General features: G+C 56.9%; 50 protein-coding genes, 1 tRNA gene and 1 pseudogene. 29 read left to right on the forward strand and 23 right to left on the reverse strand.

Annotated features, from left to right (window positions below; translation table 11 throughout):
• Nucleotides 1–44 precede the first annotated feature (44 nt).
• The 11 genes from F3G95_RS12760 (at nt 45) to F3G95_RS12810 (ending at nt 15,061) form a co-directional block, all read left to right on the forward strand.
• The gene (locus F3G95_RS12760) at nt 45–1,718 is read left to right on the forward strand and encodes a ribonuclease J (protein ID WP_243130392.1); all 1,674 of its coding nucleotides are present in this window, start codon (nt 45–47) and stop codon (nt 1,716–1,718) included.
• A gap of 27 nt (nt 1,719–1,745) precedes the next feature.
• Nucleotides 1,746–3,752, forward strand: a complete 2,007-nt coding sequence (locus F3G95_RS12765; RefSeq protein ID WP_243130393.1) for a DHH family phosphoesterase — start codon at nt 1,746–1,748, stop codon at nt 3,750–3,752.
• Nucleotides 3,752–4,855 carry a UDP-galactopyranose mutase gene (gene glf, locus F3G95_RS12770; protein WP_149795241.1) on the forward strand — a complete coding sequence of 368 codons (1,104 nt, stop codon included), beginning with the start codon at nt 3,752–3,754 and terminating at the stop codon, nt 4,853–4,855. Before F3G95_RS12765 ends, glf begins: the two co-directional genes overlap by 1 nt.
• A gap of 421 nt (nt 4,856–5,276) precedes the next feature.
• On the forward strand, nt 5,277–5,732 hold the full coding sequence (gene rplI / locus F3G95_RS12775) for a 50S ribosomal protein L9 (protein WP_015564738.1): 456 nt from the start codon (nt 5,277–5,279) through the stop codon (nt 5,730–5,732).
• Nucleotides 5,733–5,818: 86 nt separating this feature from the next.
• Nucleotides 5,819–7,216 (forward strand): replicative DNA helicase, encoded by a 1,398-nt coding sequence (dnaB, locus tag F3G95_RS12780; protein WP_015564739.1) that lies wholly within the window; start codon nt 5,819–5,821, stop codon nt 7,214–7,216.
• The gene (gene tilS / locus F3G95_RS12785; protein ID WP_149795242.1) at nt 7,216–8,682 is read left to right on the forward strand and encodes a tRNA lysidine(34) synthetase TilS; all 1,467 of its coding nucleotides are present in this window, start codon (nt 7,216–7,218) and stop codon (nt 8,680–8,682) included. The genes dnaB and tilS overlap by 1 nt, the downstream gene beginning before the upstream one ends.
• Complete coding sequence (hpt, locus tag F3G95_RS12790; RefSeq protein ID WP_015564741.1) at nt 8,679–9,227, forward strand: hypoxanthine phosphoribosyltransferase; 549 nt, start codon at nt 8,679–8,681, stop codon at nt 9,225–9,227. The genes tilS and hpt overlap by 4 nt, the downstream gene beginning before the upstream one ends.
• 21 nt (nt 9,228–9,248) lie before the next feature.
• The gene (gene ftsH, locus F3G95_RS12795; protein ID WP_149795243.1) at nt 9,249–11,399 is read left to right on the forward strand and encodes an ATP-dependent zinc metalloprotease FtsH; all 2,151 of its coding nucleotides are present in this window, start codon (nt 9,249–9,251) and stop codon (nt 11,397–11,399) included.
• A 23-nt stretch (nt 11,400–11,422) separates the two neighbouring features.
• The gene (locus F3G95_RS12800) at nt 11,423–12,511 is read left to right on the forward strand and encodes a hypothetical protein (RefSeq protein WP_149795244.1); all 1,089 of its coding nucleotides are present in this window, start codon (nt 11,423–11,425) and stop codon (nt 12,509–12,511) included.
• A 138-nt stretch (nt 12,512–12,649) separates the two neighbouring features.
• Entirely contained in the window at nt 12,650–13,462 is an 813-nt protein-coding gene (locus tag F3G95_RS12805) for a hypothetical protein (RefSeq protein ID WP_149795245.1), read from the forward strand.
• 309 nt (nt 13,463–13,771) lie between these two features.
• Entirely contained in the window at nt 13,772–15,061 is a 1,290-nt protein-coding gene (locus F3G95_RS12810; protein ID WP_149795246.1) for a putative ABC transporter permease, read from the forward strand.
• A 77-nt stretch (nt 15,062–15,138) separates the two neighbouring features.
• Here the strand turns inward: F3G95_RS12810 and hisS are convergent, their stop codons facing one another.
• A complete protein-coding gene (gene hisS, locus F3G95_RS12815) occupies nt 15,139–16,380 on the reverse strand; it encodes a histidine--tRNA ligase (RefSeq protein ID WP_149795247.1) in 1,242 nt (413 codons plus the stop codon).
• Nucleotides 16,381–16,634: 254 nt separating this feature from the next.
• On the opposite strand from hisS, the gene F3G95_RS12820 reads away from it, so the two are divergent.
• From F3G95_RS12820 to F3G95_RS12870, 11 genes are all read left to right on the forward strand, one after another.
• Nucleotides 16,635–17,846 carry an MFS transporter gene (locus F3G95_RS12820; RefSeq protein WP_243130394.1) on the forward strand — a complete coding sequence of 404 codons (1,212 nt, stop codon included), beginning with the start codon at nt 16,635–16,637 and terminating at the stop codon, nt 17,844–17,846.
• A 222-nt stretch (nt 17,847–18,068) separates the two neighbouring features.
• Nucleotides 18,069–18,770 (forward strand): hypothetical protein, encoded by a 702-nt coding sequence (locus tag F3G95_RS12825; RefSeq protein ID WP_149795248.1) that lies wholly within the window; start codon nt 18,069–18,071, stop codon nt 18,768–18,770.
• A gap of 17 nt (nt 18,771–18,787) precedes the next feature.
• A complete protein-coding gene (locus F3G95_RS12830; RefSeq protein ID WP_097801401.1) occupies nt 18,788–19,786 on the forward strand; it encodes a GGGtGRT protein in 999 nt (332 codons plus the stop codon).
• A gap of 110 nt (nt 19,787–19,896) precedes the next feature.
• Nucleotides 19,897–21,813, forward strand: coding sequence for a flavocytochrome c (locus F3G95_RS12835; protein WP_149795249.1), 1,917 nt, complete (start codon nt 19,897–19,899; stop codon nt 21,811–21,813).
• Nucleotides 21,810–22,214: a NusG domain II-containing protein gene (locus F3G95_RS12840; RefSeq protein WP_149795250.1), complete on the forward strand. Its 405-nt coding sequence runs from the start codon at nt 21,810–21,812 to the stop codon at nt 22,212–22,214. Before F3G95_RS12835 ends, F3G95_RS12840 begins: the two co-directional genes overlap by 4 nt.
• Before the next feature lie 210 nt (nt 22,215–22,424).
• A complete protein-coding gene (locus F3G95_RS12845) occupies nt 22,425–24,035 on the forward strand; it encodes an HlyD family efflux transporter periplasmic adaptor subunit (protein ID WP_149795251.1) in 1,611 nt (536 codons plus the stop codon).
• Nucleotides 24,036–24,046: 11 nt separating this feature from the next.
• Nucleotides 24,047–24,793 (forward strand): ABC transporter ATP-binding protein, encoded by a 747-nt coding sequence (locus tag F3G95_RS12850; protein ID WP_149795252.1) that lies wholly within the window; start codon nt 24,047–24,049, stop codon nt 24,791–24,793.
• Entirely contained in the window at nt 24,793–25,995 is a 1,203-nt protein-coding gene (locus F3G95_RS12855; protein ID WP_149795253.1) for an ABC transporter permease, read from the forward strand. Before F3G95_RS12850 ends, F3G95_RS12855 begins: the two co-directional genes overlap by 1 nt.
• Before the next feature lie 170 nt (nt 25,996–26,165).
• Entirely contained in the window at nt 26,166–28,262 is a 2,097-nt protein-coding gene (locus F3G95_RS12860) for an S-layer homology domain-containing protein (protein ID WP_149795254.1), read from the forward strand.
• On the forward strand, nt 28,262–29,026 hold the full coding sequence (locus F3G95_RS12865) for a phosphoribosyltransferase family protein (protein ID WP_149795255.1): 765 nt from the start codon (nt 28,262–28,264) through the stop codon (nt 29,024–29,026). The genes F3G95_RS12860 and F3G95_RS12865 overlap by 1 nt, the downstream gene beginning before the upstream one ends.
• A 105-nt stretch (nt 29,027–29,131) precedes the next feature.
• Nucleotides 29,132–29,209, forward strand: a tRNA-Pro gene (locus F3G95_RS12870).
• Nucleotides 29,210–29,343: 134 nt separating this feature from the next.
• Here F3G95_RS12870 and F3G95_RS12875 read toward each other — a convergent pair.
• The 6 genes from F3G95_RS12875 to F3G95_RS12900 all read right to left on the reverse strand — a co-directional run bounded on the left by F3G95_RS12875 (nt 29,344) and on the right by F3G95_RS12900 (nt 33,702).
• Complete coding sequence (locus F3G95_RS12875) at nt 29,344–30,441, reverse strand: site-specific integrase (protein WP_243130395.1); 1,098 nt, start codon at nt 30,439–30,441, stop codon at nt 29,344–29,346.
• Nucleotides 30,442–30,517: 76 nt separating this feature from the next.
• Entirely contained in the window at nt 30,518–30,718 is a 201-nt protein-coding gene (locus F3G95_RS12880; RefSeq protein ID WP_005927005.1) for a helix-turn-helix domain-containing protein, read from the reverse strand.
• Between the two features lie 132 nt (nt 30,719–30,850).
• Nucleotides 30,851–31,663, reverse strand: coding sequence for a DUF6551 family protein (locus F3G95_RS12885; RefSeq protein WP_005930924.1), 813 nt, complete (start codon nt 31,661–31,663; stop codon nt 30,851–30,853).
• Nucleotides 31,654–32,328, reverse strand: coding sequence for a type II toxin-antitoxin system PemK/MazF family toxin (locus F3G95_RS12890; RefSeq protein WP_149795257.1), 675 nt, complete (start codon nt 32,326–32,328; stop codon nt 31,654–31,656). The genes F3G95_RS12885 and F3G95_RS12890 overlap by 10 nt, the downstream gene beginning before the upstream one ends.
• A gap of 68 nt (nt 32,329–32,396) precedes the next feature.
• On the reverse strand, nt 32,397–32,624 hold the full coding sequence (locus tag F3G95_RS12895) for a hypothetical protein (RefSeq protein ID WP_179860586.1): 228 nt from the start codon (nt 32,622–32,624) through the stop codon (nt 32,397–32,399).
• Nucleotides 32,625–32,982: 358 nt separating this feature from the next.
• The gene (locus F3G95_RS12900) at nt 32,983–33,702 is read right to left on the reverse strand and encodes a sigma-70 family RNA polymerase sigma factor (RefSeq protein ID WP_338148895.1); all 720 of its coding nucleotides are present in this window, start codon (nt 33,700–33,702) and stop codon (nt 32,983–32,985) included.
• Between the two features lie 670 nt (nt 33,703–34,372).
• Here F3G95_RS12900 and F3G95_RS12905 point away from each other — a divergent pair.
• Entirely contained in the window at nt 34,373–34,729 is a 357-nt protein-coding gene (locus F3G95_RS12905) for a helix-turn-helix transcriptional regulator (RefSeq protein WP_112091919.1), read from the forward strand.
• An 87-nt stretch (nt 34,730–34,816) separates the two neighbouring features.
• Here the strand turns inward: F3G95_RS12905 and F3G95_RS12910 are convergent, their stop codons facing one another.
• The 8 genes from F3G95_RS12910 to F3G95_RS12950 form a co-directional block, all read right to left on the reverse strand.
• Nucleotides 34,817–35,035: a hypothetical protein gene (locus F3G95_RS12910; RefSeq protein ID WP_149795259.1), complete on the reverse strand. Its 219-nt coding sequence runs from the start codon at nt 35,033–35,035 to the stop codon at nt 34,817–34,819.
• A gap of 138 nt (nt 35,036–35,173) precedes the next feature.
• Nucleotides 35,174–35,605, reverse strand: a complete 432-nt coding sequence (locus F3G95_RS12915) for a winged helix-turn-helix domain-containing protein (RefSeq protein ID WP_005946641.1) — start codon at nt 35,603–35,605, stop codon at nt 35,174–35,176.
• A gap of 104 nt (nt 35,606–35,709) precedes the next feature.
• Nucleotides 35,710–35,883, reverse strand: a complete 174-nt coding sequence (locus F3G95_RS12920) for a hypothetical protein (protein ID WP_243130396.1) — start codon at nt 35,881–35,883, stop codon at nt 35,710–35,712.
• 327 nt (nt 35,884–36,210) lie between these two features.
• On the reverse strand, nt 36,211–37,248 hold the full coding sequence (locus F3G95_RS12930; RefSeq protein WP_149795261.1) for an AraC family transcriptional regulator: 1,038 nt from the start codon (nt 37,246–37,248) through the stop codon (nt 36,211–36,213).
• 275 nt (nt 37,249–37,523) lie between these two features.
• The gene (locus F3G95_RS12935; RefSeq protein ID WP_149795262.1) at nt 37,524–38,897 is read right to left on the reverse strand and encodes an MATE family efflux transporter; all 1,374 of its coding nucleotides are present in this window, start codon (nt 38,895–38,897) and stop codon (nt 37,524–37,526) included.
• A 207-nt stretch (nt 38,898–39,104) separates the two neighbouring features.
• Nucleotides 39,105–39,368 (reverse strand): metal-sensing transcriptional repressor, encoded by a 264-nt coding sequence (locus F3G95_RS12940; protein ID WP_044912385.1) that lies wholly within the window; start codon nt 39,366–39,368, stop codon nt 39,105–39,107.
• Nucleotides 39,369–39,378: 10 nt separating this feature from the next.
• Nucleotides 39,379–41,958, reverse strand: a complete 2,580-nt coding sequence (locus F3G95_RS12945) for a heavy metal translocating P-type ATPase (protein ID WP_243130397.1) — start codon at nt 41,956–41,958, stop codon at nt 39,379–39,381.
• Nucleotides 41,959–42,017: 59 nt separating this feature from the next.
• On the reverse strand, nt 42,018–42,308 hold the full coding sequence (locus F3G95_RS12950; protein ID WP_149795263.1) for a hypothetical protein: 291 nt from the start codon (nt 42,306–42,308) through the stop codon (nt 42,018–42,020).
• 41 nt (nt 42,309–42,349) lie between these two features.
• On the opposite strand from F3G95_RS12950, the gene F3G95_RS12955 reads away from it, so the two are divergent.
• Together F3G95_RS12955 and F3G95_RS12960 are read left to right on the forward strand one after the other, a co-directional pair.
• The gene (locus F3G95_RS12955) at nt 42,350–42,568 is read left to right on the forward strand and encodes a cation transporter (protein ID WP_002576192.1); all 219 of its coding nucleotides are present in this window, start codon (nt 42,350–42,352) and stop codon (nt 42,566–42,568) included.
• 101 nt (nt 42,569–42,669) lie between these two features.
• On the forward strand, nt 42,670–44,550 hold the full coding sequence (locus F3G95_RS12960) for a heavy metal translocating P-type ATPase (RefSeq protein ID WP_149795264.1): 1,881 nt from the start codon (nt 42,670–42,672) through the stop codon (nt 44,548–44,550).
• Nucleotides 44,551–44,597: 47 nt separating this feature from the next.
• On the opposite strand, the gene F3G95_RS12965 is transcribed toward F3G95_RS12960, so the two are convergent.
• Nucleotides 44,598–44,963, reverse strand: coding sequence for a metalloregulator ArsR/SmtB family transcription factor (locus F3G95_RS12965; RefSeq protein ID WP_005342296.1), 366 nt, complete (start codon nt 44,961–44,963; stop codon nt 44,598–44,600).
• An 83-nt stretch (nt 44,964–45,046) separates the two neighbouring features.
• On the opposite strand from F3G95_RS12965, the gene F3G95_RS12970 reads away from it, so the two are divergent.
• Nucleotides 45,047–45,364: a metalloregulator ArsR/SmtB family transcription factor gene (locus F3G95_RS12970; protein WP_149795265.1), complete on the forward strand. Its 318-nt coding sequence runs from the start codon at nt 45,047–45,049 to the stop codon at nt 45,362–45,364.
• A gap of 46 nt (nt 45,365–45,410) precedes the next feature.
• On the opposite strand, the gene F3G95_RS12975 is transcribed toward F3G95_RS12970, so the two are convergent.
• Nucleotides 45,411–45,929 (reverse strand): nitroreductase family protein, encoded by a 519-nt coding sequence (locus tag F3G95_RS12975; RefSeq protein ID WP_149795266.1) that lies wholly within the window; start codon nt 45,927–45,929, stop codon nt 45,411–45,413.
• Nucleotides 45,930–46,079: 150 nt separating this feature from the next.
• Here F3G95_RS12975 and F3G95_RS12980 point away from each other — a divergent pair, with 150 nt between their 5' ends.
• On the forward strand, nt 46,080–46,436 hold the full coding sequence (locus tag F3G95_RS12980; RefSeq protein WP_149795267.1) for a helix-turn-helix domain-containing protein: 357 nt from the start codon (nt 46,080–46,082) through the stop codon (nt 46,434–46,436).
• A gap of 53 nt (nt 46,437–46,489) precedes the next feature.
• Here F3G95_RS12980 and F3G95_RS12985 read toward each other — a convergent pair whose 3' ends face one another.
• Nucleotides 46,490–47,515: a radical SAM protein gene (locus tag F3G95_RS12985; RefSeq protein ID WP_149795268.1), complete on the reverse strand. Its 1,026-nt coding sequence runs from the start codon at nt 47,513–47,515 to the stop codon at nt 46,490–46,492.
• A gap of 386 nt (nt 47,516–47,901) precedes the next feature.
• Between F3G95_RS12985 and F3G95_RS12990 the strand changes: the two genes are divergently transcribed.
• Nucleotides 47,902–48,096 (forward strand): DUF3873 domain-containing protein, encoded by a 195-nt coding sequence (locus F3G95_RS12990; protein WP_097793455.1) that lies wholly within the window; start codon nt 47,902–47,904, stop codon nt 48,094–48,096.
• Between the two features lie 54 nt (nt 48,097–48,150).
• Here the strand turns inward: F3G95_RS12990 and F3G95_RS12995 are convergent, their stop codons facing one another.
• The 5 genes from F3G95_RS12995 to F3G95_RS13015 all read right to left on the reverse strand — a co-directional run bounded on the left by F3G95_RS12995 (nt 48,151) and on the right by F3G95_RS13015 (nt 56,764).
• The gene (locus F3G95_RS12995; protein ID WP_149795276.1) at nt 48,151–49,533 is read right to left on the reverse strand and encodes a relaxase/mobilization nuclease domain-containing protein; all 1,383 of its coding nucleotides are present in this window, start codon (nt 49,531–49,533) and stop codon (nt 48,151–48,153) included.
• Nucleotides 49,534–49,586: 53 nt separating this feature from the next.
• Nucleotides 49,587–49,862 carry a hypothetical protein gene (locus tag F3G95_RS13000; protein WP_149795269.1) on the reverse strand — a complete coding sequence of 92 codons (276 nt, stop codon included), beginning with the start codon at nt 49,860–49,862 and terminating at the stop codon, nt 49,587–49,589.
• Nucleotides 49,863–49,971: 109 nt separating this feature from the next.
• A complete protein-coding gene (gene mobC, locus F3G95_RS13005) occupies nt 49,972–50,304 on the reverse strand; it encodes a plasmid mobilization relaxosome protein MobC (protein ID WP_117527999.1) in 333 nt (110 codons plus the stop codon).
• Nucleotides 50,301–56,033 carry an SNF2-related protein gene (locus F3G95_RS13010; protein ID WP_149795270.1) on the reverse strand — a complete coding sequence of 1,911 codons (5,733 nt, stop codon included), beginning with the start codon at nt 56,031–56,033 and terminating at the stop codon, nt 50,301–50,303. The genes mobC and F3G95_RS13010 overlap by 4 nt, the downstream gene beginning before the upstream one ends.
• 374 nt (nt 56,034–56,407) lie before the next feature.
• Complete coding sequence (locus F3G95_RS13015) at nt 56,408–56,764, reverse strand: TnpV protein (RefSeq protein WP_149795271.1); 357 nt, start codon at nt 56,762–56,764, stop codon at nt 56,408–56,410.
• 130 nt (nt 56,765–56,894) lie between these two features.
• Here F3G95_RS13015 and F3G95_RS13020 point away from each other — a divergent pair.
• Nucleotides 56,895–57,262: pseudogene (locus tag F3G95_RS13020) on the forward strand (hypothetical protein); the annotation flags it as partial.

Raw genomic sequence — 57,262 nt, forward strand, 5'->3', positions numbered from 1 at the left:
CCACGATGATCATATCGCCGCAGCACTCGTAGACCGTCATATTCTTGCCCACTTCGCCGAGGACGCCCATCCATATCTATCCGCTGGGCGGCCTCGGCGAAGTGGGCAAGAATATGACGGTCTACGAGTGCTGCGGCGATATGATCATCGTGGACTGCGGCCTCGTTTTCCCGGATAACGATATGTTCGGCGTCGATATGGTCATCCCCGACTTCACCTTTGTGGTGCAGAATAAGGATAAGATCAAGGGCCTGCTCATCACCCACGGCCATGAGGACCACATCGGCAGCATCCCCTACCTGCTGCAGAAGTTCGATCTGCCCATCTACGGCACCCGCCTGACCTGCGGCCTCATCCGCAACAAGCTGGAGGAGTTCGGCCTTGCAGGCAAGACCAAATTCGTGGAGATCACTCCCCGCCAGAAGCTCAAGCTGGGCTGCTTCACCGTGGAGCCCATCCATGTGAACCACTCCATCCCGGACGCGGTGGCTTTCGCCATCGACAGCCCGGCCGGCACCATCATCCAGACCGGCGACTTCAAGATCGACTACACCCCGCTGGCCTGCGGCCCCACCGACCTTGCCACCCTGTCTGAGTACGGCCAGAAGGGGGTACTGGCTCTGCTGAGCGACTCCACCAACGCGGAGCGTCCCGGCTTCACCGCCACCGAGCAGAAGGTGGCCGACGGTGTCCGCAGCCTGTTTGCCCGGGCGCAGAACAAGCGCATCATCATTGCGACCTTCGCGTCCAACATCTACCGCGTCCAGCAGATCATCGACCTCGCCGTGGAGGATGGCCGCAAGGTGGCCTTCAGCGGCCGCAGCATGGTCAACAATACCGCCATGGCCCAGGAGCTGGGCTATATGCACATCCCGGAAGGCACCCTCATCAGCATCGATGAGATCAACCAGTATCCGCCGGAGCAGGTGGTGCTGGTGACCACCGGCAGTCAGGGCGAGCCTCTGAGCGCCCTGAGCCGGATGGCTTCCTGCAGCCACCGTCAGGTGCGCGTCGGCCCCGGCGACTTCATCATCATCTCGGCCAAGCCCATCCCCGGCAACGAGAAGAGCGTGACCAAGATCGTCAACGGTCTGCTCCTGCTGGGCGCAGAGGTCATCTATGAGGGGATGTACGACGTCCACGTCTCCGGCCACGCCTGTCAGGAAGAGCAGAAGCTGATGCTCACCCTGACCAGACCCAAGTATTTCCTGCCCGTCCACGGCGAATATAAGCAGCTGAAAAAGCACGCCATCACGGCGGCAAGCCTCGGCATCCCCACCAGCAACATCCTCATTGCCGAGAACGGCTCCAACATCATCCTCAGCCAGGACGAGATGAAGCTGGGCGAGCCGGTGACGGCGGGCGCCGTCATGGTGGACGGCCTCGGCGTGGGCGATGTGGGCAACGTCGTCCTGCGGGACCGCAAGCATCTGTCTGAGGACGGCCTCGTCATCATCGTGGCCACCGTGGACAGCAAGACCGGCAAAGTTCTGGCCGGCCCCGACCTCGTGAGCCGCGGCTTCGTCTATGTGCGGGAGAACGAGAGCCTGATGGACGGCGCCCAGAGCATCGTGGAGACGGCTCTTGACCGCTGCGTGGACGAGCACGTCCGCGACTGGAACAGCGTCAAGACCCGGGTGCGCGAGGCCCTGAGCAGCTATATCTACCGCCGCACCAAGCGCAGCCCCATGATCCTCCCCATCCTGATGGAGGTCTGAGTCTGCCCGCAGGAGGCATAACACTTCATGAAACAAAAACCAAGATGGACTCTTGAAATGCTGACCGCTGCGCTGGCGGTGCTCTGCGCCCTGCTGGTGCTGGTGCTTCTGGTGCAGCGCCCGGCCATCTGGCCTGTGCTGGTGGTGCTGGCGGTGCTGTGGTTCGCCCTGTTCGGAGTGTTCCGCTACCGGGTGCGCAGCTGGGTGGCCCGCTGGGTCTGCGGCGGCAGCTTCGAAAAATCGAAGACGCAGTTCAGCCTCGAGCCGCTGAGCCAGCCCGCCGCCCTCCTTTCGGGGGAGACGGTGCTGTGGTACAACACCGAGTTCCGCACCCGTCTGATGAAGGGCGAAGCCCTTCTGGTCCCCCGGGTACAGAAAGTGCTGCCCGGCCTCGACCTGCAGGAGGCACGCAAGGTCAGCGGCCAGCTGCTCAATCTGGCCGACGGCGTGTGGAGCGCTCACAGCTCCACCGTCCCCGGCGAGGCCGAGAGCATGACCCTTCTTGTCCTGAATGAGGAAACGGCCCTCCGCAAAGTGGAGGCCGAATATAAGGCCAGCCGCCCGGGCTATCTGGTCTTCCTCGTGGACGGCTACGACGACGTGTTCAGTGATATGCTGGACAGCGAGCGCGCCCGCCTGCTGGAAGGCATCAACCGGGTGCTGGAAGATATGATAGGCCGCGGCACGGGCTTTCTGCGCCGTGTGGCCAGCGGCCGCTACATCGCTGTGGTGGAAGAGCGCCAGCTGGAGCAGTTCGCCAAGCGCGGCTACGACGTGCTGGACAAGATCCGCGCCCTCGACCCCAGCGTGAACCTCTCCATCTCCATCGGCGTCGGACGCGGGGCCAAGACCCTGCGGGAGGCTCAGGACATGGCCGTTCAGGCGCTGGATATGGCGCAGGGGCGCGGCGGCGACCAGGCCGCCGAGATGACCCCGGACGGCTTTACCTTCTACGGCGGCGTCAGCCACGGCGTGGAAAAGCGCAGCAAGGTGCGCAGCCGCATCGTGGCCGACCAGCTGGTCAAGCTCATCAAAGAGGCTGACCATGTGGTCATCATGGGCCACCGGATGAGCGACCTGGACGCCATCGGCTCTGCCGAGGGCGTGCTGCGCATCTGCAAGATCTGCGATGTGCCGGCAGTCATCGCCGTGCGCCGTGACGCCACTTTGGCGGGCAGCCTCATCAACGCCCTCATCGCGGCAGGGCAGGAGGACGACTTCATCGACCCCAAGGGCGCTCTGCCCATCATTTCCCAGAGAACGCTCTGTATCGTCGTGGATACATACCAGCTGGGTCTGGTGGAGAGCCGCGAGATACTGGAAAAATGCGGCAAGGTGGCCGTCATCGACCACCACCGCAAGGGCGTCGGCTTCATCGAGAAGGCCGACCTCGTCTGCCACGAGCCCTATGCATCCTCGGCCAGTGAGCTGGTCACGGAGTTCTTGCAGTATGTGGGCGACCGGGACGACAAGCCCAACCGCATCGAGGCCGAGGGACTGCTCTCCGGCATCATGCTGGACACCCGCGACTTCACCCTCCACACCGGCGTGCGCACCTTCGAGGCCGCTGCGGCCCTCCGCCGCTACGGCGCGGAGACGGAGCACGTGCGTCAGCTCTTTGACGTGAGCATGGTGGAGTACACCACCAAGGCCATGCTGGTATCGGAAGCCCAGATGTACCGGGGCTGCGCCATCACCGTCAGCGGCGAGGTGGCCCCCGAGGCCCGGGTGGCCATCGCTCAGGCGGCCAACGACCTGCTGACCATCCAGAACGTGGAGGCCAGCTTCGTGGCCGTGCAGGTGGGCGGCGGCGTCAACATCTCGGCCCGCAGCCTCGGCGCGGTGAATGTGCAGGTCATCATGGAGGCTCTGGGCGGCGGCGGTCATCAGACCATGGCAGCGGCCCAGCTCAAGCATATCACCCCGGAGGCGGCCCGCAGCCGCATCCAGACGGCCATCGACCAGTACCGGGAGGCCCAGAAAAAGAGCAGCCTCGAGTCGGAATCCGAACAGAAGAAAAAGGATAAACAGTAATGAAACAGTACGATTATCTTATCGTTGGCGCTGGCCTGTACGGCGCGGTATTTGCCCATGAGGCCAAGAAGGCCGGCAAGCGCTGCCTCGTCATCGACAAGCGCGCTCATATCGCAGGCAACATCTACACCGAAGAGGTGGAGGGCATCAACGTCCACCGCTACGGCGCCCACATCTTCCACACCAACAACAAGGCTGTGTGGCAGTACGTCAACCAGTTCGCGGAGTTCAACCGCTACACCAACAGCCCTGTCGCCAACTATCACGGCGAGATCTACAACCTGCCCTTCAACATGAACACCTTCAACAGGATGTGGAGCGTCGTGACCCCCGCCGAGGCGAAGGCGAAGATCGAGCAGCAGCGCGCCGAGGCCGGCATCACGGAGCCGAAGAACCTCGAGGAGCAGGCCATCAGCCTGGTCGGCACCGACATCTACGAAAAGCTCATCAAGGGCTACACCGGCAAGCAGTGGGGCCGCCCCTGCACCGAGCTGCCCGCTTTCATCATCAAGCGCCTGCCTGTCCGTTTCACCTACGACGACAACTACTTCAACGCCCTGTATCAGGGCATCCCGGGCGGCGGCTATACCGCCATGGTGGAGAAGATGCTGGACGGCGTGGAAGTGCGCCTGGGCGTGGACTATCTGGCCGAGAAGGCAGAGCTGGACAAGCTGGCCGACAGGGTCGTCTACACCGGCCCGGTGGACGCCTACTTCGGCTACAAGCTGGGCGCATTGCAGTACCGCAGCGTCCGCTTTGAGACCGAGACGCTGGACACCGACAACTATCAGGGCAACGCCGTCGTCAACTACACCGACGCCGAGACGCCCTACACCCGCATCATCGAGCACAAGCACTTTGAGTTCGGCACTCAGCCCAAGACCGTCATCAGCCGCGAGTACAGCGCCGAGTGGAAGCCCGGCGATGAGCCCTACTACCCGGTGAACGACGAGAAGAACGGCGCACTCTACGCCGAGTACAAGAAGCTGGCCGACGCCGAGCCGGGGGTCATCTTCGGCGGACGTCTGGGCGAGTACAAGTACTACGACATGGATAAGGTCATCGAGGTGGCGCTGGACGTCGTGGGCAGGGAGCTGGCGTAATAGCTTCTTCACAGAGCGCTCGCCCGGAAGGACCTCTCAGTCGCTGACGCGACAGCTCCCCTTAAAAGGGGAGCCATTGGCAGGCCGGGCCACTTTGCGCTGGACGCCTGAGGTCCGACATGGCGCAAAAGGGCGGGCCTTGCTACAGAGGTCAGGCGCTTCTGGACAAGCGCACCTTGTAAAGCTGTCGCTGGCCTAGACAGCGGAGCACTACTGTTTCCGAGACATCGTGCTTTGCTCGTCCAGTGGAAGTCTGACCGACACGCCAGTGGCTCCCCCTTTGGGGGAGCTGGCGAGCGAAGCGAGACTGAGAGGGCAAGGACGCTGACAGAGGAGCTCAGGCGTTGACGTAACAGCCCGATTGCTGTATACTAACCATAGAAATCCACCGGTTTTCCGGTGAGAAGTGAGGGATACTATCATGAAAGTGATTCTGAAGCAGGACGTCAAGGGCATCGGCAAGAAGGACGAGATCCACGAGGTCTCCGACGGCTACGCCCGCAACTTTCTGTTCCCGCGCAAGCTGGCCGCTGTGGCCGACGCCAGCGCGGTGAATATCGCACGGGGCAAGGAGGCCGCTGCCGACTTCCACGAGGCTGAGAACGTGGCCGCCGCTCAGGCTGTGGCCGCGAAGCTCGAGGGCAAGACCGTGGTCATCAAGGCCAAGGGCGGTGCCTCCGGCCGTCTGCACGGCAAGGTCACCGGCAAGGAAGTCGCTGAGGCTCTGGCCCAGCTGGCCGGTTCTCCCATCGACAAGAAGAAGATCGAGCTGGAGACCAAGGACATCAAGGACGCGGGCGTCTTCAACGGCAAAGTCCGCCTCCATGTCGGTGTCGTGGCTTCCTTCAAGGTCCAGGTAGAAGTGGAGCAGGCCTGATTTGACCGCTATCTGCGCCCCCTCTCGGCAGGGGGCGCTTTTTGGCTTTACGGCATTTATATAAATAAAGCAGAAGGATAACGACCATGCCGAACGAACGACATTATAACGAACTCAACCTCGAGAGCGTGGGCATCAACCTGCCCTACAATATGCAGGCAGAGCAGAGCGTGCTGGGCGCGGTGCTGCTGAAACCCGAGACCCTGACCGATCTCGTCGAGATCATCCGGCCCGAGATGTTCTACACCCGGCAGAACGCTCAGATCTACTCCGAGATGCTCCGCCTCTTTACCAGCGACCAGACCATCGACTTCGTCACCCTGCTGGACGCCGTCATCTCGGACGGCGTGTTCCCCAGCGCCGACGAGGCGAAAGTCTACCTGACCGGCCTCGCCGAGACGGTCCCCAGCATCTCCAACGTCAAGGCGTATGCGCAGATCGTGCAGGAAAAGTATCTGGTGCGCCAGCTGATGGGTGTCGCAAAGGACATTTTGCAGGACGCGGGCGACGAGCCCGACGCCGACCTGCTGCTGGAAAACGCCGAGCAGCGCATCTATGAGATCCGCTCCGGCCGCGATTCCAGCGCCCTGACGCCCCTTTCTTCCAGCATGGTGGAGACTCTGACAAATCTGCAAAAGATCAGCGGCCCCGACGCCGACAAGTACAAGGGCATCCCCACCGGCTTCCGGCTGCTGGACACCGTCCTCACCGGCCTTGGCCGCGGCGACCTCATCATCCTCGCTGCCCGCCCCGGTATGGGCAAGACCAGTTTCGCGCTGAACATCGCTACCCGCGTGGCCATGCAGCAGAAGGTGCCGGTGGCCATCTTCAGCCTCGAAATGACGAAGGAGCAGCTGACCAACCGCATCCTCTCCGCTGAAGCGGGCATCGACAGTCAGGCGTTCCGCACCGGTGCGCTCCGGGCCGAGGACTGGGAGTATCTGGCCCTCGCCACCGAAAAACTGCACGACGCACCGATCTATATGGACGACACCTCGGGCATCACCATCACCGAGATGAAGGCGAAGATCCGCCGGGTCAATCAGGACCCCGCCCGCCCCAACGTGGGCCTCATCGTCATCGACTATCTGCAGCTGATGACCAGCGGCCAGCGCAGCGAGAACCGCGTGCAGGAGATCAGCTCCATCACCCGAAACCTCAAAATTATGGCCAAAGAGATGAACGTGCCCATCATCGCTCTGAGCCAGCTATCCCGTGCGGTGGAAAAGCAGGGCAACAACTCCAGCCACCGCCCCCAGCTGTCGGACCTGCGCGACTCCGGCTCCATCGAGCAGGACGCCGACTGCGTCCTCTTCCTGTACCGCGACTCCTACTACGCCAGCCAGAACCCCGACGGCGCGGAGGTGGACGCCGACACCGCCGAGTGCATCGTGGCAAAGAACCGTCACGGCGAGACCAGCACGGTGCCGCTGGGCTGGGACGGCGCCCACACCCGCTTTATGGATGTGGACTTCAAACGCTGATGAACTACGAAGAGATCTTACAGACGGTGCGCGGCTTCTGCGCCCGGGAAAAGCTGCTGGACGGCAAAAAGCATCTCGCGCTGGCTGTTTCGGGCGGGGCCGACAGCATGGCCCTGCTCTGCCTCATGCGCCCGCTGGCCGAGGAAAGGGGCATCGCCCTCACGGTCTGCCACGTCAACCACGGCCTGCGAGGGGAGACGGCGGACCGGGACGAAGCCTTCGTCCGGGAGGTCTGCGCCCGGCTGGGCCTGCCGCTGCGGGTGTTCCATGCCGCTGAGCTGGAAGCCGAGGCAGGAAAGCCCCGGGCAGGGGAGGACTGGGCGCGCCGCCTGCGGTATGCCTGCTTTGAGCGGGTGCTGGCCGACGGGATAGATGCCGTCGCAACTGCCCATACTGGGAGTGACCAGGCCGAGACGCTGCTGTTCCGGCTGGCCAGAGGCACCGGCCTCCACGGCGCGGCGGGCATCCGGCCCAGCCGCCCAGGCTATCTGCGGCCTCTGCTCTGCCTGACGAGGGCCGACACCGAGGCTGTCTGCCGCGCCTGCGGCGAACGCTGGGTCACCGACGAGACCAACGCCGCTGACGACTACGCCCGCAACCGTCTGCGCCACGGCGCACTGCCCGCCCTCTGCGGGGTCAACAGCGCCGCCGAGCGCAATCTGGCCCGCTTCTGTGAGAAAGCCGCCAAGGCGGACGAATACTTCGCCCGGCAGGCGGATGCGCTGCTGGCTTCGGCCCGGGCAGCGGACGCAGAAAGCCTGCCCGGCGGGGCGGGATACGCCCTGCGCAGCGGCCAGCCCGTGTGGATGTCAGAGCCTTTGCGGCAGACTGACCCGCTCATCCTCGACATGGCCCTCCACAGCCTTGTGGAGCCGGTGCGGGACGCGGAGGAAAAATATATCCGCCTGCTGGCCGACCTTGTGGAAAAGGGCAGCGGCGCGGTGCAGCTCACCGACGCCGTCCGCTTCTGCGCCCGGGACGGCGTGCTCTGGCGGGAGGAAGCCGATCAAAACACCCGCCGGCAGGGCGAAAAAGCGGACTGTCCGAAATTTGAAGTATCCCTGCCGGAGGGCGGCGATTATCCGCTGCCCGGCGGCAGAAAGCTGCATATCCGGGTGGTTTCGGCCTGTTTTGAAGAAAAAACACAGGGTGTTCATAAAAAAGACTTAAAAAATCAGGCAGATTATGCTAAAATAAACTCGATATGTCCTGTTCTGCGGCTGCGCTGCCGTCAGCCCGGCGACCGCTTCCGTCCGGCCGGGCGGGGGGTAGACCGGGAGCTGCGCAAATGGATGAACGAGGCGGGCATCCCGCCCCAGGAACGGGACACGCTGCCGCTGCTGGCGGCAGGCAGACAGGTGCTGTGGGTCTGCGGAGAGGGCTTTGCCGATGGGCTGGCCCCCGGGCCGGACACCGGGCAGCTGCTGCAGGTGGAACTAGAAAATTTTGGAGGAATCGAATCATGAGCATGCATGACGATATTTTGAAGGTCCTCGTTTCGGAAGAGGAGCTGAAAGCGAAGGTGGCTGAGCTGGGCGCTCAGATCAGCAAAGACTATGAGGGCAGAAACCTCGTCCTCGTCTCCATCCTCAAGGGCTCGGTGGTCTTTATGGCCGACCTGATGCGCGCCGTGAGCATCCCGTGCAGCATCGACTTCATGGTGGTGTCCAGCTACGGCGGCGGCAACACCACCAGCACCGGCCTCGTCAAGATCATCAAGGACCTGGACGGCGACCTCTCCGGCAGGGACGTGCTCATCGTGGAGGACATCCTCGACACCGGCATCACCCTGTCGAACCTTGTGCCGATGCTCAAGATGCGCAACCCGAACTCGGTGAAGATCTGCACCATCCTCGACAAGCCCAGCCGCCGCAAGGCCGACATCGCCCCGGACTACGAGGGCTTCGCGGTGCCGGACGAGTTCGTGGTGGGCTACGGCCTCGACTACGACGAGAAGTACCGCAACCTGCCCTACATCGGCGTACTCAAACCCAGCGTCTACGAAAAGTAAGAAATAAAACCAGAACTGGAGTTGATCCTTTTGCAACCTAAGAGACCTCGTATCAATCCGCTCATCCTCGCACTGGCGCTGGCCGCCGTGCTGATGGTCTGGTCGGTGATGGGCAGCGGGTCGGGCAGCACCAGCGGCTCGACCATGAGCTACTCCACCGTCGTCCATTACTTTGAGCACAATCAGGTCACGGCCTTCACGCTGGACCGCAACACCAGCGTCATCACCCTGAACCTGAAAGAAGGCGACCTGCCCCTGCCGGACGTCTCCTCCACCCAGAGCACAGTGCAGTCCACCGGCGGTCTGCTGAGCGGGATGTTCTCCTCCTCGTCGGAGTCCACCGGCGCAGTGCAGGAGGACGACGGCACCGTCACCGTCCGCTATAAACTGCCCTATGCCTACGTTTTCATCGAGAACGTGGACAAGTATATCGAGTCCTACGACGCGGCGAACCCCGACGCGCCCATGACCTACGACTACACCTCCCTCAAGGAGACCATCCCCTGGATGGAGATCATCTTCTATCTGGGGATGCTGGGCTGCACCGGCTTTTTGCTGTTCTCGATGATGCGGGGCGGCGTCGGCGGTGGCGGCGGCATCATGAATGTCGGCAAAGCCAAGGTCAAGGACGAGCACGAGAACAAGAAGACCGCCACCTTTGCCGATGTGGCCGGTGAAGACGAAGAGAAGGAAGAGCTGAAAGAGGTCGTGGAGTTCCTCAAGAGCCCCGACAAGTTCAACTCTCTGGGCGCACGCATCCCCCACGGCGTGCTGCTCGTCGGCCCTCCGGGTACCGGCAAGACCCTGCTGGCCCGCGCCTGCGCCGGTGAGGCCGGTGTGCCGTTCTACTCCATCTCCGGCTCTGACTTCGTCGAGATGTACGTCGGCGTCGGCGCATCCCGTGTGCGCGACCTCTTCGACAAGGCAAAAAAGACCATGCCCTGCATCATCTTCATTGATGAGATCGATGCTGTGGGCCGTCAGCGCGGTGCCGGTCTCGGCGGCGGTCACGACGAGCGCGAGCAGACCCTGAACCAGCTGCTGGTCGAGATGGACGGCTTCGAGGCCAACGACGGCGTCATCGTCATGGCGGCCACCAACCGTGCCGACATCCTCGATAAGGCCCTGCTCCGCCCGGGCCGCTTCGACCGTCAGGTCTACGTCGGCCTGCCCGACGTCAAGGGCCGCGAGGAGATCCTGAAGGTCCACACCAAGAACAAGCCCCTCGCCCCGGATGTCTCCCTCAAGGTCATCGCACAGCGCACCGCAGGCTTTGCGGGCGCTGACCTCGAGAACCTCGTCAACGAGGCCGCTCTGCTGGCTGCACGCCGCAGCCGCAAGGCCATCACGATGGAGGACATCGAAGAGGCTTCCATGAAGGTCATGGCCGGCCCCGAGAAGAAGAGCCGGGTCGTCACCCCCGAAGAGAAAAAGCTCACCGCCTACCACGAGGCGGGCCACGCTGTGGCGGGCTTCTACTGCAAGCACCACCCCCGTGTGCATGAGATCACCATCATCCCCCGCGGTCAGGCCGGCGGCTACACCATGTATCTGCCCGAGAAAGACCGCAGCTACGTCACCAAGGGCGAGATGTTCGAGGACATCGTGTCCAGTCTGGGCGGCCGCGTAGCCGAGCAGCTTATCCTGGACGACATCTCCACCGGTGCGTCCAACGACCTGCAGCAGGCGACGAACATCGCCCGCCAGATGATCACCAAGTACGGCTTCTCCGAGCGCCTTGGCCCTGTGGTCTACGGCACCTCTCAGGAGGAGACCTTCCTGGGCCGCGACCTCGGCCAGGGCAAGGGCTACAGCGAGACCACCGCTGCTGAGATCGACAGCGAGATGCGGGACATCATCGACGAGGCCTACGAGACCTGCCGCCGCACCCTGACGGAGCATATCGACCAGCTCCATGCGCTGGCACAGGCCCTGATGGAGCGCGAGAAGCTGAACGAGAAGGAGTTCAACGCCGTGATGGCAGGCGAGACCCTGCCCCAGCGTGAGGACCCCGACGCAAAGCCCGCCGAGGATCAGCCCGCTGTCCAGCCTGTGGAACAGGCTGAGACCGCAGAGGCTGCGGAGCCTGCCGAACCTGCTGAGGCAGTGGATGCCGCCCCGCAGGAAGCTCCGGCCCCCGAAACGCCGGATGAAGGCGAAGCCAACCAGTAAACCAAGAGAAAGGGGAGAGTGTTGTGGAGGAAAATTTTGAACCGGTCGCGCGGACACGGGCCAACTATTACACCCCGGGCAGCCCGGTGCAGTTCGTCTGCGTGGAGCTGCTCAAGGGCGAAGTCAGCGGCGAACACGCGGTCTGTCTGACCTTTAAGAACATTTCCCGCGTGACCCTGACGGCACTGGAGATCCACTTCAAGTGCAAGGGCGTGGACGGCGTCATCCTCTGTGAGGACGAGTTCGAGTACCGTGACCTTACCGCAAAGCCCGGCGAGAGCTTCGGCATGGACGATGCCGTCTTTGTCACCCAGAAGGCCATCACCAGCGTGGACGTCACCCTGCGCAATGTCTACAGCGGCAGGAAGGTCGTCCACCTCGAGAGCATCAAGCGGGTGCGCCTGCCGGCCCCCCGCCGCCTGAGCGTCGAGATGCAGAAGGCCCTCGAAGCCCGGATGAACCGCACCGGCATGAAGTTCATGCCCCAGGTCTTCGAGAACGGCTGGTACTGCGCCTGCGGTGCCTTCCACCCGAAGGAAGAGGACACCGTCTACTGCTCCGAGTGCGGCAGCGACCGCATCCTTTTGCAGAACGCGCTGAACACCCTGCTGCAGCCGGAAGCCCCGGTGCGCCAGCCCGAGCCGCAGCCTGCGGCCCAGCCGGTGCGCCCCGCCGCGCCTGCGGAGGAGCCCACCCGCATCGTGGGTGCAGCGCAGGAGGAAGCCACCCGTATCATCCCGCCCCGGGCGGCGGAGCCTGCGCCCGACTATGCGCCTGCCGCTGAGATGGACGCGACCCGCGTGGTGTCCCGCGCCCCGGAGCAGGAGGCGACCCGCGTTCTGCCCCGCCAGCCGGAGCCGGTGCGCCCGGCCAAGTCCTTTGCGCCGGACGAAGAGGTGGAGAAGTACGGCACCCGTGTGGTACCCTCGACTCCCGCCGCCGCGCCGTCCCGCCTGCAGGCAAAGCCGCTGGACGAGGAGGACGACTGCGAAGAGGAAGACCCCCGCGACAGCATCGCTGAGACGCTCATCCGCTGGGTGCCGCCCATCACCGCCATCGTGTGTGCGGGCATCGCCCTGTGCGGCTTCGTGTATTCTCAGTTCATGATGTAAAATAGGATGTACGGCGGAGGAGGCAGAGGCTTCCTCCGCTTTTAATTTAAGGAATAACCTCTCAGTCTGCTTCGCAGACAAGGCCGGGTTGCGGCACGCCGTAGGCGTGACGGAGAGGTTTAACAAGGAGAGATGATTATGCCTGACGAAGCTTTGCAGGCCGCGTTCGAGATCAAAGCGGCCTGCGACGACATCAGCCGGAAGCTGCTGCGCTGGCACTGGGAGGAAAAGCCCGGCGCTCACAGCGTGGACGCCCTGATGAAGCATCTGGCCCAGCGCCAGAAGGAGAGCCCCGACTACTACGAGCGCCTGCCGGAGCTGAATGGCCGCACCGGCTGGCAGCAGCTGGATACCACCCTCTGTATGCGCATCCTGCTGGACCCGGAAAAGGACGCCGCCCGGCCTCTGGACCTGCTGGGCAATACGCCTCACCCGGCAGCGGCCCGCCGCGCCTGCAACGCGGTGCGGATGGCCCGCAACGAGGCCGCCCACGCCTCCGACAGGACCGCAGCCGCACAGGCGGCGATCCGGTTCAACGAGGCCGTGGAGGAGCTGGAAGCGGGCTATGAGGGAACGGCCCTGACCACCGGCGACCTCGAGAAGTATTACCGGATGGCGGAGGACTTTCTGTCCCGCTGCGGTGCGTCGGAGACCATCGAGCCTCAGAAAAAGGCTGAGGACGAAGCGCCCCGCCGTCAGAAGTCCCAGAAAAGCGGCAGCACATCCCGCAAGCGCCAGAGCGGCGGGAATCGTGCCGCTTCGGGCCGGGGAACATCCAGCCGCAGCCGGAATACCTCTGGCCGGAACAGCCGCAGCCGCCAGAATATGCAGACCACGGCCCGCCGCAGGAAGCGTCAGCGCACCCAGAGCCGCGCTCTCACCGTGGTGCTGCTGGCCGTCGTCCTGCTGGGCCTGCTGGTCCGGGCTTGGACGATGGGACTGATGAAGTGATACGCTCTACTGAGGTAGATTATGTGATAAAGTTTCAAATTAAAGACATACTTACGTTGTAAAATGAACTTTATCAACTTGATAAAGTTCCCCCTATTGATAAAGTTCGAACTTTATCAGCTCACCCGAAGTTTATCACCTTGATAAAGTTTGATTTTGGACGTTGTGCCGATGCTATTTTGGAACTTTATCAGATAACGCGCGGGTCTCAGAGAAGTTCTCCGCAGTCCGACCTCTTCGTCAGCGCGGACGCGGCCAAAACTGCATACAATAGCCCTATAACCGTTTATATGGGAAAGGAAACAGGCAATGGAGCTGAATTTTTATACCCTCTGCGTCCTCTATCTGGTCTACTCGTTCCTCGGCTGGGTAGCCGAGACGGTGGTGGCGACCATCAAGGGCCGCGCCTTCGTCAACCGCGGCGTGGCGTCCGGCCCGTTCTGCTTCGTCTACGGCACGGCGGCTGTGCTGATGGCGGTGGGCTTTGCCGACCTGCGCTCGACGCCGGTGGCCCTCTTCCTCGGCTGTGCGGCCAACGCCACCGTGGTGGAGTGGGTGACGGCCAAGCTGCTCGAGAGGATGCACCGCCGCCGCTGGTGGGACTACTCGGATAAAAAGTTCAATCTGGACGGCTACGTCTGCCTGCAGTACTCGGTGCTCTGGGGCCTGCTGGGCATGGCAAGCGTGCTGTGGGGCAACGTCCTGCTGCTGCGGCTCTGCGCCCTGCTGCCGGGCTGGCTGCTGCATATCGGCGTCTGGGCGGCGATGACGCTGGCCGTCCTCGACCAGCTGGGCGCAGCGCTGGCCGTCAACCGGTACGCCGCCAGCCATCCGAGGCTGGAACAGCTCAACCTCGAGCTGGAAAAGCACTCGGACAAGCTGCGTCAGCGGCTCATCGCCCATGTGGAAAAGCGTATCCAGCGGGCTTACCCGACCGTCGTCCAGCCCGAGCCGACTGCTCAGAAAGAAAAGGCTCTGAGCTTCGGTGACCTCGTCTGGCTCTTCGTCATCGGGGCTTTCCTCGGCGACGTGGTGGAGACGCTGTTCTGCCGGGTGACGGCGGGCGTCTGGATGAGCCGCTCGAGCCTCGTGTGGGGACCCTTCAGCGTGGTGTGGGGTCTGGCGCTGGTCATGGCGGCGGTCCTGCTGCGGGGCAGCGAGGAGCGGAGCGACCGCTCCATCTTCCTGTTCGGCTTCGTGATGGGCGGCGCGTATGAGTATATCTGCAGCGCCGTGGGTGAGCTGCTGTTCGGCGTCATCTTCTGGGACTACAGCGGCTTCAAGTTCAATCTGGGAGGCCGTGTCAACCTGCTCTACTGCTTTTTCTGGGGCATCGCGGCGGTGGTCTGGATCCGGTACGGCTACCCCCTCGTCGCAAAGCTGATGGCAAACCTGAAAAAGCACATCCTGCCCTGGATGACCGTGGTGCTGACGGTGTTCATGGCCGTGAACATGGGGCTTTCGGCACTGGCGCTGGCCCGGTACGACGCCCGCACCAGCGGCCTCGCCCCGGCAAACCGGCTGGACGTCTTCCTCGACGAGCACTTTGATAACGCCCGGATGGAGCGGGTGTACCCCAACGCCAAAAAAACCGGCTGACCCGGCAGCCATAAACGCAAAAAAGCACTGCACCCGCCCACTTTTGGGGAGTGCAGTGCTTTTGGTTTGTTCAGCCCTTACTGAGCGGCAAAGACCTTTACCTCGTCCTTGTCCATGAAGGCGGCACCGGCAAAGCCTGCGGCTTCCAGCTGGCCCAGCTGCTTGCCGAGCTTCTTGCCCTGAGGCAGGACGGTGACGTTGTAGGTATCGCGCAGGGCAGCGGCCCTGCTCAGGACGGCGGTGAAGTCGGCGTCCTTGCCGTAGAGCAGTGCGATCTTCTGCTTTGCGCCGGGGATCTGATAGCCCTGCTCGAGCAGGATGCCGCAGACGCGCTCGAAGCCGATGGAGAAGCCGACTGCCGGCACCTGAGTGCCGAGGAACTTGCCCACCATGTTGTCATAGCGGCCGCCGCCGGCGACTGCGCCGCTGAACTGCGGGCAGGTGATCTCAAACACCATGCCGGTGTAGTAGCCCTGACCGCGCACGAGGCTGGGGCAGTAGGCCACCTGATAGCGGCCTGCGGCCATGGCGTTGGCAGCAGCGAGGACGTACTTGAGGTCGTCGGCGATGGCGGGGTCTGCGCAGCGGGCGGCCACGGCGTCCAGCGTCACCTCACCGGCGGCGATGAAGTCGGCCAGTGCGTTGACCGCGCTCTCGGGCAGCTGCTTCTCGAGAAGCTCGGCCTTCACGCCGTCGGCACCGATCTTATCCATCTTGTCGAAGGTGATGCAGACGGAATCCAGCGTGTCGGCGGCAAAGCCCATGCTCTCCAGCATCCCGCGGAGGATGCGGCGGTCGTTGATGTTGACGGTGAAGCCGTCGAAGCCGATGCCCAGCAGGGCGCGGGTGGTCACGTCGATGAGCTCGACCTCGGCGTTGGGGCTCTCGTCGCCCAGAATGTCGATGTCGCACTGGACGAACTCGCGCAGACGGCCCTTCTGGGGGCGCTCGGCGCGGAAGACGCGGTCGGTCTGGATGACCTTGAAGGGGTGGGGGAGCTTGTCCTTGTTGGCGGCGTAGAAGCGGCTCAGGGGCAGGGTCAGATCATAGCGCAGGCCCATGTCGGAGAGCTCTTTCGGGTCGCCGGAGTTCAGGGCGGCGGTGAGCTTGTCGCCGCGCTTGAGCACCTTGAAGATGAGGTTCAGGTTGTCGCCGCCGTCGGACTTGTCGAGGTTCTCCATATCCTCCAGCATGGGGGTGGAGATGCGCTCGAAGCCGGATGCGCGGTAAGTCTCGAGAATTTTGCCCTGAATGTAGTCGCGCAGGGTCTGCTCGTTGGGCAGAAGGTCGCGCATACCTTTTAAGGCCTGAGTTTTCATAAGATAGTCCTCTTTCTGTATAGCCCTCTCAGTCGCTGACGCGACAGCTCCCCCAGAGGGGGAGCCACTGGCGTGTCGGCAAGGCCTGTGCGGGACGCACAAGCTCACTTGAACCGGAAACGGAAGTGCCCTGGGGTCAGGGCACACGACAGCGAAACAGGAGAGATGATTTTTGTGATACACTTCTAATTATAAAGGATACCGTCTTTTTGTCAATCGAAAAGGACACACTATTCTCTGAGGTGATGCATGAAATGCAGAAAACAAGATCCTGGGCCATCCTGGCGGCGGGCGCGGCCATTCAGGTATTGACAGGCCTGCCCGCCGCGTGGGGCGTGTTTCAAAGACCCGTCATGGAGGAATACGGCCTCAGCGAGCAGGGGGCAGGCTATGCCTTCGGGGTGCTCATCGCATTTTTCGGCATCGGGTGCGTCATCGGCGGCTTTCTGCAGGATAAGCAGGGGCCACGCTTTGCGGCTTTGTGGGGGACGGGCCTGCTCTGCGGCGGATTCTTCGCGGCGGCGGCTCTCCCGGCAGAGAAGGGAAGTGCTTTTTTCGGGGTGTTCAGCATCCCGGCGGGGCTCGGCACGGCCTTCCTCTATCCGTCCATCCAGTCCTGCGCCCAGAAGTGGTACAAGGGCCGGAAGGGCCTCGCCACCGGCGTCATCGGGGGCGCAGTGGGGTTGAGCGGAGCGTTCCTGACCGTCTTCGTCCGCACGGCGCTGCGGGGCTTCGGGCCGGTGCAGGGCATCCGGGGCGCGTTCTGGGCGCTGGGTGCGCTGACCCTGCCGGTCTGCCTCGCGGGCAGTGCATTGCTGACCGACCCGCCGCCCGAAAAGCCTCAGCCCAGCCGGCAGGGAAAGGCTAAGGCCGCACCGCCCCTCGATCTCTCGCCCCGGCAGATGCTTGGCACGCGGCAGTACTGGCTCTGCGCCGGAGCGGTCTGCTTTTCCACCCCGGCGGTGCTGCTGTTCAGCCCCATCATCCTGAAGCTTGGGATGGAGCGGGGGCTGGACGAGAGCGCCGCCCTCTGGGCCGTGGTGCTGGGCAGTGTGGGCAGTGCGGCCGGGCGGCTGCTGATGCCCCTGCTCAGCGACAAGATCGGCCGCCGCCCCACCGACCTCATCCTCTTCGGCGTGTCGCTGGGGCTTTCGGCGGCGTTCCTGTTCGCCCGGGGGTGGGCCGTCGTGGCAGTGTATGCGGGGCTGACGTTCTGCTACTCGGCGCTGGCGGCGGTGCTGCCCGCCCTCTCCACCGATCTGTTCGGCCTGCCCCACGCCGGGGTGAACTACGGCTTTCTGGCGCTGGGCCAGAGCGTGGGAAGCCTTTTGTTCCCCTGCATCGCTGATTTCTGGGGATTCGAGCAGGGGCGGCACATCCTCGCCATCGCGGGCGCAGCGGCGGGCTTCGCCTGCATCTGGGCCGTCGCGCCGGTGCGGCGGGAGCCGCAGAAAAAACCGAATTGAGAAGTTGCGCTCCTGCGCAGAAAAACGAAAATGGTAAAAAGATTGCGAAAAATTTGTCAGAAATGACTTGCAAATTGGGCCAACGTCCTCTATAATAAAATTGTGCGTGGTAGTACCGGGAAAGGCGCTGAAAAGAGAGCGGCACGGCCCGGTCAATGCAAGGCGGCAGGGGAGAGAAGCTTCTGCCGCACGGCATCAATTTGTCAAAAGGAGAGTATGATTATGACCTATTCGCAGCAAGTACAGAATATGTGCCCGATCACCAAAGGTCCTAAGCATGGTCCGGCCCCCATCCCCGAAGAGGGCGCATGGGTCAAGGCCTATGAGATCAAGGACATCAGCGGCTACACCCATGGTGTGGGCTGGTGCGCACCTCAGCAGGGTACCTGCAAGCTGTCTCTGAACATCAAGAACGGCGTCATCGAGGAGGCTCTGGTGGAGACCATCGGCTGCTCCGGCATGACCCACTCTGCTGCTATGGCAGGCGAGATCCTGCCCGGCAAGACCATTCTGGAAGCTCTGAACACCGACCTCGTCTGCGACGCCATCAACGTGGCTATGCGCGAGCTGTTCCTGCAGATCGTCTACGGCCGCAGCCAGACCGCTTTCTCTGAGGACGGTCTGCCCATCGGCGCAGGTCTGGATGACCTGGGCAAGGGCCTGCGCTCCATGACCGGCACCATCTTCTCCACCAAGGAGAAGGGCGTCCGTTATCTGGAACTGACCGAGGGCTACATCAACAAGCTGGCTGTGGATGCCAACGGCGAGGTCATCGGCTATCAGTTCGTCAAGCTGGGCAAGATGATGGAGGACATCCGTCACGGCAAGACCCCCAACGAGGCTTACGAGAAGAACGTGGGTACTTACGGCCGCTTCAGCAAGGAAGCAGGCGCTGTCAAGTACATCGACCCGCGTGAGGAATAAGAGAGGAGGAACAACTCATGGCAACTTTTGAATCTATGGATCGCCGCATGCCGAAAATCGAGGCATGCCTGAAGGCCAACGGCCTCGAATCTCTGGACGCCTGCAACGAGATGCTCCTCGCTAAGGGCATCGACTGCGACAAGATCGTCCGCGGTGTGCAGCCCATCTGCTTTGATAACGCTGTCTGGGCTTACACTCTGGGTACCGCCATCGCCGTCAAGCGCGGCCTGACCGATGCTGCCGAGTGCGCAGCCGCCATCGGCGAAGGTCTGGAAGCTTTCACCATCCCCGGTTCTGTCGCTGAGCAGCGTCAGGTCGGTCTGGGCCACGGCAACCTGGGCGCTCGTCTGCTGAGCGAGGACACCACCTGCTTCGCTTTCCTGGCAGGCCACGAGTCCTTCGCCGCTGCTGAGGGTGCCATCGGCATCGCCCGCACCGCAAACAAGGTCCGCAAGACCCCCCTGCGCGTCATCCTGAACGGCCTGGGCAAGGACGCCGCCTACATCATCTCCCGTATCAACGGCTTCACCTATGTGCAGACCGAGTACGACATCCCCTCTCAGACCCTGACCGTCGTCAAGGAGATCCCCTTCTCCGAGGGCGAGCGGGCAGCGGTCAAGTGCTACGGCGCCAACGACGTCATGGAGGGCGTTGCCATCATGAAGAAGGAGGACGTCCAGTGCTCCATCACCGGCAACTCCACCAACCCCGTCCGCTTCCAGCACCTGGTCGCCGGCACCTATAAGAAGTGGGCCATCGAGAACGGCAAGAAGTACTTCTCCGTCGCTTCCGGCGGCGGCACGGGCCGTACTCTGCACCCCGATAACGTCGCAGCCGGCCCCGCCAGCTACGGCCTGACCGACTCTCTGGGCCGCGTCCACGGCGATGCTCAGTTTGCAGGTTCCTCTTCTGTGCCTGCACACGTCGAGATGATGGGCCTCATCGGCATGGGCAACAACCCGATGGTCGGCGCTACTGTCGCCTGCGCTGTTGCTGCAGCTCAGGCTAACGCCTAAGTTTTTCCTAAGTTTCAGCGAGAGGGAGCTGCTTTCCGAATGAGCAGCTCCCCCTTTTTTGCTGATAGATGTCCGAACACAAGCAACCCGAATATGAGAAGGAAGAAACAATGAAAAAGAATCAGATCCGCAAGAGCGTGGCTGCGCTGGCCATGGCGGCTGTTGTGGGCGTCAGCCTGTTTGGCTACGGCTGCGGCAGCAAGCCCGCTTCCACCGCAGGCGGCGTGTCCGGTGATTTCATCGGCACTGCCAAGGGCATGGGCGGCGACGTTACCGTTACCCTGACGCTGGAAGACGGCAAGATCACCGGCTGCACCGCCGAGGGCAAGGACGAGACCCAGGGCATCGGTACGCTGGCACTGGAGCAGCTGCCCGCTCAGATCGCTGAGACCGGCAGCATCGCCGTGGACGGCGTGTCCACCGCGACCATCACCTCCAACGCCATCAAGGAGGCAGCAGCCGCTGCCCTGACTGCCGCCGGCCTGAACGCCGACGACTATAAGATCGAGGTCAAGGCCGACGAGACCAAGGCTGAGGATTCCACCGTTGACGCTGACGTTGTCATCGTGGGTGCAGGCGGCGCAGGCATGACCGCTGCCATCACCGCTGCTGCCGAGGGCAAGAGCGTTGTGATCGTGGAAAGCCAGCCCATGGTGGGCGGCAACTCCGTCCGCGCTACCGGCGGCATGAACGCCGGCAAGACCGTCTATCAGGACGAGAACGAGTTCGGCGAGTCTGCCGGCGTCGAGAAGACCCTGAAGACTGCTGCCGAGAAGTACGCCGACAACGAGACCATCACCGCTCTGGCAAAGACCGTCTCCGAGCAGTGGGCTGCCTATCAGGCCAACCACACCGGCTACTTTGACTCTGTCGAGCTGATGGAGCTGGATACCATGATCGGCGGCAAGGGCATCAACGACCCCGAGCTGGTCGAGACCCTGTGCGCAAACTCCGCTGACGCCATCGACTGGCTGGACGAGCACGGCATCACCCTGCACAACGTCTCCAGCTTCGGCGGTGCATCCGTCAAGCGCATCCATCGCCCTGTGAACGCAGAGGGCAAGACCGTTTCCGTCGGCTCCTACATGATCCCCCTGCTGGAGGAGAACTGTAAGAAGGCTGGCGTTCAGATCCTGCTGAACACCACCGCCAACGAGATCCTGACCGATGCCAACGGCGCTGCCGTGGGCGTCAAGGCCACCGGTTCTACCGGTGAGACCGTCACTGTGAACGCCAAGGCTGTGGTGCTGACCACCGGCGGCTTCGGCGCAAACCTCGATATGGTCGTCAAGTACAAGCCCGAGCTGAAGGGCTTCATGACCACCAACGCCGCTGGCATCCAGGGTCAGGGCATCGAGATGGCAGAGGCCATCGGCGCTGCTACCGTGGACATGGACCAGATCCAGATCCACCCCACCGTTGAGGCCAACACCGCTGCCCTCATCACCGAGGGCCTGCGCGGCGACGGCGCTGTGCTGATCAACGCCGAGGGCAAGCGCTTCATCGACGAAGTGGGCACCCGTGACGTCGTCTCCGCCGCTGAGATCGCTCAGACCGGCAGCTACAGCTGGCTGGTGGTCGATCAGGCCATGGCCGATGCTTCCAGCGTCATCCAGGGCTACATCAAGAAGGGCTACACCGTCACCGGCTCCACCTACGAGGAGCTGGGCAAGGCTATGGGCGTCGATGCCGCTGCCTTCGCAGAGACCATGGAGAAGTGGAACGGCTACGTTGAGGCCAAGAATGCCCCCGACTTCGGCCGCACCAGCTTCGCCACCCCCCTGAACACCGCTCCCTACTACGCTGTGAAGGTCACCGCCGGTGTCCATCACACCATGGGCGGCCTGAAGATCAACGCCAACACCGAGGTGCTGAACGAGAAGGGCGAGGTCATCCCCGGCCTGTTCGCAGCAGGTGAGGTGACTGGCGGCGTCCACGGTGCAAACCGTCTGGGCGGCAACGCTGTTGCTGACTTCACCGTCTTTGGCCGCATTGCCGGTGCTGCTGCCAGCGACTACGCTGCATGAGCACCCGCAAGCAGCCTCGACCGGCAAAAGGCGCAAAACGCCTGAGCTGGAAGGCGAACCTCCTCTTCGCAGCCGTCATCCTGACGGCAGCTGTCCTGCTGGTCTTTCTGCTGCGTCCGCGCAGCAAGGCGGAACCGCTGGCAGCAGTCGTGGACTTCGGCGACGGCATCACCGAGGTGCTGCCGCTGGATAAGGACTACGATTACCTGTACGATGTGGGCAGCTATGTCGTTCATTTACAGGTAAAAGACGGCACCATCTCGTTTCAGGACAGCCAATGCCCGGACCATGTCTGTGAGCAGTTCGGCCAGCTGAGCGAGGAAGGTGCATGGGCGGCCTGCGTCCCTGCCGGGGTGTATGTGAAGCTGGCTCCGCTGAGCGAGGCCGAAGCCGCATCCTGACAAGACAAGATCATCCGAGACACCCGCAATGTTCTGCAAAGGACACTGCGGGTGTCTTTTTTGCATAAAAACCGGAAATAATTTTGTAAATAAAAGGTGAAATGAAATTTGGACGCTTGTGTATTTCAGAAAAATGCGATACACTACCAATAACGGATTTTTCGTGCAAAGGGGGCACGCTGCCCTTTTGCATACCATAGGAGGAAAAGCATGATCTGGAAAAAGAAAAAGGATGCGTCCGCTGAGGCTGCTGAAACCGCAGAAGCCAAGTCCGGTGTGTCTGCATTCGCCAAAAAGAACTGGAAATGGCTCGTGCCGGTGGTCGTCGTGGCGGCAGCGGGCGCTGTCTTTCTCATAGGCGGCGGGAATAAAGCTGCCAGCGGCGATGTGACCTACGCCGAGACGACGCCGGTCCGTCAGGATGTCTCCAACTCCCTGAGCGGCACCGGCACGCTGAACCCGGCCAATACATATACCGTCAAGTCTCTGGTGGACGGCAAGATCCTCACCGGCGGCTTTGAAGAGGGCGATAAGGTGGAAGAGGGCGATGTGCTCTACACCATCGACAGCTCGGACGCCTCCACCAATCTGGAAAAGGCCAGCATCGCCCTGCAGCAGGCCCAGCGCAGCTACGACAAGACCGTAGACCTCCAGTATGTCCGCGCAGAGGTGGACGGTACGGTCAGCAGTCTCAAGGTCGCAAAGGGCGACCAAGTGACCAGCGGCCAGGAGGTGGCGGTCATCCGCGACAGCTCCAAGATGCTGCTGAACCTGCTGTTCCCGGCAGCCGACGCCGCCAACTTCTCGGTGGGCCAGAGCGCCGACGTGGTGCTGGACGGCACCTTTGAGACGCTGAAAGGCACCGTCACCGCCGTCACCGGCACCGACGAACTGAGCACCGGCAACCTGCTGGTGCGCACCGTCACCATCCGGGTCAACAATGCCGGCGGTCTGACCACCGCTCAGGCCGCTACCGCCAGCATCAACGGCGTCAGCTCCATCGCCTCCGCCACCTTTGCCTATCAGGCAGAGCGCACCCTGACCGCTCTGGCCAGCGGCACCGTTTCCGCCATCAATGTGCAGGAGGGCGACGCGGTCTCCAAGGGCGACATCCTCATCGAGCTGACCGGCGACGATCTGACCGAATCCATCCAGTCTGCTTCCGAGTCCCTGCGCAGCGCCGAGATCTCGATGCAGAACCAGCAGGACAATATGTCCAACTACACCATCACCTCGCCCATCAGCGGCACCATCATTGAGAAGGACGCCAAGCAGGGCGACGCCCTGACCTCCGGCAGCACCCTCTGCGTCATCTACGACCTGAGCTATCTGGAAATGGTCATCAATGTGGATGAGCTGCAGATCGGCGCACTGTCCGTGGGCCAGAAAGTCCAGCTCACCGCTGACGCTGTGACGGACAAGACCTATGTCGGCACAGTCACCCGTGTGTCCATGAAGGGCAGCTCCAGCGGCGGCACCACGACTTACCCCATCACCATCCGCATCGATGACACCGACGGCCTGCGCCCCGGCATGAACGCCAACGCTGAGATCGTCGTGGCCGAGGCCAACAACGCCCTCGTCGTGCCGAATGCTGCCGTTATCCGCGGCGGCTATGTGCTGGTGAGCAAGAAGTCTCCCAGCGCAGCCAATGCGGTGGAAGACATGGACGCACCGGAGGGCTATGTCTACGTCAAGGTCGAGACCGGCGTCAGCGACGACAGCTACACCGAGATCAAGAGCGGCCTGCAGGAGGACGACACGGTGGCCTACGACACCAGCTCTGTGTCGGATGACTATTACAGCGACAGTATCTGGTAAGGAGGTGCCCCATGAGCGCTCTGATCGAATTTGAGCAGGTGTGCAAGTATTATCAGATGGGCGATACGCTGGTAAAGGCCGCCGACCACATCACGATGAAGATCGAGAAGGGGGAGTTCGTGGCCATCGTGGGCCAGTCCGGTTCGGGCAAGTCTACCTGCATGAACATCATCGGCTGTCTGGACGTCCCCACCCACGGCATCTACCGGCTCAATGGCCGGGATGTGGGCAGGATGAACCGGGACGAGCTGGCGGATGTGCGCAACGAGATGCTGGGCTTCATCTTCCAGCAGTATAACCTTCTGCCCCGGCTGAACCTTCTGGAAAACGTGGAGGTGCCGCTGGTCTACGCCAACATCTCCCGCGCCGAGCGCCACAAGCTGGCCAGGGATGTGCTGGAAAAGGTGGGTCTGGGCGACAAGCTCAAGAACCTGCCAAACCAGCTTTCCGGCGGCCAGCAGCAGCGCGTTTCCATCGCACGGGCTCTGGTGCGCAACCCGGCGGTCATCCTCGCCGACGAACCCACCGGTGCTCTGGACTCCCACACCGGCCGCGAGGTCATCGGGATGCTTCAGCAGCTCCACAGAGAGGGCCATACCGTGGTGCTCATCACCCACGACAATTCCATCGCCGTGCAGGCGGAGCGTATCATCCGTCTGGAGGACGGACAGGTGGTGTATGACGGCGACGCCCACGCGCCCGAGGCCATCGTGCAGCCCACTCTGTCCGGCGAAGCGGCACAGGAGGAAGCAAAATAATGGTATTAGAGACTTTCCGCCAGGCACTGCAGAACGTCTGGAGCAATAAGCTACGCACGTTTCTGACCATGCTGGGCATCATCATCGGCGTCATGGCGGTCATCGTCATCGTCGGTTTGGGCAACGGCATGACCAGAAGTATGCGGGACAGCTTTTCCGCAATGGGCACCAACACCCTCTCCATCCAGATATGGGGCTATGGTTCCCGCACCGCGACGGTGGATGATCTGTACGACATCGTCAAAAAGAACCCCGAACTGCTTTCCTCCATCTCGCCGCAGCTGGATTTCAGCGACAACACCCCCAAGGTGGGCACGACGCAATATCGTTACGGTACGGTGTACGGCGTGGATGAGAACTACATCAAGTCGAAGGGCTACACCCTCGCCAAGGGCCGGAACATCCAGTATATGGACATCACAGACAACAAGCAGATCTGCGTCATCGGCGATTACATCAACCGCACGGCCTACGGCGGCAATGCGGTGGGCCAGACCATCAAACTCGGCGCGTACAAGTTCCGCATCGTGGGCGTGCTGAAGGCCAAGATCTCCAATCACGACCAGCAGGAGGGCAGCGACGACGATAGCGTCTACCTGCCCTACACCACAGCCATGCGCCTTTCCAACGAAAGCTCGCCGGACTCCTACTCCGCCATCATGGTGGACGAGGGCCAGGCCAACGAGGCCAAGGCTGCGGTGGAGCAGGGACTGTATGACATCTTCAAGAGCGACAGTGCTTACTACGTCTACAGCGCCAGCGAGTGGCTGGAAGAGATGAATAAGATGATCAACATGGTCATCGTCATCCTCACCGGCATCGCCAGCATCTCGCTGCTGGTGGGCGGCATCGGCATCATGAACATCATGCTGGTGTCGGTCACCGAGCGCACCCGCGAGATCGGCATCCGCAAGGCAATGGGCGCGAAGGAAAGGACCATTCTGGCCCAGTTCGTCACCGAGGCAGCTACCACTTCGGCCCTCGGCGGCACGCTGGGCATCGTCCTTGGCTATATCGTGTCGGCCATCGCCAATCAGGTGCTTCCCATGTTCACCGACGGCATGGACGTCACGGTCAGTCCGTCCTTCAACTCCATCGTGGCAGCTTTCGGCATCTCGGTGTTCATCGGTGTGCTGTTCGGCTATCTGCCCGCAAAACGCGCCGCACGGCTCAACCCCATTGACGCGTTGAGATATGATTAACCTCTCCGAAATGCGTAAGGCTCTCCCTTTGGGAGAGCTGTCACCGAAGGGGACTGAGAGGGCAAGGATGCTCTTCTTTTGTCAGGCGGCTTGCCCTCTCCGTCTCGCATTCGCTCGCCACCTCTCCCAAAGGGAGAGGCTTTGCGATGATTTCTATAAGGAGTAACACCATGAAAAAACGATTCCTCGCATTTCTGTTGGCGGTCAGCATCGCAGTGTCGATGCTGGTGATGCCGGCATCGGCTGCGGGCAACAACACCGCCGTCCAGTTTGCCATCACGCTGGGTGCCATGGATTCCGAGCAGTCCGGCGCACTGGATGCAGCCGTGACCCGCGGCGCATTTGCCAGAATGCTGACCTCTTACTCTACCTACCGGGAGAGCGTCTCTTCCCAGGGGGCAGTGGGGACCCTCTACACCGACCTGCCCGGCTCCTCGGCATGGGCGCCCTATGTCCGCATCGCCGTGCAGCAGGGCTGGATGAACGGCTACACCGACGGCAGCTTCCGTCCGAACAATGCCGTCACGCTGGAAGAAGCCTGCACTGCAGTGCTCAAGCTGATGGGCTATAAGATGACCGACCTGAGCGGCGCGTTCCCCAACGCCCAGCTCAACAAGGCCGGCGAGCTCGGCCTGCGTGCCGGCCTCGACCGCCGTCAGGGCGAAGCGATGAACTACGAGGACTGCGCCGTCCTGCTCTACAATGCCCTCACCGCCAACAACGCCAGCGGTTCGGCCTACGGCACGACCCTGGGCTTTACCGTGAGCAATGGTCAGGTGGACGGCTCCACCATCCTGCTCAGCAGCCTGGAAGGTCCCTTCGTGGCTTCGGAGAGCACAGTACTGCCCTTCGTCCCTGCCAGCGTCTACCGCAACGATAAGGTCTCCGGCTCCGCAGAGCTGAACAAATACGACGTCTACTACTACAGCGAGAGCCTCAAGACCCTGTGGGTCTATACCCGCCGTGCCGCAGGCCGCATCACCGAGGTGTCTCCCACGGCCAGCGCTCCCGCTTCCATTACGGTGGCAGGCACGTCCTACACGCTGGGCAGCACGGCCATTGCTTCCCAGGTGTCCTCCCTCAACGGCGGCGGTGTCGGCCAGGTGGTCACTCTGCTGCTGGGCATGAACAATGTGGCCGCAGGCATCATCACCGGCGAGGAGGCCGACGAGGTCTTTTACGGCGTGGTGCAGTCGGCTTCCCGCAACCTCATCGACGAGGACAACAGCGCCGATGTGCTTCAGACCGTCAAGGTCCTGTGTACCGACGGCCTTGCCCGCGAGGTGAACGTAGACAAAAGCCTGAACTTTCCCACCGGCTGGCTGGTGGAAGTGCGGGTCAGCCCCGAAGGCGAGAGCGTGGAAACGATCGATGAGCGCTCCGTCAGCGGCACTGTGAACGAGAACGCCACCGCGCTGGGCGATAGGGCTCTGGCGGATGACGTGCAGATCCTTGATACGAGTACAGGGGGTGTGGCTGGGACGGTTCGTCCCAGCCGCCTATCGGGGGTAAACTTAAAGGCTTCCGATGTCCGCTACTACACCACCAACCCGCAGGGGCAGATCGACAAGCTCATCCTGAACGATGTGACCGGTGACTTGTGGTACTACGGTGTGCTGGACGATGTGAAGAACGTCGCCACGAACTACAGCACCCTTCTCAGCGCCATCAAGGCTCAGCCGGGCGACGGCACCATTGATACCGATGCAGTCGTCAGTCAGGTGAAGAGCATCATGGTACCCACCACCACAGAGATCCTGTGGGGCGTTATCTCCGGCGACATCCTCAGCACCGCGTGGGAACGCCTGACCAGCAACACCGGCGCACTTCTGGGCCTCGGCTTCCAGCAGATCGCCAAGATCACCGGCACTCCCGTCAGCCAGATATTCAACTTCATCGGCAGCGGTGCGACCTATATCGGCTACGTCAGCGGCCAGCAGGTTAGTCTGAGCACTTCCATCAAGTATCCTGTGCTGGCCGGCGGCATCGCGGTCTGCCAGGAGACGACCGGCGCTGTCCGCAATATGGTGCAGCTGATGCCCATGAAGATCGACAAGGTGGGTGCGGCCAGCGTCCTTTCCTCCAAGGGCGAAAGGGTTGAAATGGCCGATGATACGCAGGTCTACCTGTGGTACAAGGGCCAGTATTACTACACCAAGCTCACTTCCGTCAACTCCGATGATTACTACCTTACCGGCTGGTACGACAACTTTGGCTGCGCGGCTGGCAAAAAGGTGCGTATCATCGTCGCCGTCAAGAAAGACTGATGACGGGCTACTACAGCTGCCCCGCGCAGCTTGCCCGGCAGATGCGCCAGCTGCTTTTCCCGAGGCGGTGTCCCTGCTGCCGCAGGGTGCTGGGAACGCTGCCGTTCTGTGAGGTGTGTACACCGCGGCTGGAAGAGCTGCGCCGCAGCCCGGTCATGCGGCTGGACGCGAGCCGCCACTATCTGGGCGCTCTGGACGGGGCGGCTGCGCCCTACCGGTACGAGGGCGTCGTCCGCAGCGCCATCCTCCGCGCCAAATACGAAGGCGAAAGCTGGACGGCGGTGGAGCTTGGCGTGGAGATGACGGCCCGGCTGTTCGGAGCAGAAGTGGAGATGCACTTTGCAGAGCCGGTGCCGGGTCTGGTCTCCGGTGCGGCCATCGGTTACGACTGCATCGTTCCGGTGCCTGCCACCAGCCGCCGGCGCGGCTACAATGTGCCGGAACGGATGGCGCAGCCTCTGGCCCATGCACTGGGCCTCCCGCTGCTACCAAAGGCGCTCTGCCGCGTCCGGGCCGGACGCCATCAGGCAGGACTCTCGCTGGACGAGCGTCTGGCAAATGCGGCCGGTGCCTTCCGGGCGCAGGAGCCGGAGCTCGTGGAAGGGAAGCGGGTGCTGCTGGTGGATGACGTCATCACCACCGGCGCTACCGCCGCAGCCTGTGCGCAGGCACTGCTGGATGCGGGCGCCCACAGCGTCTTTGCCGTGGCAATGGCAGTCACCGAAAATGAAATGGACGCACCATCGAGAGCTTCTGGACGATGAGCGAAAAATCCAGAAAAAATCCAAGAAAAATAAAAAAAGCGCTTGACAAAACGGCCTGCAGCGGGTATACTAATGGAGCTGTGAGCGATGAGCCACAACAAATATCCGGGTGTAGCGCAGTTTTGGTAGCGCGCTTGAATGGGGTTCAAGAGGCCGTGAGTTCGATTCTCGCCACTCGGACCATAAATCCAACGATTTCACGTTAGAAATCGTTGGATTTTTTTGTTTATAGGCTGGCCTCATTTGGTTTTGACCACAATTTTGACCACAATGCCAAAGATTTTATCTGGTCTAATTAGTGCCGTTCCGTCCAATTTTCAGGCCGAAAATGCCTCGCTGAACAACTGGATCGCACTCTGCCGAATGGATTCCTGAACATGGAGATAATGCTCAGTCATTTCGGTATCGGCATGGCCTACGATGCTCTGGATGGTCTGGATATCCACGCCCAACGCCTGCATCTGCGACACATAGGTGTGGCGGCAGCTGTGCGGCGTGAGCAAGCGGACATCGCCCGCTTCTTCCAGAGATTTGCGGAACACATCCCGGAAATGGGTGGGATTGCAGGGCAAGCCGGTCTTGGGGCTTTCCCAGATGAACTGATCGGTGGTATCCCGCAGCTTGATGGCACACGGGCGGACATTCAGCGGCACCGGAATATCCCGGATACTGTCTTTGGATTTCGGACTGCCGATGCTGACTGTACCTTTTACGACCTTTACTGCCTGCCGGATGTGAATGACAGAGCCATCTTCTTCAATAAACTGCGGCTCCAAAGCCAGAAGTTCCTGCATTCTCATTCCAGTGCCGAGTAAAAGCCGAATGCTCAAGCCCATGCGGTCATCGGGCAGCACCTTCATCAGGTGTGCGACTTCCGCTGTGGTAAAGGCTTCCTTGCGTTTTGCGGTGCCGGATGCCCGCATCTTTTCAGCAAGCCGGACCGGGTTGCGGCGCACAAGGTCATTGGCTTCTGCCTTTTGAAAGATCTGGTAGAGCATCCCTCGTGCCTTGCTGATGTAAGAATCCGAGCGGCCATCGCGCCGCATCCCTTTCAGGAAGTTTTCAATGTCGATGGGGCGTATGACGGTCAAGGGGCGATGATAAAATCCCTCTTTGAGCATTTTCAGGCAGTATTTGTAGCTTTCCTGTGTCGTGGGAGCGATATTATCCCTGTGACCCTCGAACCATGTATCGGCCCAATCCTCAAAGTACAGGATCGTGTCCAGCTGGATACCGCTGATAAGCGCATCCTGATACTCTTTCAGTTTGAGCTTGACCTCCTTCTGAGTCTTGCCATAGAAGGTCTTGAAGCGCGGCGAACCATCTTTCTGGTAGCCGTCCATCATACGTAATTCCCAGCGACCATCGCTGCGGTGGCGAAGCGTACCCTCGCCGTGTGAACGTTTGCTTGGCATATTGCCTCCTTCCTGATGTCAAGTCGTTTCGTGAATCAGTATAAATAAAGCGACCTCTTGAATCAAGGATGTCAGATTAGCCATTTACGCTGTCCGTGATCCACTGAAGAAAACGGTCTTTGGGTACGACCATCCGCTTACCGATGTGGAGCGTGGGAAAGCCGTCCGAACGGAGCAGGATGTAAGCGTTGGCGCGGGAGATGCCCAGCGCAGCAGCGACATGATCGGCTGTCAGGGTGATGGGAAGCTGCTCATACGAAGTGAACTGAGAGCGCATAGAATACCTCTTTTCTCTATATGTTGTGTTGAATGAATACAGGAACACTATATATTGCACTTTGATATGTAACAAGGGGCATCTGCGGTTTGCGGATGCCCCTTGTGTATATGGGAGGTATGCCTGTGAATATCAAAATTTCATCGGCAGTGCGTCTTTTCTGCACTTGCCGTTGTAGGCGGTGTAGATGGGAAAAACGTATTTTTTCCATCCGCGCAGCTTTGCGGGGTCGTCCTGCCCGATGCGGTAAATATCGACCGGGTGGATGTTGCGCAGCGCACGGAGCAGCCGTTCTTCACTGAACTCGCCGTGGTACAGCTCCACAAAGTGCATCATGCCTTTCAGAACAGATGCCCGGAACGAATCGGGCTTGCCCTCCCATGCTGCCACGATCAGTCGCATCGTTTCACAGTAGAGCGGTTCGCCCATCTGCTTGTAGAGCCGGAAAGCCGTACCAACGCAGCCGATGCGGTAATCGGTCAGCTGCTGGCTGTCATAATTGAGGCTCAATCCCACCCGGTTGGTGGCTGCGAGAAAGGCTTTGGAGATGGCATCGCCGCCTACGACCTTGGCGCGGAGCTTGATGCCCGCCGTCAGCGGAGCGGAAAAGCCGTTCTGCTCGGCAAAGAGCAGGGCTTCCTGCTCCACGGTCATGCCCGTGTACACCTTGCAGAGAATCGGCAGATCTTTGCCGCCGTTGCGGAGGATGCGCCCCTCGATGGTGTGCTGCCCATCCGTTACGATGAACTGACCGTTGCGGAAACTGACCTTCGGCTCATTTGCCACATATTCATTGAAGTGGGCGGCAATCAGTTCCACACGCTTGCGCTCCACACCGCGCTGATACAGTTCGCGGGGGTAGACCAGCTTGCTGCTGTGGATGACCATGAGCTGGTACGGCGGGTTGACATGGATGAAGGGATTGGTGTTGTCTTTCAGGCGCATCGCATTTCCTCCTTGATTCTCCAGATGTACGTTTCGGCTTCTTTCAGGATTTCAGCAACCTGCTGCTTACGCTTCGGGATGGTGAGCAGACTTGGGTTGAATGTGAAGCTGTATTCCAGCCGCTGGATCATTGCGTGTACCGCAGCTTCCAGTTCGGTGTACAGCATCATGTCCTCGACACTCCCAGCATCCTCAAAGGATGATTTGATGGGCGTGTAGGGATAGAGGGGCGGCTTACCGTCAACCACCTCAGGCGGCGCGTAAGCCGCCGTAGAGCGGATGATGGGTGGAAGCCGCTGAATGCTCCCCATCGGGTTCAGGGCAAGACTGGCACGGACAGCATCATCCACCCGGCTCATTTCTTCCGGGGTGAGGTGTCCGAGGAATTTCAGCACCCTGCTTTTGTCTATGGTAAAAATCTGCTCTGCCTGAACGATGGACGGAACGGAGAGAAAATCGTTCACTAGCAGGCAGTGTGTCGGCTGGGTATACTTTTTTGCCGCCTTGCTTGTCAATGTGGCTACGATCAGCGTAGGCGAGTAAAAATTTCCCACATCGTTCTGGAGAACGACTGCCGGACGATTCCCGCTTTGCTCTGAACCGATGGCGTTGTCGAAACGGGTGAAGAAAATGTCTCCGCGCTGGAATTTCCAGTTTTGAATCAAAAGCTGCCCTCCTTTTTCAATATGTACACCGCCCGCTGCACCTCCTTGGCAGTGGGCGGTGTGTTTGTTCAGCGCTTCATCACAACGTAGTCATGACCGCGCCGGGTCTGGCAGACTGTGCAAGTGTCCATGCTGCGGTCTGCGCTGGGAACAATGGCGATTTTGAACGCCTTGGATTCTACAAAACTACAAAGGCAGACACCGCAGAGCGTGCGGATGGACCGGATCATTTCCGGGGTCAGTTCCATTTCCTCGTAGATCGCTTGCTCTAAGGTGGTACGGTCGTTCTCGTTCATAAAACCTCCTATGTAGGACGAAAATGCAGATATATGGAATAAGTAAAAAGAACAGGCGTGGACGAAGACCGAAAACAGCATTCGGCCACGCCTGATTTAATAAGTTAAGGTCTCGCATATTCGCCCTCGGCTCCCTGCGAGTGGGGCATAAACATCTGGCAGCGGACTTGTACCGCTTCATTGGCATTTCAGCCACCCCGTCTGCTTTGTGACCGGGCCGCGAATTACGGAAGTATCATTATCGGAGTACCAGATGACGGAACTATTCAGTTTTCAAAGAACATGAGTGCAGACATTTCGCTCAGTGGCTTTCGCCATCTGGTGAATTGCCCTTACACTTACGAGCCATCGAGAAGGGTCAATTCGTAGCATTAAAATTGAAGTTTTTCAAAAATTTAGTAATTCTCTTGATTTTTATGCTAATAGTGGGGCGGGATACGCCGTAGACTTTAGATATTTCAGTGATGTCGTATCCCTCGTAAGCGTACATGGTGATGATTTCCAAATCTTCGACTTTCAAAGTTTCGAGTGCAGTAAGCAACTGTTCGTTCTCAATCTCACCAATCCATGCAAAACGGCTTTTGGTTTCGTGGTAGGTATCCGTTACGGTAAGGGCTTTTTCATACTGCTTGAAGTCGCTGGTTTCCTTGGCTGCGCAATCATCGGCAGCACCAGAAACCGTCATTGTGTTAGTGATGTAGGCACGTTCGCTATTAAGAACACCCAAATCAAACTCGTACATAGCCTGAATTGCATCTTCGCTCATTCCTGCTTCGCGGTACTGCACACGAAGATGCTCCCACTTTGCGTTCAGCTTGCGACGTTCATTGCCATTATTGAAACTCATGTGTAACCTCCAAATTTTCGATAAAACGTGAAAAGCCGAAAATTCGGAGATGCTACGGATATTTCGCCGCTTGGGGTAGCCATGAAAAGAGGGCAAACATAAAACCTGCTCCTTTTCGGGAGCAGGCCATCTGAAGCTATAAAAAATAGCCGGACAACAGCCAACCGAAGGATTTTCAAGCGAAAATCTTTCAGTCAAGCTGCTGCCCGGCCATTTGGTGCTACGTTTCATACATTGCCTTATGGCAATGGCCCGTTGCTCGGTGCTAACAGTCCATATTCAGAGTGCAGTGCACCCGATTGTTTTATAAAACTGATGTTTACTTGGCCCGAATGGAAAGGTCGAGCCATAACATTTTCCGGCAACGCCAGCATTTTATATGGATGAATCCAGTGCAGTCGGCGGTCATTCGATAAAGTTTTAAGTTGCACTTGGGGCAAAACTGCCAGTGTTCCGTAATTGCTTTCTTCTTATGATCGAGCATGACTTTCCCTCCCAAATATAAAGTTTGCTGCTATATCATAGGAGAAACGGTGGACTGCGGCATTTTGGCTCCAAAAGCGCAAAAACGCCAGCCTCCCATGGCGGGAAGCTGGCGCAATATAACACATCGGCACGATTGTGGATGGTGGAACGGAACGATTGTGCTTGCTTCAGGGCGGTCTGGCTTACGGCAGCAGACAGGCTTTTTTTGATGCGTTACCCCAATAAAAAATCACAGTTACCTCCACAAACGGCAACTGTGATCAGATGGCGCGTAGAATCACCCAGACGAGTTACCGTTTTTTTATAACTCGACCGGGAAATGTAAAAATCGGCACTATACTTCCTATTCACAGGAAATACAAGGTTATACCGCGTCATTCACCAGAACGATACAATACTATTGAGGTGAACGATGATGCCGAATTCTGACTTGAAAGTACTTGGAGAAAAGGTTCGCAAGGAGCGCAAGCTGGCAGGTTTAACACAAGAACAACTTGCTGAACGCTGCCATGTTTCAACGAAGCATATCGCCAACATTGAAAAAGGCAGCATGAATCCATCTTATGAAATTCTTTTGGCGATTGCTCGTGTTTTGCCGGTTTCGCTTGATGCGCTGATTACTCCGGGGATGGGTAAAACGGAAATAGAGTTAAAAGAGTTCAATCGAATCTATCTTTCCTGTCCAGAAGCGGTGCGAGAGACCTTAATGGACTCGACCCGCACACTGGCAAAGCATCTGACAGAGTTTTACAGTAAGATTGAAAATCCCTGAAAATGTTTTGCTTGTGGTACAGTATAGCATATTTTTCAAAGTCACTATACCAAAACGAACCCAAAAGCAAACCAATTTTATACCAATTCAGTCGATTCCCAAGCTGACCTGAATCTCTGTTTCCAAATCATTTTCCAATGCCGTATATAGTTCTTGTGGTGTACGGCAAAGAATTGCATTGAAATTGATGGGATTGCCTTCATTAAAAAGCCTTACATATCCCCAGCGGCATGGAACAACGTCCAAATAGGTCGCAGACTCTAAAAAGCTATGGAAGTGGGTCAATACTTCTTCAAATGTTTGCATGGTTTGACCTCCTGAATTAAGTTATCTCTATTTTAGAATATTCTTGGTCATCTATGCAAGGATGCCGATTTCGTACAGCGTAGAAAACGATAAAGCCATACCGAAGAATCCTACTAGGATCTCACGGTATGGCTTTTATTACAGATTGCGATTCAATCGCACCGATTCCGATGATGGGACAAATTGATATCCAATGTTGGAAACCGTTTTAATATAACGGGGGTGATCTTTGTCATCCTCTATTTTCTGGCGGATTCGACCGATCGTGCTGGTGACGGCTCTCAAATAGCTTTCGCTGTCCTTATGCCAGACTGCTTCAAAGATCTGCTCCTTTGTAAACAGTTTGCCCGGATGCTGTGCCATCAAACTCAAAACACCGTATTCATAACGACTCATGTACACCTCTGTTCCGTGTTTGAAAACACGGTGGTGTTCCAAGTTGATTTCCAGATCGGGACGGCTCAGAGCGTCTGTGGGATTCCGCATCAAATCGAACCATTCAAAAATCGTCTGCTCTTGCGGTGGGCAGTGATCCTTCGTGATGCGAACAACAACTTCAATTTTTTGCATACAATAGACAATCCTCCCCCAAAGCCAAATCTATATCACTCGATATGGAAAATCGGGTGTAGCTCGCATTTCCACATTGACCGTGCACTACGATGCCGTGTGCTTTAGCCGCCGTCGTTTTTGGAATCCCGAAAGTTCAGAGCTGCCATCAGGCATCCAAACGCACCCGCCCAGAGAAGGTCGGTATAGAGCCATACTTGGAGAATGGCAAAAATCACTTCTGCGATCAGCAGCAGGATGCCAGCCGTTAACAGCAGACGTGCCGATAACTGCTCCATCTTCGGTATCCCTTTCTGTGCGAAGATAGTGCTGCACCCGGTGGACGTCCCCGGAACGAACTGCAATGTACCACAAGGATTGAGTCACTGCTCCGATAGGCATTGGTGTATTCGGCGGCACCAGAAGCAGTGCCGCCCGCACCTTGTAGGGAATATTGTTTTCCGCCATAAAAACGCTGGATTGTATGGCAGAGCAGTTTATCAGCCGGCACTACAAAGCCTCTGATCCGCAAGATTATGAATAAACCAGCAGGACAAGAAGGAACTTGTTTCTGCTGGTTTTATTTTAACCTATGGCAATAGGTATAAGCATTTCTTCTTGGGCAATCAGTCGCCACTATTCTGTTTCCGGTATTCAGCCGGTGCAATCTTAAAGACATCCCGAAAAGCCGTTGCAAACTTACTCTGATTTTCGTATCCGACCTGATTGGCAATTTCAGCGATGGTTTCCTGTGTCTGGCGAAGCAGAGCAGCAGCCTGTTTCATGCGATAAGTTTTCATATAGGTTCCAATGGGCTGACCATAGACCCCCTTGAATGTATCTTTTAGCGTGGCTGTATTGATATGATATTCTTTGGAAAGCTCCTCAATCGTCAGCCGCTCATGCAAATTAGAGATCAGCCGCTTATGAATTTGGCGCACAATCTCCACCTGGGGAGAAGTATATAACTCCCGCTGCTTTTCCTGCTTTACATTCACCATGCACAAAAACAAGAGCAGCTCCTGCACCTTCAGCATGAAGTATGGCTTTTGAAAGCGATCCGGTACGGAATAAAGTTCAGAAAAGATATGTTCAATATCGTCTTTTGCCCGCATGACAAAACATGAGCCATCGGCACAGAATTTGTTTTTGAAATCTGCAATATCAATACCGCTTTCCGTGAGGATTCCCGGCGGATTTTCAGAAACCAGTTCCAGGTCAAGCACCACCGAGATCCCACGGTAATGTTTCAACGGGAAAGACATTTCAGACGCACAGTTATCCATTGTATGAATGGAGAGATCGCCTTCTCCGAGATACAGGCAGGAGCCGCTTTGCAATACGCTCCCTTCCCGTCCCTCCCGGCAATGATTGATCTCCAGGACGTTCTTGCCAATATTTCCGTCCCAATAACAGCTCGTTGCCTCGAAATCATTGTAAATAAGCTGAATCCCAGGGTAGACCTGATAGACTGTCATAAGGCCCAGGCCATCCGCACAGTCCAATTTATAGACGGTACAGTATCCATCATTATCTTTTGGAATAACCGCAGACAACCCCGTAGCGTTGGTAATAGGGTTTTCGTTCATAGTATTCCTTCCGTTATCTCTTATTTGTTCTGCCAGGATTCTCCTGGCATCTTTTATTATATAGTCTTTCCTCATTTTATGTCGCTCCAATCGGCAGGATTTGCAATCCAATCAGAAGTCAAATTAGATTATATTACATTCCTGACAACTGTGCAAACGGAGAAAAAGCCGATGCTCTCCAAATGGAAAAGCACCGGCCTTATGTTGGGGTGATTTGCTGCAATGTCTTTATTCCGCACAGATCATTGACGGCAAGTTTTCAATTTTTTGCATATCCAAAGTGCAACGCCGATTATTGAAATAATGGTCGCTGAACCAAAAAACTTTTTAAGCGTCATAAGCGATCCTCCTTACCGATTCACGGAAGAAGTCGCAGGCAGTTTGCGGAACTCATAAGCCACCATGAACGCGATAATAGCAACCAGAATCGCATCGGTCAGCGCAATCGCCAGCCACACGCCGCGAATACCCATGCCGCCGATCATCGGCAGAACCACGCAGAGCGGGATAAAAAGAATGATCTGACGGAACAGCACAAGCCAGGTGGCCTTTTTCGCTTTACCCAAAGACTGGAACAGGGTCACGGCGATCATAAAACTGCCTTGCAGGATATAGGTGCTGAACATGATACGGAAGTTTGTCGCACCTGATGCGGCAATACCCGGCGTTGTCAGGAACATGGACAAAATCTTTTCCGGGAACAGCTCGGCGGGGATATAGAACACCAGCGACAGCAGCGTTGCGGCGATAATGAAAACTCTGGTCAGCGTCTTTACCCGGTCATAGTCTTTCGCACCGTAGTTTGTACCGGCGGCAGGCTGGAATCCCTGGCTGATACCCCATAGAGGTACAAAAGAGAAATTCCAGAACCGGAGCGCCGCCGCTAAAAGGAGCTGGGAGGTTTCACCGCCATAGTTCGATGCCACACGATAAATCACTGTCTGCTGCACCAGGGTCAGAATCTGCATTAACAGAGCAGAGATGCCGACAGAAAGAACCTGGGGAAGCAGCTCACCATCAATGCGGATACGCCCGATCTTCACATGGGGGCTTTTCTTCTTGAAATACCACAGGGTAATCGCAGCCTGGACAAACTGGGAGAAAATCGTTGCATAAGCAGCCGCTTCAATGCCCATGCCGTAGGGGTTGAGGATGCTGATAAAAATGGGGTCAAGGATAATGTTCAAAATAGCGCCGCTGGCAATAATGGTCATTGCCCTTTTGAGCTGGCCTTCTCCACGGATGACCATGTTGGCGCTCTGGAAGAAGTTTACGAACAGAGAACCGGCGAATACGATCCGCAGATATTTCTCAGCGTAATTCAGAATGTTATCGCTGGCTCCGGTCAGGGACAGAAGCTGGCGGGTGAAAACCATACCCACAACAGTGTAGATGACGGACAACAGAAGAACCATCGCAACCAAGTTGCCCATGATCTTCTTAATTGTGTTCTCGTCCTTCTTACCGATAGCGCGGGACAGTACCGATGCAGAACCCACGCCCAGCATTGCCGCTGAACCGGCATTGATAAGGGTTAAAGGATAGGATACCGATATGGCTCCCATCTGCACGTCACCAACCATCTGGCCGACAAAGATGGAATCCATCATGTTATAAAGCCCAACGACCACCATGCCAAGAACCGCAGGGATGCTAAGTTCAATCATCAGCGGCCAGGGAGTTTTTGTTAAGAGCTTTGTTCTTGTGTCAAGTGCCTGTTTCATCACTCTATTCCTCCTGGTCTATTTTAATTACAAGGTATCCAGCAAAACGCGCCAGTGACGCGCCTCACTGGATTAACCATATCTAACCAACCACTTAAAGTATATAAAAACCGGGCTTCTTTGTACGCTCCCAACCGCAGGATTTACAATCCAATCTGAAACGAATTTAGGAGCGGAAAGGACATAAGGCCCTTCCCGCTCCCGTTGTTACTGTATCATTTTTTCCAGTAATTTCAGGGCTTCTTCCAGTTTTGGATTTACAGCGTCCGTTTGCAGGGCATCCCGGACGCAGCTTCGTATATGGGCTTGCAAAATCTGCTGATTGGCGCTTTTTAATAACGCCTGCGTAGCAAGAAGCTGATTGGAAATATCCACGCAATAGCGATTTTCCTCAACCATTTGCAGGATACCGTCTAACTGTCCTCTGGCGATTTTTAGCTTGTGAACAATATCGCCTTTCTTGGCCTTCATAAACGGCCCGTTACTGGATACTAACGAGCTGATAGCCAGCGTCCTCGATAGCAGCTTTCAGCACAGCATCCGGCACATCCTGGTCAAGCTGCACCTGGGCCGACTTACTCTCCAGGGAAACATCCACATCCTTGATGCCCTGGATGTCCCGCAGCGCCTTATCAACGTGTTTTACACACATTCCGCAAACCATTCCTTCGATGTTCAATACTTTTTCCATGTGAATTGCTCCTTTTCGTTCTTGTTTAATTGTTGTTTGTTCATACATAGGGGCTGAATCCCGTTCTGTATTGGCCTGATGCCTCGCCTTGAACCACCGCAGACGCAGGGCATTGGACACCACGAATACCGAACTGAAACTCATAGCAAAAGCGCCGATCATGGGGTTCAGCTTCCATGCAAAGGGAAGATAGAATACGCCTGCCGCCACCGGAATACCGATGATGTTGTAGATAAACGCCCAGAACAGATTTTGCTTGATGTTGCGGATAACCGCCTTACTAAGCTGGATTGCCGTGGACACATCCAGCAGATCGCTTTTCATCAAAACAATGTCCGCTGACTCAATCGCCACATCCGTTCCGGCCCCGATAGCGATACCAACATCCGCTCTGGCAAGGGCCGGAGCATCGTTGATACCGTCACCGACCATCGCCACTTTCTTCCCGGCGCTCTGCAAACGGCGGATCTCCTTCTCCTTATCCTGGGGGAATACCTCTGCCACAACACGATCCACGCCGACCTGACGCCGAATCGCTTCTGCGGTCTTTGCATTGTCGCCGGTCAGCATGACCACCTCAATGCCCATGCCGGTCAATTCCGCTATGGCCTGCTTGCTGGTGGGCTTGACTACATCCGCCACGGCAATAACACCAATAAGCTGACCACCACGGGCAAAGAACAGAGGTGTTTTCCCGTCAACGGCCATTTCCTCACCCAACTGAAGGAGCGCGCCGCCATTGATGCCATTTGCTGCCATCAGTCGGCGGTTTCCGGCAAGGCACGTTTCGTTTCCAATCTGCCCCACAAGGCCCTGACCGGGAATCTGCTTGAAACCGTCCACCGGAAGGAAGGAAAGGTCTGCTTTTTCGGCCTCCGCCACAATCGCGTCCGCCAGCGGATGCTCGGACATTTTTTCCAGCGAAGCGGCGATTTGCAGCAGCTCCTTTTGTGGAACGCCCTCTTTGCAGAGCATATTTGTCACTACGGGCGTACCCTGAGTAATTGTGCCGGTCTTATCCAACACAACCGTATCAATGCTATGGGCCGTTTCTAGGGCCTCCGCCGATTTAATCAGGATACCATTGCTTGCGCCTTTGCCGGTTCCGACCATAATGGCCGTAGGCGTAGCAAGGCCCAGCGCACAGGGGCAGGAAATGACCAGGACGGAGATGCCGATAGACAGGGCAAATTCAAAGCCATATCCCAACAGCAGCCAGACAATGACTGCAATCAGCGCGATGCTGATAACAACCGGAACAAACACGCCGCTGACCTTATCAGCCAGTTTCGCAATAGGGGCCTTGGAGCTGGTCGCTTCATCCACCAGCCGGACGATCTGTGCCAGCGTGGTATCATCGCCCACCTTGGTGGCCTGCATCTTGAAATAGCCGGACTTACTTGTGGTCGCGCCGATCACTTTGTCCCCGATATGCTTCTCCACGGGGATGCTCTCGCCGGTCAGGGCAGATTCATCAACGGAGGAAAAGCCCTCGATGACAATACCATCCACCGGCACAGACTCACCGGCCTTGACAATCAGGGTTTCGCCCAACTGCACTTCTTCCACAGGCACCTGAAGCTCTTTTCCGTCCCGCTCCACAGTGGCCGTTTTTGGGGCCAGATTCATCAGCTTTGTGATTGCGTCCGAAGTCTTACCCTTTGCGCGTGCTTCCAGGGTTTTACCCAGGGTGATAAGGGTCAGGATCATGCCTGCGGATTCAAAATACAAATCCATCATAAAGCTGTGAACCGTAGCCATATCCCCATGACCAAATCCAATGCCGATTTTGTAAATGGCGTAAATGCCATAAACGATTGCGGCGCTGGAGCCTATCGCAATCAGCGAATCCATGTTAGGCGAGCCGTGGAACAGGGTCTTGAAGCCCATCCGGTAATATTTGAAGTTGATGAACACCACCGGGATCAGCAGCAGGAATTGAGTAAATGCAAAGCTGATTGCGTTTTCCATCCCCAGCAAGGAGCTGGGGAGCGGCCACCCCATCATGTGACCCATAGAAATATAAAACAGCGGGATCGTAAAAAGGGCAGAAAGCAGCAGCCGCTGTTTCATCTGCTTGTATTCTGCCTGTGCCGTACTGACCTCCGGTTTTGCTGCCGGTGTGGTCGTCCGGCTCTTGTTTTGTGCGGAGGCTTTGGGAATCGCGCCATAACCGGCCTTTTCAACGGCCTGGACGATTCCCGCCGTATCCAAAACGGATTCATCATAAGAAGCAACCATGCTGTTTTTTAACAGGTTGACGGACACTTCTTTGATGCCAGGTAGCTTTGCCACGCTCTTTTCCACTCTGGTAGAGCAGGCCGAGCAAGTCATACCCGTAATGTCAAATTGCTCCTTTTGCAAAATCATCACTTCTTTCTTATAAAGATTTGTGCGAGTACCCCTCCCCCGTAGGGAACTAAATACCGTTATGAAAAGGGGCGTTTGGCATCTTGGGGGAAAGATGCTAAAGCCCCGAACATAAAGTTTACGCACAAGGTCTTTGACCGTTTTTCATTATACTTATCCTGCTTCTCCTTTGTCCGCTCCAAAGTGGAGCTTTTTTTATCCAAAGAGAAATGAGGTTTTTTGCTGGAAATCCAATCGGCAGGTTTTCCAATCCAAAGGGCAGAACCGCTCCCAAATTCATTGACTTTGAGGGTTTTCGTGAATATACTGGCGGCATGAACGATTAAACAATCTTTTAATCGTTCAGCCATATCAAACCAACCAAATACAAAAATGTAAGGGGGCTTTCTCCATGAAAAAGACCATTAAACTGCTTGACCTGGACTGCGGCCATTGTGCTGACAAAATCCAGAACGCCGTGAAGAAGATCGACGGTGTGACCAGCGTATCCGTCAACTTCCTGGGTCAGAAGATGGTTCTGGAAGCGCCGGACGATCAGTTTGACGCTGTTCTGGCCGAAGCAAAGACGCTGATTAAGCAGATCGAGCCGGATGTGACTGTTAAGGCGTAATGAAAAGCTGGACACCGGCTGCCACAAGGTAGCCGGTGTTTTTCATCAATAGACAGAAAAAGCGTGACACGCTTTATGCTGCAACGAAAGGAGAATACACTATGACACGAAAACAAAGGCACTTGCTCACACGCATTATCGTGGCGGCGGTGCTGTTTCTTGCAGGCAGCTTGCTCCATCTCCCTGAATTGGCGGAGATGGCGGTCTTTCTCGTCTGCTATGTGGTTGTCGGCTGGGATATTGTCTGGAAGGCAATCACGAACATCCTGCATGGACAGGTGTTTGACGAAAATTTCCTGATGACGATTGCCACCATCGGCGCACTCATTTTGGGCGAACATTCCGAGGGCGTTGCCGTTATGCTGTTTTATCAGGTGGGCGAATGGTTCCAGTCCTATGCGGTGTCCAAGTCCAGAAAATCTATCGCAAGCCTGATGGATATTCGCCCGGACTATGCCAACATCGAAAGGGACGGAAAGCTGGTTCAGGTTGACCCGGATGAGGTTCAGATCGGAGAAACCATTGTTGTGAAACCGGGAGAGCGCATCCCGCTGGACGGTACGATTCTCAAAGGCTTTTCCACCTTGGACACTTCGGCCCTGACCGGAGAATCCATGCCCCGCGAGGTGGAGCCGGGAATGGAGGTCATCAGCGGTTGTATCAACCAGACCGGTATCCTGAACATCCAGACCACAAAGGAATTTGGGGAATCCACCGTAGCCAAAATCCTTGACCTTGTAGAAAACGCAAGCGATAAGAAGGGCCGTATTGAGAATTTCATCACGCGCTTTGCCAGGTATTATACCCCGGTAGTGGTATTCGCTGCTCTGGCGCTGGCGATCCTGCCGCCGCTGATTACCCAGCAGCCATTCAGCACTTGGATTTACCGGGCCTTGACCTTCCTGGTGATTTCCTGCCCCTGTGCGCTGGTCATTTCCATTCCGCTTAGTTTCTTCGGAGGCATCGGCGGCGCATCCAAGATCGGTGTTCTGGTAAAGGGCAGCAACTATCTGGAGGCCCTGGCAAATACCGAGATCGTGGTCTTTGATAAGACCGGCACACTGACAAAAGGCTCCTTTGCGGTCAGCGAGATCCACCCTGTCGGCATGGAGGAAGCGCAGCTTTTGGAGCTGGCCGCATACGCTGAGGACTACTCCAACCACCCGATTTCTCTTTCTATTAAAAACGCCTATGGACAGAAAATCGACAACAGCCGAGTTTCCGATGTCCAGGAAATTGCCGGTCACGGCGTACAGGCCGTGATTGATGGGAAAACGATTCTGGCAGGAAACACCAAGCTGATGGAGAGAGCGCATATTAAGTACACGCCATCCTCGGCTGTCGGCACCGTGGTCTATCTGGCCTGTGACGGGAAATACGCTGGATGTATCATCATTGAGGACGAGATCAAGGCCGATGCTCCAGCCGCAATCAAGCTGCTGAAATCTGCCGGTATCCGCAAAACGGTCATGCTGACCGGCGATGCAGATGCCGTTGGAAAGAAAGTCGCAGGGCAGCTTCATCTGGATCAGGTTTATACCGAACTGCTGCCCGCTGATAAGGTTGACCGCGTGGAAAGCCTGCTGAAGCAGAAAAGCGAAAAAAGTATGTTGGCCTTTGTTGGGGACGGTATCAATGACGCTCCCGTACTGGCGCGGGCCGATGTCGGTATTGCTATGGGCGGATTGGGTTCCGATGCTGCCATTGAAGCTGCTGACGTTGTTCTTATGACGGATGAACCGTCCAAAATTGCCGCTGTTATGAAGATCGCCCGTAAGACGATTCGCATCGCAAATCAGAACATTGTGTTTGCTCTGGGCGTTAAATTCCTGGTTCTGATTTTAGGTGCGCTGGGCTATGCGAATATGTGGGCGGCGGTGTTCGCGGATGTAGGCGTTTCCATTATTGCGATTCTCAATGCCATCCGCGCCATGCGGGTCAAGCTGCCGGATATGCCTGCGGGCAGCACAAATCAGGGTTAAGCGCAATAGAAATGCGCCGCAACTTTCACACGCTGCGGCGCATTTCCTTATTGTTCAGTCGGGCATGATATTTCAAACAACGCATCTATGGCATGATGCAGGAGCTTTGCCTGCGGCGTGTCCGACAGCGAATAATAAACTTCTTTTCCGTCCCTGCGGCTTGAAATGATCCCGCTTTTTTTTAATATCCGCAGATGATGTGACACAGCAGGGGCGCTCATATCCACAGCCGCCGCGAGATTACATACACATTCTTCACAATGGCACAGCAGCCATAGAATCCGCAGCCGGGTCGGATCGCCAAGCTGCTGAAATAAAAATGATATATCTTTAAACCCTTCTGCAGAGGGCATCTTATTTAATACTTTTTCAATATTCTGTCCGTGGTTGTGGGGTAGATTGTAATGCGGCATAAAAATCAGCTCCTTCCTATGACTATGATACTGACATAATTCTTGTCTGTCAAACAGCTTCATTATAGATTGGAGAAAAATACATGAACGAAACAGAGCAAACAACTTTTTCTGTTCCAAGCCCCGGCGAATTGGAACAATTAACCGAGCTTCACAAAGCGATGGGCGATTACACACGGATGCGGATACTTTGGTATCTGATGCAGAAAGATTCTTGCGTCAGCGAATTGGCACAAAAGATGGAGGTCACAGAATCGGCCATATCCCACCAGCTTCGTGCGCTTCGGATTGTCCGGTTAGTGCAATCACGCAAGGCTGGGAAAAGCGTGATCTATTCCTTGCAGGATGAACATATCCGGTGGATTCTTGAAGAAACCTATGCTCATATTTCAGAAAGATAAAAACGCAGCCCCTGTGCTGTTTTGCAGGGGCTGCGCGGGTATTCAATTACAGCGTTTCGTAGGAAACCAACTGGCTCATCGGGATGCGCTGCTTATTGAAGCGATTGGGATCGCCGGTTCCTTCGTTGGAGTAGCCGATAACCAGGATGTTGACCGGCTCCAAGTTGGCCGGGAGGTCAAATTCCTTACGCAGAACAGCGGGATCGAAGTAGCATACCCACACCGTTCCAAGGCCCAGCTCTGTGGCCTGGAGCATCATGTGGTCGGTCAGGATGGAGGCGTCAATGTCGCCGGTCTGCTTCTGGTCAAAAGGCCGCACCCATGCCTTATTGTGGTCGGCGCAGACGATAATGGCCAGGGGCGCTTCGTAGATGCTGGCCGCTTTGCCGATCTTCGCAAGACCTTCCTCGCTCTGAACAGCAATCAGGTGAACCGGCTGGAGGTTGGCAGCGGTGGGGGCTACATGAGCAGCCTCCAGAATCTTCTCCAGCTTCTCAGGCTCCACCTTCGTTTTCTTATAATTGCGTACCGACATACGCTGCTTTGCAATCGTAATAAAATCCATAGTACAAGATCCTTTCTGTATTTTTATTATGAACCTATCAAATCAACCATTGACCTAATTGTAGCACCAGAAAACAAAACCGCAAGAATGCACTTTTTCGGAAGATACTTCCCAAAAAGATAGCACCATGCGGGAAAGGAGAACCATTCTATGAAATGTCAAACCAATCAGTTTAACTGCCCCGTGGAGGCAACCCTTTCTTTGATCGGCGGCAAGTATAAGCCGTTGATCCTCTGGCATCTGATTGACCATCCATTACACTATATGGAGTTACAGCGGCTGATTCCAAACGCCACGCCGAAGATGCTTTCGCAGCAGCTTCACGATCTGGAAAACAACGGCATGATTCATCGTGAAGTAATTCCAGAAAAGCCGCCTAAGACGGTATATTCTCTTACCCCATTTGGACAGAGCATCGTCCCCATTCTGGACGCGATGTGCCAATGGGGAAACAGCTATCTGGACGGCCTGGATGTGCAGCCGCCATGCTGTCAAAGCCGCAAATAAAATGCTGGGCATAGCTGACGAAAAGCGGCTATGCCCAGCGTATATTTTCTGCTCTAAATTTGTGACTGCCGGACGTAATTGCACAGCGCGGCAAAGTCCACATGGGGATTCTTACTTAAAATCTGTTGCAGACTTTCCTCGGCCTTCTGATGCAGCTTCGGATTTTTCAGATCGTCCAAGCGGAAGAAGATATTGAGCCGCCTGCCGACAGCAAACAAAAGCCTTTCATCCGGTGGCAGGGTCAGAAAGCGGTCAATCGTAGAGAGCATTTCCTGTTTCTCCGTCCGCAGATTTCCTCTGATCTCCAGAAGCAGATTGACGATGTGTTCATTCACATAGTAACTGTCCATCTCATGTAGCTGTTGTAAGAATAGCTTTTGCTCTACAACGATTTCTTCCTCCGATTGCAGAGCAAAAGAGCCATTCCTGACAAACTCGCCCAGCTTGGACTCCGGCTTAATACCCGTGGCATGGACACGGATAAAATCTGGCTGGGTGATATTCAGCGCCTTTGCTGTTTGAGCAGCATTTTCTTCAGACAGCTCCTTGCCGCCGATCCCCAGCAATATGAACTCCGACAAGATCATGTCCGCTTCTTTTGCCATGCAGCCGCTTCGGACAACAATATCCGCGTCAAAACCTTTGTTGATAAGTTTCAGTATCTGATCCGAGCCGGTTTCCATTCCGCTGTAAAGATGGTTTAGGCCCGCTTGCCGGAGCGCCTTTAGCTCTGCCGGACTTTTCCGGGTGATACTATCAGCGCGGGCATAAGAAGTGATGTACTGCATATCAGGAAAGCTCTGATTGATCGCTTCCAAGATACGGAGCAGATAATCTGTTTTCAGCACCAGGGCATCCCCGTCCTGCAAGAAGCAGGAAGTAATCTTTTTCCCCCGGTTAAGCTGGGCCTGCCGCCTAATATCTTCGATGGTTTCATCGATGGGGCGCATGGAGAAGCGCATGGATTTATAAAGCCCGCAGAAATAGCACTTGTTCCAATGGCATCCCCTTGTGACCCGGATTAGCAGGCTGTTACTTTCAGAAGGTAGACGAATAGGCCCGATTTCTATATCTTTCATGGTGGTTATCCTTTCAGTGTATTCATGTTAAGGGTAGCATTTCACGGCGGGCTTAACAAGAACGCACTTTTAGGGTAGACACTTCCCGTATGGGTAGCACCTCAAACAAAACTGGCAAGCAATGCCGTCGTATATACAACGGCGACTTTTGCGTTGCAAAATGCTTGTTGGGGGAGTGCCCCAAACCCCTTTGATCTGCATTTTCCAATGCAGGCTGCGCCTCCCTGCGGGATGCTTTTGAAGATGTCAATCGTCACATCCTACGAAAAAATCGGTTACTTTTTGGCGTAAGGGTCAATGGAAGAATTTGATGGTTCATGGTACAATAGCAGACGTTGCGTGTTTTGCGGTTTGCACACGAACAGAGTTAAAAGGAGCTGTTAAACGTGGATACGATCTATCTGCTGCCCGGTGAGGAACGCTGCGTTGATTTCCGAGATGCCAATGGTGTTCCGAAGGTACACTACACTTACTGTTCTATCCGTGGCAAACTTTTCAACTGCACCTGCTGCACAAAGGCCGAAGCACAGCGGCTGTGTGAAGATTGGCTCGTAAAACAGGATCGCTGCTATATAAACTAAAAAATACCGCCGAGGATGCCTCCCAAAACGGGAAGAATCCTCGGCGGTATTCGCTTATCGGGTCTGAGTTTTCTCGGTGGTATCTTTTTCCTCCGCAAAAAAGCGTTCCACGTTTTTCTGTGCCCGGACCAGTTCCTGCATCTCGTTCCGTGCCTTGCGGTATTCCGGGTAGGCTGCTTTCTTTTTTGTCAGCAGCTCTGCAAACTCCGCATCCAACTCCTTGACTTTCGGCAATTTTTGCAGCCCGGCTTCGTCAAAGGCAGCTTTCGCCGCCTTGTGCAGAGTGATCTCCTCCCGGTGGGCTTCCAGAAACGCCTTGCTGTACCCGGCTTTCCGATAAGCGGCGTACACCTCACGGGTCTTAGCATAGTTGATGATGTGGGTTTTCAGGACAGCAATTTCCGTCAACCTTGCTTCTGCCGCCTTGATGGAATCCCCCATAGCATGATAGCATTCCGTTGCCGCCGCTGCACGTTCCCACAGTTCCTCGGCACTGCTAATCTTCTGCTCCTGCAAAAATAGCAGAGTTTTGGACATCTCTTTCAGATTGAACTTGGTTGCCCACTTTTTGTAGCCAACGCTTTTGCCCTCTGCCATTTTTCCCTGAATGTCCACCAGCAACTGGAAGGGCTGTTCTTTGGGCGGCTGCTTCTGGTACGGCTGGTGTTTCGCCCTGCCCTCCAGCACCGCCTTGATCTCGTCCTCACCATAGCCGGTGCCCAGTGTGCGGAAACGGATAAAGCGTTTCTGCCCCTTACCTTTCACCGCCGTGTGCTTGCCACGCTTCACCTCATAGCCCTGCTGTTCCAGCTTTTGCAGAAACGCTTCGTAATCCTCCGGCTTTTCTGCAAGGATGGTGTCGATGATTCCGCACAGGCGGTCACGGTTGCTCTCCTTGGGCGGATAGACGATGCGCTTCTGCCGTTCCCGATAAGGCTTGTACTCGATGGTGGAGAGCTGGTGCTCTAGGCAAATCAGGTCACTCAACCGCTGCACCGCAAAGGTGGAGAGCCAGAAATTTTTGAATTTTCGGGTCCCGTCCAAGGCAGTAGAATTATAAATAATGTGGTTGTGGATGTGTGCCCGGTCGGTGTGGGTAGCAACGATAAAAGCGTGTTTACCCTTCAAAAATCGCTCGGCAAACTCGTAGCCGATGCGGTTAGCTTCCTCCGGCGTAACTTCTCCCGGCTTGAAGGATTGCCGCACCTGATAGGCGATGACATCGCTTTTCTGGCTGCGCCCGGTGGTCTGCTCGTACAATCGTTTCGTCAGCAGAAATTCTTCATCCACGGTCAGCGGGCTGCACTGATAGCTGCTGACCAGTTCGCCCTGCTGTGTCTTGTCCGGGTTCTGGGCGTAATCCGTGCGGCTTTTCAGGCAGGCCGCAACGGATTTTCCCTTGTTTTTGTGCAGTGCAATCAATCTTGTTGCAGCCAGTTTGACCACCTCCCGGCAAAAAGAAAATGCCGCACAGTGGCGGCATAAAAATTTTATAATTCTGCAATCCAGCCGCTGAACCATTCCACGGCTTCTACAATGACCGTTCCGGCGGTGAGGAGCAGGAAGCATCCAAACTCCGCCACCAGCAAGATCAAAAACTGCATCCACTCCCGGCAGTACAGCGTATAAAGGCCGCAGCCAAAAATATACAGCATGGGCAGAGCCAGCACAAACGCCGACAGGTTCAGCGTCCATTTCAGCATCAGCGCAAGGAAAGCCGTAAGCAGCCAAAACGGGAAAACGATCATCTTAAAAACGAACCTCATATCTAGCACCCGCCTTTCTTTCACCCCGATTATAAAGGTATCAACGATTGCTTTGCAAGGATGTCGCCCCTTATGTACCCCCGCAGTCCTCCAACTGCGGGGAAAAATTTTAGAGTTCTGCCAGCCGAGCGAGAATTTTTCTGCCAATGTCGATCAGTTCATCCAGCCGCTGCCGCAGGTCCTCCATGTCGGCGGCGTAGACTCGACCATTTTCATTGGCGGCTTTGGCGTACTGGTTCAGATTGTTGCTACACATCTGCAAAAGATATGCCATGCGGCGCAGTTCTTTCAAATCCAGATGCAGACAGTAGCCGTCCAGAGCCATCTTGCGGATATAGGCACTCAGGCTGCGGATGCCCATGCCCAGCATCTTTTCATAAATGCGGTTCTTCTCGGCTTTTGTGGTTCTCAGAATGATGATCTCGTCCCGCTTTTCCCTCACCGGGCATCACCGTCCTTGTCCAGATAGCTTTTGAACGGACGGACAGGTTCAGCTTCATCCTTTTTCTCATCCAGAGCCGCCAGCACCGAGGGGCGACGAGGAGTATCTTCCTGTTCTTCCTCCTGTTCCGGCTCGTGGCTCTTTTCGTCCACATCCAACTGGGCGTTCAGTTCTGCAAGCCGTGCGGACTTTTCTGCCAGCTCTTCCTCTTGAGGGAAGGGCTTTTCCACCTCGATCTGCGCTGCCGCCTGCTGCTGATGCAGGGTGGTCAGCTCGTTCTCGGCGGCGGTGATGCGCTCCGGGAAGCTGTTCAACGAATTATCCAGCCGGATAATGTTGCCCAGTGGGTCGGTGCCCAAAGGCACAGTGTACTTTCGCTGCCCCTTCAAAAGTGCCTGATACTCCGTGCGGAAAGCATCGAACCGCAGAGAAAGCTCAAAGCCCCGGTAGCTGCCGATGACTTTTTCCTCGGCGTTGGGCAGTTCGGAACAGGCAAGCACCAAACGTTCACCGGCGGTCTTTTTCTCGTCGTAGGCAACGCCCTTGATGACCATGCCGCAAAACTCCTCCTTGCCCTGCGGATGGGCGGCGGCAAGCTGTGCATCGGCTTTCAACCCGGCAATGTGGGCGTTCGTTTCCTGAATGTCAGCCGGGAACTTGGTCAGCAATTTGTCCTGCAAGCGGAATTTCTGGCTCTGGTGGTCGGCTTTCAGCACCTTCAGCTTTGCCACCTGCACATCCAAGTCCATCTTCTCCTTGATGAGCGGATTTCCGGCACACAGTGCCTTGATCTCTGCATAAGAAAGTGCCTGCTCGTCCACATCCTCGCAGGAGCGCACCGGGGATTTGGAAGTCATGATTTGACTGATAAATCGCTGTTTATTCTCAAGGGTCTGCCACAAATAGGCATCAAATGTCCCTTCCGTGACGTAATTGAACACCTTGACTTCCTTATTCATATTGCCCTGCCGGATGATGCGACCATTGCGCTGGGTCATGTCGCTGGGCTTCCAGCCAACGTCCAAGTGATGCACCGCCACAAGCCGCGATTGGACGTTGGTTCCTGCTCCCATTTTTGCCGTACTTCCGAGCAAAACCCGCACATCGCCGGAGCGCACTTTCGAGAACAGTGCCGCCTTTTTTGCTTCGGTGTCGGCGTTGTGGATAAACTCGATCTCATTTTCCGGCACACCGGCGGCGACTAACTTTTTGCGAATATCATCGTAGACGTTGAAATTGCCATCGTTTTTCGGGGTGGAGAGGTCGCAGAACAAAAGTTGGGTCAGCTTCTGGTCTTTGCCCTCCTCCCAGATCTTCAGCACGTTCTGCACACAGACGTTGAGTTTGCTGTTGGGGTCGTCTGGGAGCATGGGATTCATCAGGCGAACGTCCAGACCAATCTTGCGCCCATCGTTGGTGACGCAGAGCATATTGTCCACAGACGCATCCACATTGCCGGAGTGAATTTCCGCAGCACGTTTGCTCAACTCCTGCACCATTTCCTTTTGGAGGTCGGACGGCTTTGCCACCACGGTCTCAAACTTTGCCTCCGGCACAGGCAGGTGAAGCTGGTCACTGGTTTTAATGTCCGCAACCTCCTTGAACATGGACATCAGCTCCGGCAGATTGAAAAACTTGGCGAACCGGGTGCGGGCACGGTACCCTGTACCTTCCGGGGCAAGCTCAATGGCGGTGGTGGTCTCACCAAAGGTGGATGCCCAACAGTCGAAGTGGGTCAGCTTTTTCTGCTGCAAGGTGCTGTACTGCAAATACCGCATGACCGTGTACAGCTCGGTCATGGAATTGCTCACGGGCGTACCCGTGGCGAACACCACGCCCCGCCCGCCGGTGATCTCATCCAGATAGCGGCACTTGCCGAACATATCGCTGGACTTCTGGGCTTCGCTGGTGGATAATCCTGCGACATTTCGCATTTTTGTGGTCAAAAAGAGGTTCTTGTAAAAATGACTTTCGTCCACAAAGAGCCTGTCAACGCCCAGTTGCTCAAAGGTGATCACATCGTCCTTGCGCTCATCGGAGCGCAGTTTTTCCAGCTTGGTTTCCAGCGTTTTCCGGGTCTTTTCCATCTGCTTGATGGAGAAATTCTCGCCTGCGTGGACTTTCAGCTCGTTGATGGCGGCAAGCGTTTCATAAATTTGCTCCTGAATGATGCGCTCCTGCCGCTCAAAAGAAAGTGGGATTCTTTCAAACTGCGAATGACCGATGATAACGGCATCGTAATCGCCGGTGGCAATGCGGGCGCAGAACTTTTTGCGGTTGGCAGTCTCAAAGTCCTTGCGCCGTGCTACCAGCAGCTTGGCATTGGGGTAGAGGTTCAGGAACTCGCTTGCCCACTGCTCCGTCAGATGATTCGGCACGACAAAAAGTGATTTTTGACATAAGCCCAGCCTTTTCGCCTCCATTGCCGATGCAGCCATTTCAAAAGTCTTGCCGGCACCCACTTCGTGTGCCAACAAAGTATTGCCACCGTACAAAACGTGTGCTATTGCATTACGCTGGTGTTCTCTCAAGCTGATTTCCGGGTTCATGCCCACAAAATGAATATGGCTGCCATCGTATTCACGAGGGCGGGTACTATTGAATAGCTCATTGTACTGCCGGACCAGCGCAATGCGCCGCTGGGGGTCCTGCCAGACCCAGTTGGCGAAAGCATCCTTGATGACCTGCTGTTTCTGCTGTGCCAGCATGGTCTCCCGTTTGTTCAGCACACGCTTGGGCTTGCCCTCGGCATCCTCGATGGTGTCGTAGATACGAACATCCTTCAGGTTCAGGGTTTCTTCCAGAATCTTATAGGCGTTGGCACGGGACGTGCCGTAGGTTTCGGACGAAATAATGTCACTCCGCCCGGTGGCAGTCTTGCCCTCCACACGCCACTCGGCGGTATAAGGAGAATATCTCACTTTGACTGCATGGCGCAGATAGTAGGGGATCTGGAATGTCTCGGTCATAAACTTCTGGATAATGTTCGGGTCCAGCCATGTTGCACCCAGCCGCACATCAATTTCAGATGCTTCCAGTTCTCTGGGCTGTGCTTTGGTCAGTGCATCCACGTTGACCACAAATTCCGGGTTTGTCTCAGCGGCAAACTGCGCCATCCGCAGCTTTGCCCGGACATCGCCGGACAGGTACTCGTCTGCCATCTGCCAGCCTGCTTCCGGGTCGGTAGGGTCGGCGGCAGGGTCTTTGAAGATCACACCGGAAAGTTCGGTGGTAATGCGCCCGTACTCACCGGGGGTTCCCAGCAGTTCTGCCATATAGGGCAAATCTACCTTGCCATGCTCCCCAATGGACACCGCCAACGCTTCGCTGGGGGTATCCACACTGGTAACGGTGCGCTCCGGGCGAATGGTGCGCTTGGTGAACATTGCAGCCTTGCTCTTGAGCTGCCCCTGCTCGTCCAGATTTTCCAGCGAGCACAACAGATAATACGAGGAATCCTGCTCAAACAGCCACCCGTTTTTGCGGTCGTTCAGCAAGCCGTACTTTGCGGTAAAGGCATCGTAGGCGGCGTTCAAACGCTCCTGTGTTGCCTTGATATCCTCGTCCGGGTAGTCGTTCAACTGCTGGTCGATCAGGTCGTTGACGATCTGGCGCAGTTCCACCATGCCGGTGACGCGCCCCTTGGCGGTGTCGGAAAGTTCCACCTGCGTCATGACCGAATTTTCCCGGTAGAACACCTCGCCGTCCACTACGGTGTAGGAGAAGTTCTTCACCTCTGGGTCGGCAGGTAGAGTGCGCCGGGTGGCTTCTTCTTCAGCAATGTCGGGAGCATCCACCTCGGCGGCGGTGTACTGCCCCTCGATGTGCTGTACCGCCTCGGCAAGCTGGTCTGCAAGGTTTGCACCCCCGATGGGCGCAACGGTCAATTCCTCTCGTCCGTACTGGGTGCTTTCGGTGGTCAGTTCGCCCAGCACCATCTCCGAGTGGTCTACGAAATACTGGTTGATGGCAAAGCCGTCCCCGGTCTTGCCAAGCTGCACCCATGCAGGCTCAATGTCCGCAGGACGGTCACGCTTCTGCAAAAAGATAATGTCACTCACAACATCCGTGCCTGCGTTTGCCTTGAACGCATTATTCGGCAGACGGATAGCACCCAACAAATCGGCACGCTCTGCCATGTGTTTGCGGGCGGTGCTGTCCTTGCTGTCCATGGTGTATCGGCTGGTGACAAACGCCACTACGCCGCCCGGACGCACTTGGTCGATGGCCTTCGCAAAGAAATAATTGTGGATAGAAAACCCCAGCTTGTTGTACGCCTTATCGTTGACTTTATACTGACCAAAAGGCACGTTGCCCACCGCCAAATCGTAGAAATCACGGCGGTCGGTGGTCTCAAAGCCAGCCACAGTAATGTCAGCCTGCGGATACAGTTTTTTCGCAATGCGCCCGGTGATGCTGTCCAGTTCTACACCATACAGGCGGCTGTCTGCCATGCTGGTGGGTAGCATTCCAAAAAAATTGCCTGCGCCCATGGACGGCTCCAGAATGTTGCCAGACTGGAAGCCAATTTTTTCGACCGCATCATAAATAGAGCGAATCACTACCGGGGAGGTGTAGTGGGCGTTCAGGGTGCTGGAACGGGCGGCGGCGTACTCATCTTCGGAGAGCAGCCCTTTCAACTCTGCATATTCCTTTGCCCAACTATCTTTTCCGGGGTCAAAGGCATCCGCCAGACCGCCCCAGCCCACATACTGGGAAAGCACCTGCTGTTCCTCAGCGGTGGCACCCCGGTGTTCATCTTCCAGCTTGAACAGGGTGCGGATGGCTTCAATGTTCCGGGCATATTTCTGCTTTGCGCCGCCCTCGCCCAGATGGTCGTCCGTGATGTGGAAGTTCCCGGCAGGTTCCGGCGCAGCTTTAGCATTCAGGGCTTCATCCAAGGCAGCGGCATCCGGGAAGGTCTGCACTTCGCCGTCAATCACCGTAGAGATGGGCAGTTCGTCCAGTTCTTCATCGGAAAGTTCCGGCTCAACCTGCTGCAGACCGTCCTCGAACTGTTGCTTATTGATTACTTCGTTATCCCACGACTGTCCCTGTGCGCTGGTGTCGATGCGAACATCCGTTTCGCCTACATAGCCGATGGTTCCCTCGATGGTTCGGGTAGGAAGATCAACGATAACATTGTCACCGACCTTGTAATCGGGCAGGGTGTGTTCCATCACATCCTGTTCCTGCTCGTACAACTCCCGGACAAGAGCCAGCGGTTCCTCCCGGAAAACTGGCATCCGCAGGTCGGCCAGTGCCATATCCTGCAAGGAAACCTTGCCCTTATCAAAATCCACTCCGTCAATCCGAAATTTCCGGCCATCCATATTGATGATGGAGCCGATGGGCAGATAGTCCTCTTTGTGCAGATGTTTAGTCTGGTGATGAGTCCCATCTTCGTTCAATCCGGCAAGGTAAACATCATTGCCCGCAGACCACAATTCTTTTGACTTTCTTACCCATAAGCTAGGTGGAAAGCCTGTGACCTGAACTTCGCCCAGTGCTGTTTCTCTCGTAAACAAAGCACTGTTGAGAACTTTTGCGACCTTGGCAGCATCTTCTCCATAGAACATAAAATTGCCGCCAGCTTCAAATCCAACCAGAGTATCCGGGTGCTGCGCCTTTAATGCAGTGTATTCGGCTGCACTGGCGGCGTTCAGTTCAAGAGGAAAGTCGATGGCTCTTCTTTCTTTGTCCGACAGGTAGCGGTCAGACTGAATCATCAGGTCAATATATTTTTCGACCCGATCCCAGCGGAGAAGCACTTTCTGATGGTCGGGATAATGCTCAAACGTCAGACCCTTGCTGTCATGGTCAAGCCAACCACTGCTTCCGTCCAGATAAGTGTGTGAAGAACCGCCGGGGCCATACGGTGCATATTCTTTGGTAAGAGCTTTTGCCCGGAGTTTTCGGTCAGGCTGCAACTGATAAATTTTCCATATCCGAAGTTTGCTGCCTTCAACATTGGAACCTCTCCGCAGCGCATTTTCAATCTCCGCCTGCGACAAAACAAAAGCGGAGGGCGATTTATCGCTCTCCGCTTGGTCGATGGATTCAATTTGCTTGGCTTCGGTGGGAATGTGGGCATCGAAGAAACTTAGCTGTAAATCAGCTCGTTCATCACCAGTTCCTCGGCCTGTGCTTTCAGGCTGTTCATGTGCTGCACCCACTCCATCTGATGCCGCTCTTTGTTCGGAGCCGGGTTCTGCTTCAGCAGTTCCTGCATGGTCTGCTGCATCCGGCTCTCTGCCGTCTGCTCCACCTCCATCAGGTGCGGGTACAGGCTCCCCGACAGGAGCATCGTGTTGTACAGTACCGGATGCTGCTGCTTCAGAAAGTTCAGGCGCAGCCTGCCGTACTTGCCCAGCGGCTTCCGGGGCTGGTTCAGGGTCAGGTTCGGGAGAAGGTAATCCCCGACGGTCGAGTAGGTCACGTTCCTGCTGTTCGTATTCATATTGGCTCCTTTCTGCATTGCGGCGGCGAATGGTTGTTTTTACGGTGCGCTCGATGTTGCGCAGCACCTCCCGGCTCATGTCGCTGACGGCTGCGCCGAGGGCGTAAACACTATCCGGGGTGGAAAACTCGTGGATGGCTCGAAAATCTTCCTTGTCGAACCACCCGGCAGGCTCAAAGCCGCAGCGTTCCAGCAACGTGTAGGTGACGCTGATGGCGGCAGCGGACTTGAACTGCATCTCCACTCCGGCTTCATCATAATCCATCAAGAGCGACCCGTCAACGATGGCGCGGATGTCCCCGCCGTTGTTGTCCCAGTAATCTGCCACCAGTTTCCCGGCAACATCTGCAAGCTGCTGGCTGACACGCTCCCCGCTGATGCCATAGGTCTTGTTCAACATTTCCGAAACCGGCTGCACCAAATCGGGACCGAGCTGCCACACCTCCGGGTCACGGGAATTGCGGCGAACCCCGGTGTCCGACACATCGAAAACGTAGT

Source organism: Faecalibacterium sp. Marseille-P9312 (genome assembly GCF_902497445.1).
GTDB classification, from domain to species: domain Bacteria; phylum Bacillota; class Clostridia; order Oscillospirales; family Ruminococcaceae; genus Faecalibacterium; species Faecalibacterium longum.

Coding starts and splice junctions, on each gene's coding strand:
- F3G95_RS12880 (WP_005927005.1), bottom strand. CDS start 30,718: ATGCGCTCTCAGTTCACTTCGTATGAGCAGCTTCCCATCACCCTGACA.
- F3G95_RS13010 (WP_149795270.1), bottom strand. CDS start 56,033: ATGATTCAGTCTGACCGCTACCTGTCGGACAAAGAAAGAAGAGCCATC.
- F3G95_RS12865 (WP_149795255.1), top strand. CDS start 28,262: ATGACGGGCTACTACAGCTGCCCCGCGCAGCTTGCCCGGCAGATGCGC.
- F3G95_RS12975 (WP_149795266.1), bottom strand. CDS start 45,929: ATGGATTTTATTACGATTGCAAAGCAGCGTATGTCGGTACGCAATTAT.
- F3G95_RS12970 (WP_149795265.1), top strand. CDS start 45,047: ATGAACGAAACAGAGCAAACAACTTTTTCTGTTCCAAGCCCCGGCGAA.
- F3G95_RS12885 (WP_005930924.1), bottom strand. CDS start 31,663: ATGCGCCTGAAAGACAACACCAATCCCTTCATCCATGTCAACCCGCCG.
- F3G95_RS12855 (WP_149795253.1), top strand. CDS start 24,793: ATGGTATTAGAGACTTTCCGCCAGGCACTGCAGAACGTCTGGAGCAAT.
- dnaB (WP_015564739.1), top strand. CDS start 5,819: ATGCCGAACGAACGACATTATAACGAACTCAACCTCGAGAGCGTGGGC.
- F3G95_RS12960 (WP_149795264.1), top strand. CDS start 42,670: ATGACACGAAAACAAAGGCACTTGCTCACACGCATTATCGTGGCGGCG.
- F3G95_RS12955 (WP_002576192.1), top strand. CDS start 42,350: ATGAAAAAGACCATTAAACTGCTTGACCTGGACTGCGGCCATTGTGCT.
- F3G95_RS12850 (WP_149795252.1), top strand. CDS start 24,047: ATGAGCGCTCTGATCGAATTTGAGCAGGTGTGCAAGTATTATCAGATG.
- F3G95_RS12910 (WP_149795259.1), bottom strand. CDS start 35,035: ATGCAAACATTTGAAGAAGTATTGACCCACTTCCATAGCTTTTTAGAG.
- F3G95_RS12840 (WP_149795250.1), top strand. CDS start 21,810: ATGAGCACCCGCAAGCAGCCTCGACCGGCAAAAGGCGCAAAACGCCTG.
- F3G95_RS12980 (WP_149795267.1), top strand. CDS start 46,080: ATGAAATGTCAAACCAATCAGTTTAACTGCCCCGTGGAGGCAACCCTT.
- F3G95_RS12860 (WP_149795254.1), top strand. CDS start 26,166: ATGAAAAAACGATTCCTCGCATTTCTGTTGGCGGTCAGCATCGCAGTG.
- F3G95_RS13000 (WP_149795269.1), bottom strand. CDS start 49,862: ATGAGGTTCGTTTTTAAGATGATCGTTTTCCCGTTTTGGCTGCTTACG.
- F3G95_RS12935 (WP_149795262.1), bottom strand. CDS start 38,897: ATGAAACAGGCACTTGACACAAGAACAAAGCTCTTAACAAAAACTCCC.
- hisS (WP_149795247.1), bottom strand. CDS start 16,380: ATGAAAACTCAGGCCTTAAAAGGTATGCGCGACCTTCTGCCCAACGAG.
- F3G95_RS12930 (WP_149795261.1), bottom strand. CDS start 37,248: ATGAGGAAAGACTATATAATAAAAGATGCCAGGAGAATCCTGGCAGAA.
- hpt (WP_015564741.1), top strand. CDS start 8,679: ATGAGCATGCATGACGATATTTTGAAGGTCCTCGTTTCGGAAGAGGAG.
- F3G95_RS12900 (WP_338148895.1), bottom strand. CDS start 33,702: ATGAAACGTAGCACCAAATGGCCGGGCAGCAGCTTGACTGAAAGATTT.
- F3G95_RS12905 (WP_112091919.1), top strand. CDS start 34,373: ATGCCGAATTCTGACTTGAAAGTACTTGGAGAAAAGGTTCGCAAGGAG.
- F3G95_RS12965 (WP_005342296.1), bottom strand. CDS start 44,963: ATGCCGCATTACAATCTACCCCACAACCACGGACAGAATATTGAAAAA.
- rplI (WP_015564738.1), top strand. CDS start 5,277: ATGAAAGTGATTCTGAAGCAGGACGTCAAGGGCATCGGCAAGAAGGAC.
- F3G95_RS12920 (WP_243130396.1), bottom strand. CDS start 35,883: ATGGAGCAGTTATCGGCACGTCTGCTGTTAACGGCTGGCATCCTGCTG.
- F3G95_RS12875 (WP_243130395.1), bottom strand. CDS start 30,441: ATGCCAAGCAAACGTTCACACGGCGAGGGTACGCTTCGCCACCGCAGC.
- F3G95_RS12985 (WP_149795268.1), bottom strand. CDS start 47,515: ATGAAAGATATAGAAATCGGGCCTATTCGTCTACCTTCTGAAAGTAAC.
- F3G95_RS12805 (WP_149795245.1), top strand. CDS start 12,650: ATGCCTGACGAAGCTTTGCAGGCCGCGTTCGAGATCAAAGCGGCCTGC.
- F3G95_RS12830 (WP_097801401.1), top strand. CDS start 18,788: ATGGCAACTTTTGAATCTATGGATCGCCGCATGCCGAAAATCGAGGCA.
- F3G95_RS12940 (WP_044912385.1), bottom strand. CDS start 39,368: ATGAAGGCCAAGAAAGGCGATATTGTTCACAAGCTAAAAATCGCCAGA.
- glf (WP_149795241.1), top strand. CDS start 3,752: ATGAAACAGTACGATTATCTTATCGTTGGCGCTGGCCTGTACGGCGCG.
- F3G95_RS12825 (WP_149795248.1), top strand. CDS start 18,069: ATGACCTATTCGCAGCAAGTACAGAATATGTGCCCGATCACCAAAGGT.
- tilS (WP_149795242.1), top strand. CDS start 7,216: ATGAACTACGAAGAGATCTTACAGACGGTGCGCGGCTTCTGCGCCCGG.
- F3G95_RS12765 (WP_243130393.1), top strand. CDS start 1,746: ATGAAACAAAAACCAAGATGGACTCTTGAAATGCTGACCGCTGCGCTG.
- F3G95_RS12835 (WP_149795249.1), top strand. CDS start 19,897: ATGAAAAAGAATCAGATCCGCAAGAGCGTGGCTGCGCTGGCCATGGCG.
- F3G95_RS12810 (WP_149795246.1), top strand. CDS start 13,772: ATGGAGCTGAATTTTTATACCCTCTGCGTCCTCTATCTGGTCTACTCG.
- F3G95_RS12845 (WP_149795251.1), top strand. CDS start 22,425: ATGATCTGGAAAAAGAAAAAGGATGCGTCCGCTGAGGCTGCTGAAACC.
- F3G95_RS12895 (WP_179860586.1), bottom strand. CDS start 32,624: ATGAACGAGAACGACCGTACCACCTTAGAGCAAGCGATCTACGAGGAA.
- F3G95_RS12915 (WP_005946641.1), bottom strand. CDS start 35,605: ATGCAAAAAATTGAAGTTGTTGTTCGCATCACGAAGGATCACTGCCCA.
- F3G95_RS12820 (WP_243130394.1), top strand. CDS start 16,635: ATGCAGAAAACAAGATCCTGGGCCATCCTGGCGGCGGGCGCGGCCATT.
- F3G95_RS12945 (WP_243130397.1), bottom strand. CDS start 41,958: ATGATTTTGCAAAAGGAGCAATTTGACATTACGGGTATGACTTGCTCG.
- F3G95_RS12950 (WP_149795263.1), bottom strand. CDS start 42,308: ATGGCTGAACGATTAAAAGATTGTTTAATCGTTCATGCCGCCAGTATA.
- F3G95_RS13015 (WP_149795271.1), bottom strand. CDS start 56,764: ATGAATACGAACAGCAGGAACGTGACCTACTCGACCGTCGGGGATTAC.